This is a genomic window from Niveibacterium sp. 24ML (assembly GCF_026586805.1).
Classification (GTDB): domain Bacteria; phylum Pseudomonadota; class Gammaproteobacteria; order Burkholderiales; family Rhodocyclaceae; genus Niveibacterium.
Genome location: NZ_JAPFHA010000017.1, coordinates 57,117 through 108,010 on the forward strand (window position 1 = coordinate 57,117; position 50,894 = coordinate 108,010).

At 65.0% G+C, this 50,894-nt stretch carries 56 protein-coding genes (1 of these 56 only partly in view); 31 read left to right on the forward strand and 25 right to left on the reverse strand.

Annotated elements, in window-relative coordinates; genetic code table 11:
• The 5 genes from OPU71_RS14540 to OPU71_RS14560 form a co-directional block, all read right to left on the reverse strand.
• Positions 1 to 66, reverse strand: the 5' portion of a protein-coding gene (locus tag OPU71_RS14540) for a F0F1 ATP synthase subunit delta (RefSeq protein ID WP_267728735.1). It extends 468 nt beyond the left edge of the window; only the first 66 of its 534 coding nucleotides appear in the window; it begins with the start codon at positions 64 to 66; the stop codon falls past the left edge of the window.
• Positions 67 to 72: 6 nt separating this feature from the next.
• A complete protein-coding gene (locus OPU71_RS14545; RefSeq protein ID WP_267728736.1) occupies positions 73 to 543 on the reverse strand; it encodes a F0F1 ATP synthase subunit B in 471 nt (156 codons plus the stop codon).
• Positions 544 to 583: 40 nt separating this feature from the next.
• A complete protein-coding gene (gene atpE / locus OPU71_RS14550; protein ID WP_148579106.1) occupies positions 584 to 829 on the reverse strand; it encodes a F0F1 ATP synthase subunit C in 246 nt (81 codons plus the stop codon).
• A gap of 69 nt (positions 830 to 898) precedes the next feature.
• The gene (gene atpB / locus OPU71_RS14555) at positions 899 to 1,759 is read right to left on the reverse strand and encodes a F0F1 ATP synthase subunit A (protein ID WP_267728737.1); all 861 of its coding nucleotides are present in this window, start codon (positions 1,757 to 1,759) and stop codon (positions 899 to 901) included.
• Position 1,760: 1 nt separating this feature from the next.
• Positions 1,761 to 2,123 (reverse strand): ATP synthase subunit I, encoded by a 363-nt coding sequence (locus OPU71_RS14560; protein WP_324256070.1) that lies wholly within the window; start codon positions 2,121 to 2,123, stop codon positions 1,761 to 1,763.
• Positions 2,124 to 2,351: 228 nt separating this feature from the next.
• Between OPU71_RS14560 and OPU71_RS14565 the strand changes: the two genes are divergently transcribed.
• The 7 genes from OPU71_RS14565 to OPU71_RS14595 all read left to right on the forward strand — a co-directional run bounded on the left by OPU71_RS14565 (position 2,352) and on the right by OPU71_RS14595 (position 8,767).
• Complete coding sequence (locus OPU71_RS14565; RefSeq protein WP_267728738.1) at positions 2,352 to 4,232, forward strand: MFS transporter; 1,881 nt, start codon at positions 2,352 to 2,354, stop codon at positions 4,230 to 4,232.
• 20 nt (positions 4,233 to 4,252) lie between these two features.
• Positions 4,253 to 4,651 carry an MAPEG family protein gene (locus tag OPU71_RS14570; RefSeq protein WP_267728739.1) on the forward strand — a complete coding sequence of 133 codons (399 nt, stop codon included), beginning with the start codon at positions 4,253 to 4,255 and terminating at the stop codon, positions 4,649 to 4,651.
• Between the two features lie 118 nt (positions 4,652 to 4,769).
• Positions 4,770 to 5,156 carry a VOC family protein gene (locus tag OPU71_RS14575; protein WP_267728740.1) on the forward strand — a complete coding sequence of 129 codons (387 nt, stop codon included), beginning with the start codon at positions 4,770 to 4,772 and terminating at the stop codon, positions 5,154 to 5,156.
• Between the two features lie 17 nt (positions 5,157 to 5,173).
• Entirely contained in the window at positions 5,174 to 5,563 is a 390-nt protein-coding gene (locus OPU71_RS14580) for a VOC family protein (RefSeq protein WP_267728741.1), read from the forward strand.
• Between the two features lie 6 nt (positions 5,564 to 5,569).
• Entirely contained in the window at positions 5,570 to 6,247 is a 678-nt protein-coding gene (locus tag OPU71_RS14585) for a helix-turn-helix transcriptional regulator (protein WP_267728742.1), read from the forward strand.
• A 49-nt stretch (positions 6,248 to 6,296) separates the two neighbouring features.
• Positions 6,297 to 7,457: an esterase/lipase family protein gene (locus OPU71_RS14590; protein WP_267728743.1), complete on the forward strand. Its 1,161-nt coding sequence runs from the start codon at positions 6,297 to 6,299 to the stop codon at positions 7,455 to 7,457.
• Between the two features lie 38 nt (positions 7,458 to 7,495).
• A complete protein-coding gene (locus OPU71_RS14595; protein WP_267728744.1) occupies positions 7,496 to 8,767 on the forward strand; it encodes a cystathionine gamma-synthase family protein in 1,272 nt (423 codons plus the stop codon).
• Positions 8,768 to 8,908: 141 nt separating this feature from the next.
• Here the strand turns inward: OPU71_RS14595 and OPU71_RS14600 are convergent, their stop codons facing one another.
• The 6 genes from OPU71_RS14600 to OPU71_RS14625 form a co-directional block, all read right to left on the reverse strand.
• Positions 8,909 to 9,742, reverse strand: coding sequence for an outer membrane beta-barrel protein (locus tag OPU71_RS14600; protein WP_267728745.1), 834 nt, complete (start codon positions 9,740 to 9,742; stop codon positions 8,909 to 8,911).
• Between the two features lie 172 nt (positions 9,743 to 9,914).
• Entirely contained in the window at positions 9,915 to 11,504 is a 1,590-nt protein-coding gene (locus tag OPU71_RS14605) for a GGDEF domain-containing protein (RefSeq protein WP_267728746.1), read from the reverse strand.
• Positions 11,505 to 11,651: 147 nt separating this feature from the next.
• Positions 11,652 to 12,770: a S1C family serine protease gene (locus OPU71_RS14610; RefSeq protein ID WP_267728747.1), complete on the reverse strand. Its 1,119-nt coding sequence runs from the start codon at positions 12,768 to 12,770 to the stop codon at positions 11,652 to 11,654.
• 171 nt (positions 12,771 to 12,941) lie between these two features.
• The gene (locus OPU71_RS14615) at positions 12,942 to 13,868 is read right to left on the reverse strand and encodes a tetratricopeptide repeat protein (RefSeq protein ID WP_267728748.1); all 927 of its coding nucleotides are present in this window, start codon (positions 13,866 to 13,868) and stop codon (positions 12,942 to 12,944) included.
• Positions 13,865 to 14,344: a hypothetical protein gene (locus OPU71_RS14620; protein WP_267728749.1), complete on the reverse strand. Its 480-nt coding sequence runs from the start codon at positions 14,342 to 14,344 to the stop codon at positions 13,865 to 13,867. The genes OPU71_RS14615 and OPU71_RS14620 overlap by 4 nt, the downstream gene beginning before the upstream one ends.
• Positions 14,341 to 15,690 (reverse strand): ATP-binding protein, encoded by a 1,350-nt coding sequence (locus tag OPU71_RS14625; protein ID WP_267728750.1) that lies wholly within the window; start codon positions 15,688 to 15,690, stop codon positions 14,341 to 14,343. Before OPU71_RS14625 ends, OPU71_RS14620 begins: the two co-directional genes overlap by 4 nt.
• A 348-nt stretch (positions 15,691 to 16,038) precedes the next feature.
• On the opposite strand from OPU71_RS14625, the gene OPU71_RS14630 reads away from it, so the two are divergent.
• Together OPU71_RS14630 and OPU71_RS14635 are read left to right on the forward strand one after the other, a co-directional pair.
• Entirely contained in the window at positions 16,039 to 16,479 is a 441-nt protein-coding gene (locus OPU71_RS14630) for an Hsp20/alpha crystallin family protein (RefSeq protein WP_267728751.1), read from the forward strand.
• A gap of 11 nt (positions 16,480 to 16,490) precedes the next feature.
• Positions 16,491 to 16,856 carry an Hsp20/alpha crystallin family protein gene (locus tag OPU71_RS14635; RefSeq protein WP_267728752.1) on the forward strand — a complete coding sequence of 122 codons (366 nt, stop codon included), beginning with the start codon at positions 16,491 to 16,493 and terminating at the stop codon, positions 16,854 to 16,856.
• A gap of 90 nt (positions 16,857 to 16,946) precedes the next feature.
• On the opposite strand, the gene OPU71_RS14640 is transcribed toward OPU71_RS14635, so the two are convergent.
• Together OPU71_RS14640 and OPU71_RS14645 are read right to left on the reverse strand one after the other, a co-directional pair.
• Positions 16,947 to 17,492 (reverse strand): DUF805 domain-containing protein, encoded by a 546-nt coding sequence (locus OPU71_RS14640; protein ID WP_267728753.1) that lies wholly within the window; start codon positions 17,490 to 17,492, stop codon positions 16,947 to 16,949.
• Between the two features lie 91 nt (positions 17,493 to 17,583).
• The gene (locus OPU71_RS14645) at positions 17,584 to 19,434 is read right to left on the reverse strand and encodes a hypothetical protein (RefSeq protein WP_267728754.1); all 1,851 of its coding nucleotides are present in this window, start codon (positions 19,432 to 19,434) and stop codon (positions 17,584 to 17,586) included.
• A gap of 207 nt (positions 19,435 to 19,641) precedes the next feature.
• Between OPU71_RS14645 and OPU71_RS14650 the strand changes: the two genes are divergently transcribed.
• A complete protein-coding gene (locus tag OPU71_RS14650) occupies positions 19,642 to 19,995 on the forward strand; it encodes a PilZ domain-containing protein (protein ID WP_267728755.1) in 354 nt (117 codons plus the stop codon).
• Between the two features lie 21 nt (positions 19,996 to 20,016).
• Positions 20,017 to 20,529 (forward strand): GNAT family N-acetyltransferase, encoded by a 513-nt coding sequence (locus OPU71_RS14655; RefSeq protein ID WP_267728756.1) that lies wholly within the window; start codon positions 20,017 to 20,019, stop codon positions 20,527 to 20,529.
• Positions 20,530 to 20,658: 129 nt separating this feature from the next.
• Here the strand turns inward: OPU71_RS14655 and OPU71_RS14660 are convergent, their stop codons facing one another.
• Positions 20,659 to 20,862, reverse strand: a complete 204-nt coding sequence (locus OPU71_RS14660) for a hypothetical protein (protein ID WP_267728757.1) — start codon at positions 20,860 to 20,862, stop codon at positions 20,659 to 20,661.
• A 91-nt stretch (positions 20,863 to 20,953) separates the two neighbouring features.
• Between OPU71_RS14660 and OPU71_RS14665 the strand changes: the two genes are divergently transcribed.
• Positions 20,954 to 22,000, forward strand: coding sequence for a LacI family DNA-binding transcriptional regulator (locus tag OPU71_RS14665; protein WP_267728758.1), 1,047 nt, complete (start codon positions 20,954 to 20,956; stop codon positions 21,998 to 22,000).
• A 1-nt stretch (position 22,001) separates the two neighbouring features.
• On the opposite strand, the gene OPU71_RS14670 is transcribed toward OPU71_RS14665, so the two are convergent.
• The 5 genes from OPU71_RS14670 to OPU71_RS14690 are packed head-to-tail and all read right to left on the reverse strand — an operon-like array spanning position 22,002 to position 26,825.
• Positions 22,002 to 22,685, reverse strand: a complete 684-nt coding sequence (locus OPU71_RS14670) for a Fe2+-dependent dioxygenase (protein ID WP_267728759.1) — start codon at positions 22,683 to 22,685, stop codon at positions 22,002 to 22,004.
• Between the two features lie 53 nt (positions 22,686 to 22,738).
• Complete coding sequence (locus OPU71_RS14675; protein WP_267728760.1) at positions 22,739 to 24,892, reverse strand: TonB-dependent receptor; 2,154 nt, start codon at positions 24,890 to 24,892, stop codon at positions 22,739 to 22,741.
• A gap of 36 nt (positions 24,893 to 24,928) precedes the next feature.
• Positions 24,929 to 25,348, reverse strand: a complete 420-nt coding sequence (locus tag OPU71_RS14680) for an ExbD/TolR family protein (RefSeq protein WP_267728761.1) — start codon at positions 25,346 to 25,348, stop codon at positions 24,929 to 24,931.
• A 10-nt stretch (positions 25,349 to 25,358) separates the two neighbouring features.
• Complete coding sequence (locus OPU71_RS14685) at positions 25,359 to 26,123, reverse strand: MotA/TolQ/ExbB proton channel family protein (RefSeq protein WP_267728762.1); 765 nt, start codon at positions 26,121 to 26,123, stop codon at positions 25,359 to 25,361.
• Between the two features lie 45 nt (positions 26,124 to 26,168).
• A complete protein-coding gene (locus OPU71_RS14690; RefSeq protein ID WP_267728763.1) occupies positions 26,169 to 26,825 on the reverse strand; it encodes an energy transducer TonB in 657 nt (218 codons plus the stop codon).
• A gap of 239 nt (positions 26,826 to 27,064) precedes the next feature.
• On the opposite strand from OPU71_RS14690, the gene ubiU reads away from it, so the two are divergent.
• From ubiU to OPU71_RS14720, 6 genes are all read left to right on the forward strand, one after another.
• A complete protein-coding gene (ubiU, locus tag OPU71_RS14695; RefSeq protein ID WP_267728764.1) occupies positions 27,065 to 28,069 on the forward strand; it encodes a ubiquinone anaerobic biosynthesis protein UbiU in 1,005 nt (334 codons plus the stop codon).
• A gap of 50 nt (positions 28,070 to 28,119) precedes the next feature.
• A complete protein-coding gene (locus tag OPU71_RS14700; protein WP_267728765.1) occupies positions 28,120 to 29,007 on the forward strand; it encodes a U32 family peptidase in 888 nt (295 codons plus the stop codon).
• On the forward strand, positions 28,994 to 29,419 hold the full coding sequence (gene ubiT, locus OPU71_RS14705; RefSeq protein WP_267728766.1) for a ubiquinone anaerobic biosynthesis accessory factor UbiT: 426 nt from the start codon (positions 28,994 to 28,996) through the stop codon (positions 29,417 to 29,419). The genes OPU71_RS14700 and ubiT overlap by 14 nt, the downstream gene beginning before the upstream one ends.
• Before the next feature lie 316 nt (positions 29,420 to 29,735).
• Positions 29,736 to 30,563, forward strand: a complete 828-nt coding sequence (locus tag OPU71_RS14710; protein ID WP_267728767.1) for a class II glutamine amidotransferase — start codon at positions 29,736 to 29,738, stop codon at positions 30,561 to 30,563.
• Positions 30,560 to 30,979, forward strand: coding sequence for an HIT family protein (locus tag OPU71_RS14715; RefSeq protein WP_267728768.1), 420 nt, complete (start codon positions 30,560 to 30,562; stop codon positions 30,977 to 30,979). Before OPU71_RS14710 ends, OPU71_RS14715 begins: the two co-directional genes overlap by 4 nt.
• 65 nt (positions 30,980 to 31,044) lie before the next feature.
• On the forward strand, positions 31,045 to 32,658 hold the full coding sequence (locus OPU71_RS14720; RefSeq protein WP_267728769.1) for a hypothetical protein: 1,614 nt from the start codon (positions 31,045 to 31,047) through the stop codon (positions 32,656 to 32,658).
• Between the two features lie 2 nt (positions 32,659 to 32,660).
• Here OPU71_RS14720 and phoR read toward each other — a convergent pair whose 3' ends face one another.
• Together phoR and phoB are read right to left on the reverse strand one after the other, a co-directional pair.
• A complete protein-coding gene (gene phoR / locus OPU71_RS14725) occupies positions 32,661 to 33,980 on the reverse strand; it encodes a phosphate regulon sensor histidine kinase PhoR (protein WP_267728770.1) in 1,320 nt (439 codons plus the stop codon).
• Positions 33,981 to 33,982: 2 nt separating this feature from the next.
• Entirely contained in the window at positions 33,983 to 34,693 is a 711-nt protein-coding gene (gene phoB, locus OPU71_RS14730) for a phosphate regulon transcriptional regulator PhoB (protein WP_267728771.1), read from the reverse strand.
• 191 nt (positions 34,694 to 34,884) lie between these two features.
• Here phoB and OPU71_RS14735 point away from each other — a divergent pair, with 191 nt between their 5' ends.
• The gene (locus OPU71_RS14735) at positions 34,885 to 36,123 is read left to right on the forward strand and encodes a phenylacetate--CoA ligase family protein (protein ID WP_267728772.1); all 1,239 of its coding nucleotides are present in this window, start codon (positions 34,885 to 34,887) and stop codon (positions 36,121 to 36,123) included.
• 28 nt (positions 36,124 to 36,151) lie between these two features.
• Here the strand turns inward: OPU71_RS14735 and OPU71_RS14740 are convergent, their stop codons facing one another.
• The 3 genes from OPU71_RS14740 to OPU71_RS14750 are packed head-to-tail and all read right to left on the reverse strand — an operon-like array spanning position 36,152 to position 38,251.
• On the reverse strand, positions 36,152 to 36,934 hold the full coding sequence (locus OPU71_RS14740) for an SDR family oxidoreductase (protein ID WP_267728773.1): 783 nt from the start codon (positions 36,932 to 36,934) through the stop codon (positions 36,152 to 36,154).
• Positions 36,931 to 37,581, reverse strand: a complete 651-nt coding sequence (locus OPU71_RS14745) for a thiol:disulfide interchange protein DsbA/DsbL (RefSeq protein ID WP_267728774.1) — start codon at positions 37,579 to 37,581, stop codon at positions 36,931 to 36,933. The genes OPU71_RS14740 and OPU71_RS14745 overlap by 4 nt, the downstream gene beginning before the upstream one ends.
• 22 nt (positions 37,582 to 37,603) lie before the next feature.
• Positions 37,604 to 38,251, reverse strand: a complete 648-nt coding sequence (locus OPU71_RS14750) for an SPOR domain-containing protein (RefSeq protein WP_267728775.1) — start codon at positions 38,249 to 38,251, stop codon at positions 37,604 to 37,606.
• Positions 38,252 to 38,421: 170 nt separating this feature from the next.
• Between OPU71_RS14750 and ubiB the strand changes: the two genes are divergently transcribed.
• The 4 genes from ubiB (at position 38,422) to mutY (ending at position 43,903) form a co-directional block, all read left to right on the forward strand.
• Positions 38,422 to 39,957, forward strand: a complete 1,536-nt coding sequence (ubiB, locus tag OPU71_RS14755) for a ubiquinone biosynthesis regulatory protein kinase UbiB (protein ID WP_267728776.1) — start codon at positions 38,422 to 38,424, stop codon at positions 39,955 to 39,957.
• Between the two features lie 215 nt (positions 39,958 to 40,172).
• Positions 40,173 to 41,678 (forward strand): sodium:solute symporter family protein, encoded by a 1,506-nt coding sequence (locus tag OPU71_RS14760; protein WP_267728777.1) that lies wholly within the window; start codon positions 40,173 to 40,175, stop codon positions 41,676 to 41,678.
• 111 nt (positions 41,679 to 41,789) lie between these two features.
• Positions 41,790 to 42,851 (forward strand): VanZ family protein, encoded by a 1,062-nt coding sequence (locus OPU71_RS14765; RefSeq protein WP_267728778.1) that lies wholly within the window; start codon positions 41,790 to 41,792, stop codon positions 42,849 to 42,851.
• On the forward strand, positions 42,848 to 43,903 hold the full coding sequence (mutY, locus tag OPU71_RS14770) for an A/G-specific adenine glycosylase (RefSeq protein WP_267728779.1): 1,056 nt from the start codon (positions 42,848 to 42,850) through the stop codon (positions 43,901 to 43,903). The genes OPU71_RS14765 and mutY overlap by 4 nt, the downstream gene beginning before the upstream one ends.
• Here mutY and OPU71_RS14775 read toward each other — a convergent pair.
• Positions 43,887 to 44,492, reverse strand: a complete 606-nt coding sequence (locus OPU71_RS14775) for an LON peptidase substrate-binding domain-containing protein (protein ID WP_267728780.1) — start codon at positions 44,490 to 44,492, stop codon at positions 43,887 to 43,889. The two genes, mutY and OPU71_RS14775, sit on opposite strands and share 17 nt — an antisense overlap.
• 142 nt (positions 44,493 to 44,634) lie before the next feature.
• Here OPU71_RS14775 and recA point away from each other — a divergent pair, with 142 nt between their 5' ends.
• The 8 genes from recA (at position 44,635) to OPU71_RS21255 (ending at position 50,778) form a co-directional block, all read left to right on the forward strand.
• Positions 44,635 to 45,654, forward strand: a complete 1,020-nt coding sequence (gene recA, locus OPU71_RS14780) for a recombinase RecA (RefSeq protein ID WP_267728781.1) — start codon at positions 44,635 to 44,637, stop codon at positions 45,652 to 45,654.
• A 32-nt stretch (positions 45,655 to 45,686) separates the two neighbouring features.
• On the forward strand, positions 45,687 to 46,136 hold the full coding sequence (recX, locus tag OPU71_RS14785) for a recombination regulator RecX (protein WP_267728782.1): 450 nt from the start codon (positions 45,687 to 45,689) through the stop codon (positions 46,134 to 46,136).
• The gene (gene lptB / locus OPU71_RS14790; RefSeq protein ID WP_267728783.1) at positions 46,123 to 46,845 is read left to right on the forward strand and encodes an LPS export ABC transporter ATP-binding protein; all 723 of its coding nucleotides are present in this window, start codon (positions 46,123 to 46,125) and stop codon (positions 46,843 to 46,845) included. The genes recX and lptB overlap by 14 nt, the downstream gene beginning before the upstream one ends.
• Positions 46,846 to 46,863: 18 nt before the next feature.
• Complete coding sequence (locus OPU71_RS14795; RefSeq protein ID WP_267728784.1) at positions 46,864 to 48,333, forward strand: RNA polymerase factor sigma-54; 1,470 nt, start codon at positions 46,864 to 46,866, stop codon at positions 48,331 to 48,333.
• Between the two features lie 11 nt (positions 48,334 to 48,344).
• Entirely contained in the window at positions 48,345 to 48,668 is a 324-nt protein-coding gene (hpf, locus tag OPU71_RS14800; protein ID WP_267728785.1) for a ribosome hibernation-promoting factor, HPF/YfiA family, read from the forward strand.
• A 120-nt stretch (positions 48,669 to 48,788) separates the two neighbouring features.
• A complete protein-coding gene (ptsN, locus tag OPU71_RS14805) occupies positions 48,789 to 49,256 on the forward strand; it encodes a PTS IIA-like nitrogen regulatory protein PtsN (protein WP_267728786.1) in 468 nt (155 codons plus the stop codon).
• A complete protein-coding gene (gene hprK, locus OPU71_RS14810; protein ID WP_267728787.1) occupies positions 49,243 to 50,187 on the forward strand; it encodes an HPr(Ser) kinase/phosphatase in 945 nt (314 codons plus the stop codon). The genes ptsN and hprK overlap by 14 nt, the downstream gene beginning before the upstream one ends.
• Positions 50,188 to 50,250: 63 nt before the next feature.
• Positions 50,251 to 50,778, forward strand: coding sequence for a PsiF family protein (locus tag OPU71_RS21255; RefSeq protein WP_420712387.1), 528 nt, complete (start codon positions 50,251 to 50,253; stop codon positions 50,776 to 50,778).
• Positions 50,779 to 50,894 lie beyond the last annotated feature (116 nt).

A 50,894-nucleotide genomic window follows, 5' to 3' on the forward strand; every position in this document is an offset into this window, starting at 1 on the left:
GGCATCACGAGCCAACTTGAACGCCGCTTCGGCATACGGGCGAGCGACGGTGACGTTTTCGGCCATGGCGTCTTACAGTTCCTGTTTCAGGTTGGCCAACAGGTCGCTATGGACTTCGGCGTTGATTTCCTTGCGCAGGATCCGCTCTGCACCGACCACGGCAAGCTGTGCGACTTGGTCGCGCAGGCCTTCCTTGGCTTTCTGCATGGCGGCGCCAGCTTCCTGTTCAGCGGCAGTCCGCGCAGCGGCAACGATGCGCGCCGCTTCGGTACGAGCCTCTTCAATCAGGATGGCAGCCTGCTTCTCGGCAGTGGCACGAACGTCGGTTGCGGATTCACGCGCTTTGCGCAGCTCCTCGACAACCCTCTTTTCAGCCAGCGCGAGATCGGTCTTCGCCTTGTCCGCAGCAGCGAGCCCATCTGCGACTTTCTTTGCGCGTTCGTCGAGTGCCTTCACGATCGGCGGCCACACGAATTTCATCGTGAACCACGCGAGGATGAAGAACACAACGAACTGGGCAAACAGCGTTGCGTTCAGATTCACGGCATCACTCCCGGAAAATCAGTGGATTTGATGTGCGGAATCAGAGCTTGAACGGGTTAGCGAAGGCAAACATCATCGCGATACCGACACCGATCAGGAATGCAGCATCGATCAGACCAGCCAGCAGGAACATCTTGGTCTGCAGCGCGTTCATGAGCTCAGGCTGACGAGCAGAAGCTTCAAGGTACTTCGAACCCATGATGCCGATACCGATACAGGCACCGATTGCACCAAGACCGATGATCAGACCAGCGGCCAGAGCAACGAAACCAAGAACGTGTTCCATGACGACTCCTCTATTTCAGAAAAAGTGGGGTTGAATCAAAAACTTAACAGCGCTGGTACGACGCTAGCGTCAGTGACTTTCGTGAGCCTGACCCACATATACGAGGGTCAGCATCATGAAAATGAATGCCTGCAGGGTAATGATCAGGATGTGGAAGATTGCCCACGCAGAACCGGCCAGAACGTGGCCGACAAACAGTAGCGGACCTGCAACGCCAGCAGTGCCCCAAGCAGCACCCATCAGCGCGATCAGCATGAATACCAGCTCGCCTGCGTACATGTTGCCGAACAGTCGCATGCCGTGAGAGATGGTTTTCGCGGCGAACTCGATCAACTGCATCATGAAGTTAACCGGGTACAGGAACCACTTGTCGCCGAACGGCGCGGCAAACAGCTCATGCACCCAACCGCCAAAACCCTTGATCTTGATGTTGTACCAGAGGCAGATCGTCAGCACGCCGATCGACATGCCAAGCGTCGCGTTCAGATCGGCCGTAGGAACGATGCGCATGTACGCATGGCTGTTGCCGGTTGCGAGCTGAAATAGCGTGGGCAGAAGATCGAGCGGCAGCAGGTCCATCGCGTTCATCATGAAGATCCAGACGAACACGGTTAGCGCCAGGGGTGCAACGAATTTGCGCGACTCGGCGCTATGAACGATGCCCTTGGCCTGATCTGCAACCATCTCGACGATGATTTCGACTGCTGCCTGGAAGCGACCCGGCACCCCGGAAGTTGCCTTCGAGGCCGCGCGCCAGAGGAAAAACAACGTAATGACACCGATCGTGATGGACCAGAACATCGTGTCGATGTTGATGAGCGACCAATCGACGATGTTCTGCTGCGGATGACCCGTCTGATTCAAGTGGGTCAGGTGGTGATTAATGTACTCGCCGGCGGTGGGCGCTTGCACTTCGTGTCCGGTGGCCATGTCAGGTCTTAACTAAAAATGCAAAAAAGTTCGCTTGGAGCGTCACGACCAGCCCGATGACAACCGCGCCCCAATGGACGTCGGGATACACCAGGCGGACGCCCGCCAGTAATCCGATACACAACGCGATCTTGATCAGTTCGCCAATAAAAAAGGCAACCGCATACGAGGCGCCTGGGCGCTTTGACGCTGCGTGGAGCCTGATTGCAAACAGCCAAGTGGGAAGGACGCAGGCGGCGCCCCCCAACGCCGCCGAGAGCGCACCGCGTGACCCGAAAAACACCGCTGCAAGAGCGATGCCGATCAGGGCGGTTGCCAATTGCAGGACAACAACTTTGTACATTCCCTGCAGTGCCGCGTACATCTGCGCGCCTCGAAAAACCACGCAATGTTAGGTATTTAGCTGATCGAAGTCAAACTTAGTAGTTGCCCTATGAGGGCAAATCCGCTGCGCTGCAGCACGCAAATGAGGCGGCGCAGCACCGACCGGGCCGCGCGCTCCACACCCCTCTTTCAAATCTGCAGCCAGGATTCATCTGGCCCGGCATAATCGCTGCGCCGGGAAGCCCCCCGGCGCCTGCCACGCCAAATCATGACAATCGCGCACAACCCCTTGTCTCTACTTAAGACCCGCCGTTTTCTGCCGCTTTTTACAACGCAGTTCCTCGGCGCGTTCAACGACAACGTGCTCAAGCAGGCACTGTTGCTGCTGATCACCTTCCAGGGGGGCAAGGTCATGGGGCTGTCGCCGGCCCTGATGGTGCAAGTGGCCTCGGGCCTGTTCGTGCTACCGATGTTCCTGTTCTCAGCCTCGGCGGGGCAGATCGCCGACGCGTTTGACAAGGCACGCCTCGTCCGCTGGGTGAAGCTGGCGGAGGTCGGCATTGCGCTGATTGCCGCGGCGGGTTTCTTTTTCAAGCAGGTGCCATTGCTGCTTTCGGCATTGTTCCTGATGGGCCTGCATTCAACTGTCTTTGGCCCCTTGAAGTACTCGATACTCCCGCAGCATTTGCACAATGACGAGATCGTCGGCGGCAACGCATGGGTTGAAAGCGGCACCTTCGTCGCGATCCTGCTCGGCTCGATCCTCGGTGGCGTGCTGATCGCCATTCCTGATACCGGCCCGATTTGGGCGGGCGGGGCCTGCGTTCTGCTGGCGGTGTGCGGCTGGCTGACAAGCCTGTCGATTCCCGATGCGCCACCGCTGGCCAAGGTTGCCCTCAACTGGAATCCGTTCAGCGAGATCGCGCAGAACATGCGCATCGCCGGCCGCAACCGTGCCGTGCTGATGGGAATGATGGGGATCTCGTGGTTCTGGTTTTATGGCGCGATGATGCTTTCGCAGTTCGGGCCCTTCGTGAAAGACGTAATCGGGGGGAGCGAGCACTTATCGACCTTCCTGCTCTCCACGTTCATCATCGGCATCGCCCTCGGATCGCTGCTTGCGGAACGGGCATCCGGCGGCAAGGTCGAGCTTGGCCTTGTCCCGCTCGCTTCGATCGGCATGACCGTCTTTGGCGTTGATCTGTACTTCGCAAGCCCCAGCGCCCCGCATCCCGGCCTGGACGTAGCAGGCTTCATCGCGCAACCCGGCGCTTGGCGCCTGATGGCGGATCTGGTGCTGATCGGTGTTTTCGGCGGCCTCTACACGATTCCGCTCTACGCATTGATCCAGACGCGCTGCGATCCGGAATATCGCTCGCGCATCATCGCCGCGAACAACATCCTCAACGCCGGCTTCATGGTTGCGTCGGCCGGCTATGCGTTCTTCGCGCTGAGCCAGGGCGCTTCGATCCCGCAGATGTTCCTCTACGCCGCGTTGATGAACATTGCGGTGGCAATCTTCATCTACAGCGTGGTGCCGGAATTCCTCCAGCGCCTGATCGTATGGCTGCTGGTGCATACCTTCTACCGCGTCGAGGCCAAGGGCTACGCCAACATTCCTGCCGAAGGCCCGGCAGTGATCGTGTGCAATCACGTCAGCTTCGTCGATCCGCTGATCCTGATGGCGGAGAGCCGCCGCCCGATCCGTTTCGTCATGGATCACCGGATCTTCAAGATGCCGATCATCAATTTCGTCTTCCGCGAAGGCCGTGCCATTCCGATTGCCCCAGCCAAGGAAGACCCCGCCATGCTTGAGGCCGCCTACGACGAAGTCGCCAAGACGCTTGAAGCGGGTGAGCTTGTGGGCATCTTCCCGGAAGGGCGGATCACCGATACCGGCGAGCTCAACGAGTTCAAGAGCGGCGTCACACGAATCGTCGAACGCACCCCGGTGCCGGTGGTGCCGATGGCCTTGTCGGGGCTGTGGGGCAGCTTCTTCTCGCGCAAGGACGGCCCGGCCATGAGCAAGCCGTTCCGGCGCGGATTCTTCAGCCGCATCAAGCTGAGCATCGGCGCACCCATCGCGCCCGGCAACGCAAGGCCCGAAATCTTGCAAGCCGAGATCGCCCAGTTGCGCGAACGCCCCTGACCCAGCCACGGACACACACCATGCACGCCTATCCCCTGACCGCCGGCGTCACGCTTCTACTGGTGCTGCTGATGTTCGGCACCGCCTGGAACGTGGGCCGCGCGCGCGAGAAGTACGGCATCAAGGCGCCCGCCACCACCGGCAACGAATACTTCGAACGCGCCTACCGGATCCAGCTCAACACCATCGAGTGGGCGCTGATTTTCCTGCCCACCCTGTGGATCTTCGCCGCCTATGTGAACGACCTCTACGCGATGATCGCCGGCCTCGTCGGGCTCGCTGGACGCATCCTCTACGCGGTGAGTTACCAGCGAGATCCCGCAAGCCGCGGCGCCGGCTTCATGATCGGGATGCTGGCGTTTGGGGTGTGCGGGCTATGGAGCGGCTTCGCGGTGTTGCGGGTCATCACCGGATTCTGACGCCCTGCTCACCAATAGCGCCGCAGCAACCCAGCCCTTGAGTGCCGCCTCCTGACACCACGCTGTCAGTAGCCCCCCTGCATCCTGTCTGCACCTCAACCGCAACAGGAGCAGCACCATGGACACAGCACTCCGCGAGCAACAGCGCGCTGTCTGGTTTGAAATTCCGGTCGTCGATCTGGATCGCGCAGCAGCCTTCTACGAACAGCTGTTCGATGAATCGCTCAGGCGCGAAGAGATGGGGCCAGAGGGGACGATCGCGGTGTTTCCCTATGACGGCACCGGCGTTTCGGGTTGCCTGATGCGTGCGCCAGATGCACGGCCGGCGGCGAGCGGCACGCTGGTCTACCTCAACGCCGATTCCGGGCTCGATACGCTGCTTGCGCGCGTTGAAGCCGCCGGCGGTAAAGTCGCACTTCCGCCAGTTGCGCTGCCCGAGGGCATGGGCCGCTTTGCGCACATCATCGACACCGAGGGCAACCTCGTCGGGCTGCACGAAGCCTGATGCGAAAGGACGCTGCCATGAAGTTCGCCTACACCATCGTCTACGTCGCCGACGTCAGCGCGACGCTCGATTTCTATCGACGTGCATTCGGGTTTGCCACGCGCTTCGTCACCGACGACGCGCAGTTCGGTGAGCTGGATACCGGCGGCACCGCGCTCGCCTTCGCGCGCCACGACGTGGCCGCCAGCAGCCTGCCGCAGGGTTACCGGCCGCTGGATGCCGATGCGCAGCCAGCCGGCATCGAAGTCGGCTTCACCACCAGTGATGTGCCAGCGGCCTTCGATCATGCGGTGGCGGCGGGCGCCACGCCGATCACCGCGCCGCTCACCAAGCCCTGGGGGCAGACCGTCGCCTACGTCCGCGCGCCGGAAGGCACACTGATCGAACTCTGCACGCCGATGGGCTGAGCCCCGATGCGCCGCGCCGACCGCCTCTTCCAGATCACGCAGATCCTGCGCGGCCGCCGGCTGACGACGGCGGCGCATCTGGCGGAGCGGCTCGGCGTTTCCGAGCGCACCATCTACCGCGACGTCGCCGACCTTTCCACCTCCGGCGTACCGGTGGAAGGCGAGGCGGGTGTCGGTTACCGGCTGCGGCCGGGTTTTGATTTGCCACCGCTGATGTTCAGCGCCGACGAGCTGGCCGCGCTGGCGCTCGGCGCACGCATCGTTGGCGCCAAGGGCGGCAGCGAGCTTGCCCTTCACGCCACCAGCGCGCTCGAGAAAATCAGCGCCGCCGTGGGCCCGGCGCTGCGCATCCGGCTCGAAACCACCGCTTTGCATGTGCCGGATTTCAACATCACGCCCGGCACCCAGCACATCGAAACGCTGCGCCATGCGGTTGATCGCCGCCTGCGGATCGCCTTCGACTATGCCGACGAAGAAGGCACACGCACCACGCGCTTCGCGTGGCCGCTCGGCCTCTTCTTCTGGGGCCAGGTCTGGACGCTTGGCGCCTGGTGCGAGCTGCGCGAGGACTTCCGCAGTTTCCGCCTTGACCGCCTGCTGAAGCTTGAACTGCCGGGCGACCACTTCCCCGACACCGAAGGCCGCCGCCTCGCCGATCTGTTGCGCTACTGCCACGCAAGCTGAAGCCCGCAAGGCGCACAATGTCTGATCGCGCAGACACCCGGGGTGGCCCATGAGCAAGCAGCACGACAAGCCAAAAGCGCACTACGCACCCGCCTTGCAACGCGGGCTGCATGAGTTGAGCCACCAGGTCGAGGCGATGCACCGCGCGATTGCGGGCAAGACTTTCGGCGCACTCAAGCAGGTACCGGTGGTGTCGCTGCCCGCCGCGCTGATCGAAACCGTGCACGACGCCATCAGCAGCGGCATCCACGCCTCGGTGCGGCTGGGCAATCGCGGCCTGATGGGCTTGGCGGGCGATGCCGAGCAGGCGCTCAAGCGCGATGCGCCACCGGGCCGCCGTGAAAGCAATCTGCGCGCAGCGATCAACGGCGTGTTCGGCGACCACCTCGCCGCCAACGGCGAAGCGCTGGCAACGCCGATGCAGTTGTTCGCGCGCGGCCAGAGCACCCCGCTTGATCTGGCGACGCTGAAGGTTCCGCACCGCCGGGTCTGCATCTTCCTGCACGGCCTTGCCTGCGACGAGCACTGCTGGACGCCCGCAGCCGACAGCGACGAGCCCGATTACGGCGCGCGGATCAAGGCGGATTTCGGCTACACCCCGCTCTACCTGCGCTACAACACCGGCCTCACGATCCCCGAAAACGGCGTCGCCTTTGTCGAGCAGATGCAGGCGCTGTGCGAGGCGCGCCCCGATATCGACGAGTTCTTGCTGATCGGCCACAGCATGGGCGGGCTGGTTGCGCGCAGCGCCTTGCGGCGCTCGCACGGCAGCACCTGGCAAACAAAGACGCGGATGTTGATCTGCCTGGGTTCGCCGCAACTGGGCTCACCACTCGAACGCCTTGGCGCGATCACCAACCGGGTGCTCGACAGCTTTGACGTCACCGCCCCGATCGGCGCCATCGCGGCACGGCGCAGCGCCGGCATTCGCAATCTGCACGACGGCCTCGGCGACGGCTGCGGTGAAGACCCGCCGCATGTCGAATTGCGTTTTCTCGGCGCCACGATTGCCGACGATGCCGACAGCGCCTTCGGAAAATACGTCGGCGATGGCCTCGTCACGCCCGACAGCGCGCTGGCCGACCCGCCGGCGGCCAATGTCGCCACCGCCCAACTGGGCGGCCTTGGCCACATGGGCATGCTGCACGAAGCGCGCTGCTGGCGGCAGATCCATCAGTGGGTTGCCGAAGGCATGGCACCAACAGCGTAAAATCGCCGCTTCCCCCTTCTCACCGAAGCCCGACGAACATGAGCAAACCCGATCCTGCCCGCTGGGGCTTTACCACCCGCACCGTTCATGGCGATCGCCTCGGCGGCGTCGAGCACGGCGGCATCCACAAGCCGATGCACACCTCGGTGCAGTACGGCTATGCCAATGCTGCGGAGTTGATCGGGGTTTTCCAGGGCGAGATCGCCGGTTTCAACTACGCTCGCCAGGGCACACCCACCGTCGCCGCGCTCGAAGCCAGCGTCAACCGCATGGAAGACGGGCGCGGCACGATCTGCTTCGCGACCGGCATGGCCGCGATCACTGCGGTATTCACCACCCTGCTCAAGGCCGGCGATCACCTGATCGCGAGCAAGTACGTCTTTGGCAATACCAACAGCCTGCTTGGCACCCTGCAGGCGCTCGGCATCCGCGTAAGCATGGTCGAAGCCACAGACGCCGCGGCAGTGGAAGCCGCGATCACGCCGCAGACCCGCATGGTCTTCGTCGAAACCATCGCCAACCCGCGCACGCAAGTGGCCGATGTTGCCGGCATCGGTGCACTGTGCGGGGCGCACGGCCTGGTCTACGTGGTGGATAACACCGTCACATCACCCTGGCTGTTCAAGCCCAAGTCGGTCGGAGCCTCGCTGGTCATCAACTCGCTGACCAAGTCGATCGGCGGCCACGGCAATGCACTCGGCGGCGCGGTCACCGACACCGGGCTTTTCGACTGGTCTGAGTACCCCAACATCTTCGAGGCCTACCGCAAGGGCAACCCGGCCGGCTGGGGGCTTGGGCAGATCAAGAAGAAGGGCCTGCGCGACCAGGGCGGCGCACTGTCGTCAGAAGCCTCGCATCACCTGTCGGTCGGCGCCGAGACCCTGGGCCTGCGCATGAACGCCACCGGCGCCAACGCGCTCGCGCTCGCCCGCATGCTCGAAGCCCACCCCGCGGTGCGGCGGGTCTACTACCCGGGGCTGGAGAGCCACGCGCAGCACGAACGCGCCAAACAACTGTTCTGCGGCAACAGCTGGCTGCTCGCCTTCGAACTCGAAGACGACGCCGACTGCCTGCCCTTCATCGACCGCCTCACCCTGCCGATCATCGCCACCGGCCTGGGCGACACCCGCACGCTGATCATCCCCGTCGCGCACACGATCTTCTGGGAGATGGGCGCTGCCAAGCGCGCCGAGATGGGCATCGCCGAATCGTTGATCCGCGTGTCGGTCGGCATCGAAGACCAGCAGGACATCCTCGACGACTTCGAGCGCGCGCTGGCCGGTTCAGACGAATCGGGCCTGAGCGGCTAGCAGACCGGGCTGGGCCTATGGCGGCAGCACAGCCTGGCTTGATACGCAACCAAGCCAGGCTGCGCCATTCAAGCTGCTAGAGGCTTTCGGGGCGCCGCCGTTGAAGACGGCGCCCGCGAGCTGGCGGTGCGAATCGCCCGCTCAGAATGCCGTTTCGAGGAACAGCGTGGGGCCGCTGAAGCTGTATTGCACCTCGCCGTGGAAGCTGTCCTTGGTGGCTTCCAGGCCATAGTCGACATAGCGATAGCCAATACCGGCGGCGAAGTTCTTGTGGAAGCGCCAATCCACCGCTGCAGACAACGCCATCAACGAGCCATCGTAGTCGTCGTAGTTCAAGCTGAAGTAGTCGAGGCGGGCACGCAGGTTGAACTTGTCGTTGATCGCATAGCCGCCATACAGGCCCAGCGTTGGCAAGGGCACGAGCTGGTCTTTCGATTCGCTCTGGAAGGACGCGGCGTTACCGCCTACGCTGGCCTGTCCGCTCAGCGCGATGACAAAGTCGGTCATGTGCAGGCCGAACACGAGGCCCGCTTCGGCCTGCGGCGTCTTGTAGAACGAATAGCCGGCGCTGACTCGATAGATCGTCGTTTCGAAATTCGTGGTGACCGATGCACTGGCGGGAAAACTCAGGTCACCCCAGTTGATCTGGCGATCAATTGACCGGGTGCCATTGCGCTCAAGTGAGTAGTACTCGAACTCCATGCGCCAGTTCTGGCTGATACGTCCACCGATCTGGATCGCCGGCAGCACATCGCGATCAGAGAGACCCAGCTCGTCTTCCAGTTCCAGCGAGGTGCCGGGAATCTTGGTGCCCGGAAAGTCGAGCCGGGCGGAAGATGAAATCGACGCCCAGTACCCGCTCAGTTGCGCCCAGTAGCGGTCGTTGCTGGTTTCAGCCAGGGCTGCACCGGAAAGCGCGCCGAACAGCAGCGCCACCACCACCGCGCATTGACGTTGTTTGATTTGCCTTGTCATCTCAGTCCCCTTTGCTTGTTGTTGGTTGACTGCAACTGCCATTCCAATCTAGCCCCATGTCAAGCGCTGATGGATGCAAAAGATCAAGCGATTGCGATGCATCAGGCCCCGCGTTAGATCGGCCGTGGCACACGCCACGCAAAGCTGTGTTCAGGCACATCCAGGCAAGGGGTTAGCCGGCAACCACCTGATTGCGGCCCGATTCCTTGGCGCTGCGGGTGGCAAAGGCAACACGATCGAGCAAGGCACGCGTGACGAGTTCATCGCCACGCTGAACAACGCCGGCACTGAGTGTGACCGGCACCCGCCGGCCATCGTTGCTGAGCACGACAAGCTGCTCGGTTTTCTGGCGGATGCGCTCGGCCACATCCAGCGCCTCATCCAGATCGGTGTCGGGCAGCACGAGGCAGAATTCCTCGCCGCCATAACGGGCTGACCAGTCGATCGTGCGGACACTGCCTTCGAGCACGCCGGCAAAGGCGCGCAGGACCGCGTCGCCGGTGGGCCAGCCGTAGGTCATGTTGATGTCGTGGAAGTGGTCAAGATCCATGAACACCAGCGAGAGCGCGCGATGGTTGCGGACCGAGGCTTCGAGCTCGCGCTCCAGGTGCAGATCGAGGTAGCGCCGGTTGTGCAGGCCGGTCAGTCCGTCCTGCTGGGCATCGCGGGTGGCCTCGCTCATCAGGCGCCGGCCCATCAGGGTGATCAGGTTGGTGACCCGTTCGGTCACCACGCGGGTGACGTTTTCAAAGTGGTCGATGCGCAGATCCTTGCCCTCGCGCGCCAGCACCTCGGCCAGTTCGTCCGCCACCACCAGGCGCCCACGCCCTTCGCCCTTGGCGCGGTACATGGCCTGATCGGCGGAAGCGAGCAACTCATCGAGCGCGAGGTTCGGGCGCACCAGCGCCAAGCCACCGCTGATGCTCAGCGGCGTCACGTCACGTTGCTGCGATGCCGGGGGCGGCGCGCCCCACCAGAAGCCCAGATTGCGCGAACGCGCGCCCGGTACGTCGGAAGCGCCGCCGGGCAGGATCGGATAGCGGATCGAGCAGAAGTGCTCGATGAAGCGGCGGGCATCATCGGCCACCGTCACTTCATCCGGGCGCCTCATCATGACGGCGAACTCTTCGCCACCAAAGCGCGCGATCAGGTCATCCGGCGCGGCCCACTCGCGCAGACAATCAGCCACGAAGATGAGGATCTCGTCACCGGCATCGTGGCCGTAGCTGTCGTTGATGCGCTTGAAGTGGTCCAGATCAAGCAGCAGCAAGCCAACAGCGCCCTCGCCCCTGATCATCGTTTCGGCGCGCTCGAACCACGTGCTGCGGTTGAAGAGCGAGGTCAGCCGGTCTCGATGCACTTGCGCAAGTTGTTCGCGCTCACGCCGGCGAATGCGGCGCAGGCGACGGATGCGCCAGACGAGCTGGCTGGGCGCATCGCTCACGCTGACGACGTCTTGCAGCACTTCGGAGGGGTCGCTGTCATCGAGCATCGGCAGCACGCGCATTGCATGCTCCGCGTTGTCCACCACCACCACGGTCGGGCGGTTGCCGCCACCGAGGGCACGCCTGAGATCGCCCTCGCTCATCCCCAGATCGGCACGGATCACCCACACCGCATCGGCTTGTGCAGGCTCGGCCCCGGCGGCAATCACCTTCACTTCGTAGCCCGCAGCACGCAGCAGATCCGCGCCCAGCTTGCCCGCGCGATCCTCGCCATCCGGCGTCACCCAGTACGCGCTTACCTTTGCTTTCGCCCTCACGCCTGCGCACTCCCATTGATGGCCGATCGATGCCACGCTCTCGCACACCGCGCACGCCAGATTACCGGCGATTGGCCGCCAGCACTTGAGTCAGCGCAGCGAAGTCGTGACTTGTGGGTGCCGGCCCGGTGGCAAGCGGCCGAACCCTCAGCGCAGGTTGCGCACTGCAATCCGCTGCACCTTGCCCTGGCGCGATACGCTCAGCATCACCTGATCCGCGCCCCGCTTGTCGTCGAGCAGCGCCTGGAACTTGTCGACCGAGTCCACCGGCTTGCCATCCACCGCGGTGATGATGTCACCAGCGACAAAGCCGCCACCGGGGGTCTGCGTAATGCCGCGCAAGCCGGCCCGGTCGGCGCTGGAACCACGCTCGACCCGCACCACCACCACGCCGCGCACATCCAGCATGCGCGAGAGGCGCGCGTTGACCCGCTCGTCGAGTTCCAGCCCAAGGTCGGGGCGCTCGTAGCGGCCGCTGCGGATCAGTTCCGGCACCACACTGTTGAGGGTATCGGCCGGCACCGCAAAACCGATGCCGGCGCTCGCCCCGCTCGGGCTGTAGATCATGGTGTTGATGCCGATCAGCCGCCCGGCCGAATCGAGCAGCGGCCCACCCGAATTGCCCGGGTTGATCGCCGCGTCGGTCTGGATCAGGTGGTGGATCGCGCGGCCGCCCTCTTCGCCCAGCGAGCGGTCAAGCGCCGAGACAATGCCGCTGGTGAAGGTCCAGTCGAGGCCGAAGGGATTGCCGATCGCGAACACCTTCTGGCCCACCCGCAGGTCATGGCTGCTGCCCAGGGGGATCGGTGCAATCCGGCTCTTGCCCAGCTTGATGCGCAGCACCGCGATGTCATGTTCCGGGCTCGCGCCGACCAGGGTAGAGCGGTAGTCGGTGCCATCGCCCAGTCGCACGGTCGCCTCGCTCGCGCCTTCGATCACATGGTAGTTGGTCACCACATGGCCGGACTGATCCCAGAGAAAGCCCGATCCGCTGCCGCGCGGCACCGAAAACACATTGCGGCTCCACAGGTCGCGCACCCGTTGGCTCGTTGTGATGTAGGCCACCGCATCGCGGCTGCGCTCGAACAGCGCGATCGTCGCCTTCTCGTCGGCCTGCAGCTCGCCGCGCGGACTCACCGGGCGCGGGGCAGCCGCGGCGGAAACGCCTGCAAGTAGTTGGGGCGGCAGCAAGCTGACGATCACGCTGAGCACGGCGCCAGCGAAGAGCCTGCTTCCACAAGGCAGGAAGGGGCACAGATTGGTCATGCAGTCTCCTCGGATACGCCACGCGTCCGCAGATTCTGGTAGACCCCGCATATGTGGCGAAACCCCATCGCTTTCAAGCCTCGTGCGCGGGGCTCGAAACACGATCCTGCACGCCGCGGCGGTGGCCATGTGCAGCGCGCGCCGCGGTGGCGGTGACCCGCCCGCTTGCGCTCAATAGTCCGGCCGCAGACGCACAGATTCCAGTTCGCGAGCCAGCATCCGCGAGAACAGGCCTGGCGCCACCCAGGTGTAGACGACGAATGCCAACCACACGAAATTGAGCGCAAGCGCGCCGGCGCCAAAATCCAGATCCTGCAGCGCCAGTACCGCAACGCGATAGGCCAGGAACACGCCGATCAATAGCAAGGTGGCACGCAACGGGCTGCCGCCTCCCACCCACGACTGCCATCGCCACCAAATCCCAAGCGTCAGGCTTTGCCTGGCCTTGACCGACGACAAGAGCCTCAGCGCCCCCTCATCCGAGGGGTTGTGTTGCACCGCCCAGAGCGCATGCTCCCGCGCCGCAGCAACATCGCCGCGGCGCAACAGAACGTGCCCCATCAGCACCAGCGCATCCTGATGCGCGGGTTGCTCACCGAGCGCTTCACGAGCCGCCTGCCATGCCGCGTCGGTGCGCCCGTCGCTGAAATCGAAATCGCCACAGGCAGTCAGGACATCTGGATCATCGGGCGCCAGCTCGCGCGCGCGCTCGAGTGCCGCGCGCTGTTCGCTGGGTCGATGCTCCTGTGCGGCGAGCTGAGCGCGGATGAGGTGCCCGTGCGCCTCGTCAGGTGATTGGGTCAACACCTGTTCGACGTGTCCGCGCGCCTCGGCTGTGCGGCGGTGTGCAAGCAGCGCAGCGGCCATCGCACGGTGACCCAGAGGTTCGTCGGGCGCCAGTGCGATCGCCTGTTTCGCCTCATGCAATGCAGCGTGGATCCGTCGCATGCCCAGCAAGCCAAACGCCAACAATGCGTGGGCCGCGGCGTGCTCGGGCGCATCAGCCAGCACGCGGCGCAAACGCTCGACTGCTGCGGCGTGATGCCCCTGCGCCGAGAGCTGAACCGCGAGCTCAATCTCATGGTGTGCGCCTCTCATGAAAGCACCAGATTACGCAGCCAAGGTGTAGTGACGCCGCGAGAGAGCACCGGCGCCAGAAAAAAAGCGCCTACAAGCAGGGGAATCAAGCCGTTGGCCACCCGCCCGCCGTAATACTGGTAAAGCTCGATGGCACGCTGCTGCATGAAGCAGGCTCGATAGGCGCAGGCGAGTTTGCTGACAAGCGCTAGCAACAGCACATAGCGGGCGAGCTGGGTGCTCAACCACCCGGCCTCATGAGCAAGGTGGGTGCCCCAAAGGACGGCAAACGCGAGCGCGATACCCGCCGCGCAGAGCACCGCCTCGCGAACACGGGTCGGTGAGCCGAGCGCAAAGCCGTTCAGCGCCAGCCAGGCAAGTCCGGGCAGACCGCCGACAATCATTGTCGCGAGTACCGGCCAGATCGGGTTCACGATGAAACGCGCCGCTGCGCCAGGCAAGGGTTCGTCAGCAATGGCGTATCGACGCGCGCTCATGCCTGGCCCATTGCCTTGAGGAAATCCAGTACCTCGTCGTACTGGCCGCCTTCGTTGGCGTAACGGGCGTAGTTTCGCGCCGTGGTCAGCCATTCAAGGGTGGTTGGCCGTGCCTGCTTGAGCGCGGCCTTCAGGCAGAGGTCGTCGATAGGAACCTCCTCGCCTCGCGCGATTGAGGCATCGATCGCCTCGTCCGCGGCTGTCTCGATGACGTCGGCAATATCGGCGCCGGAAAAGCCGCTGGTGAGGCGCGCCACGTAGTCCAGATCAATCGGGTCACGGGTCGGCCGCTTTTCCAGCAGCGCAGAAACGATCTGGCGGCGAGCGACCAGATCTGGTGGTGGCACGAAGAGGACGCGGTCAAATCGCCCCGGACGACGAAATGCGGGATCCACGGCCCACGGCACGTTGGTCGCCGCCAACACCAGCACGCCCTCGTTGTTCTGCGCAAAACCATCAAGTTCCGACAGGAACTGGCTGACCAGCTTCGCGCTCGTCGCTTCGCGGCTGTACTGCCGCTTACCGCCCAACGCCTCGACTTCGTCGAAGAACAGCACGGCCGGCCGCTGGCGCCGAGCCTGGTCAAACACCGCGCGCAGCTTGCGCTCGGACTCACCGATGTACATGTCGAGCACGTCGGATACCGCTACGTTGATGAAGCTGGCGCCACACTCGCCGGCAGTCGCGCGAGCAAGCAGCGTCTTGCCACAACCGGGCGGTCCGTAGAGGAGAACGCCTCCCCCGGATTTCTTCGCGAACCGCTGGAAAAGTGAGGGTTTCTGAAACGGAGTGAGAATGCGGCGCCTGATCTGCTGTTTTATCGCATCGAGCCCACCGACATCGGCAAACGTGATGCGGTCACCGACTGGCTGGGTCATCCGGATCACGTCGCTCGCGCCCGTCTGGTCGGCCGCGAGACTGGTCACGCGCTCACCGCTGCGGTGGCTATCGAGCCTCACCACGCGCCCTTCAAGTTCCGAGAGCAGCGCCGCGTCGTCCAGCGCCGGGTTCGCCGCCACCGCCGCACGGTAGGAAGCCAGTGCCGCCGCACGATCGCCAATTGCCAGCAAGCAGCGGCAACGCAGCAGGGCATACCGAGGATGATCATTCGGAAGCCACTCGAGCGCGCGCGCAGGCAGTCCATCCATGTGCAGCGATTCGGCCACACGAGCGCACAACGCTGGGTCAAGCGCTGTCAGCGCAACCCCTTGCTCCAACAGATGATCAGTGGCTCGTGCAGCTTGCCCCGCCGCGATGGCGGTTTCAAGGTAAGCACGGATCAGCGCGTCGTTGTCACGCTGAAGCGAGAGCGCGGTCTCGATCGGCGCCAGAAGGTCAGTAGTCATCCGGATCTGTGGGGGGCCGTGCTGCGCCCGTCAAGGACAAAGAGCCTCGGATTATAGCCACCGACGACTTAGCACCGGCGCCGGCGCCCGGCACGAACACTCCCCCAAAGCGCCGCCCATGGCTTCAGCTCAGCCGGCTAACTCGGCGCGCTGCTTTGGCCACTCTGTACCCCCCCGGATACCAGCACCTGCACAGCACGCCCCGCTACCTGCGCGACTTGGTTGCGCGCGATAACTGGGGCTGCAGCGGCGTCCTTTCAAGTACTTGAACTGCTGCCCGGCGGCCCCCAATTTCAGCATCACGGCACAGCCCAATCGATGTGCGGCAACCAGTCCAAGGAGTGACCGATGATCTACCGCAGCTTCATTCCCCGCGAAGTGATCGCGCAACTCGATCGCCTGCAGCGCGAACTCCAGCATCCGGCCGAACGCTCGCCCAGCATTCGTGGCGGCGCGCCGGGCAGCTTCCCGGCCATCAACCTGAGCAGCAGCCCGACGGCGATCGAGATCTGCGTCTTTGCGCCGGGCATTGCACCCGAATCGCTGGATGTGCAGATCGAACGCGGCGTGCTCACGGTATCGGGCGAGCGCGCCTCGGCGCTGCCCGCCAGCGATGCCCAGTCCACCGTGCATATCGGCGAGCGCTTCGCTGGCCGCTTCCGCCGCGTCGTGACGCTGCCCGACGATATTGACGGGGCGGCGGTTGCCGCGCGCTACCGCAACGGCGTGCTGCATGTGAGCGTACCGCGGCGCGCCGCCGAGTCGCCGCGCAAGATCGAAATCAACTGAGGGCCAGACAGATGAACCACGACACCATGAACCCCGCACGCCAGGACGACACCCTGTTGCCGGCCGTCGACGTCATCGAGGACCCGCAAGGCATTCTGCTGCTGGCCGACCTGCCCGGCGTGAGCAAGGAAGGGCTGTCGATCCATGTCGAAGGCGATGTGCTGAGCCTGGCGGGCACGATCGTGCTGCCGGTGCCCGAGGGGGCCAGCGCAATTCACACGGAAGTCAGCGCACCGCGCTACCACCGCGCGTTCACGCTGTCGCGCGAACTGGATGCCGAGCGCATCGAAGCGCAATTCAAGCACGGCGAACTGCGGCTGCGGATTCCGAAGAAAACGCACGCCCAGACGCGACGGGTCGAAATCACGATCGACTGAGTGCGGCGTCACGCGCGGCCGCATCGCCCGCGCCCGATCGACGGCGAAACGCCGATCAGCGTCGGGCGCTACTGAACCGCCGCGCGGCGCTCAGCGCCCCGCCTGCGCCGCCCGCGCGCGCTGCACGTAGTCCTGGTAGGCGGGCAGCGCGATCGCGGCGAGCACACCGAGCACGAATACGAACACCAGCGCGAATGCGGCAAACACCGCCAGCTTGCCGTTGGGCGGGGGTTTGGGGCCGAAGCGGTTGCGCCCCTTGCTACCGGGGACGAACAGGAAGACCAGGTTGGCCAGCGGGACGAAGGCGAGCAGGCCGACCCAGCCGCGCTGATCGAAGTCATGCGCGCGCTGGATCACCAGCACCAGCTTGAAAACGAAGTAGCCCAGGTAGGCGACAAGGATCACCAGCATCCCCAGTACCGGCATGCCACCCATGGCCGAGAGCGCGGTCCCCAGGCCAAAGAGCAGCGCCAGGACCAGCAGCCCAACCATCCCGTAAGCGAGGTAGCGCACGCGCCCGAGCCGCCCGCGCGGGGAGAAGGGCCGCACGAGGCCCGGCGCCTCGTCCCCGGCCGGATCGAGCTCGACGACCTCGGCGTTGGGGGGTGCGTAGGGGTTGTGATCGGATGTGTTCATGGTGGGGGCACAGATTCGGGAGCGCCGATCTTAGCGGCAAGCGCGCGCAGGCGGCTGCGCCAGGTCATGCCGCCTGCGTCGTCACGGCCGTTCAGCGTTGCACGCGCGATACCCGCATCTGCAAGAGATAGCCCTGCGCGCGGTCGGTCCAGTCGAGCCGGTCGGTTTCACCATCGCGGCGCAGCGTGTAGCGCACCGCGAAGGGTTTGCCGCTGCTGTCGCTGACCAGCGCCTGGCCGTTCTCGAAGCGCAGTTCGGTGTTGATCGGGATGTCGCGGGTGCGCTCGTCCATGCCGGTATCGAAGGCGCTGAGTCGGCCCTGCAGCCTGCCGGAGTCGATGGCTTCGAAGCGGATCGTCAGACGCCCTTCGCCGCCAGCCGCTGGCGCCAGCCAGACGCCTTCCCATTCACCCAGCAGCTTCGCCGCCGCGTTTTCTTCGGTGAGCGCCACCGGCGTGCCGGGCGGCACGTCGGCCGTCGGCGGCGGCAGGCTTACGACGGCGTCCGGGGTGTCCGCCGGCGCGGGCAGGCGGATGTCGGCCACCAGCACCTTGCCACCCTTGCGGGTTTCGATGCGCGGCTGGGCAGCGGTGCCGCCGTAGTAGTAGGCCGGCAGCGCCGCGCCCTTGGCACTGGGCGCGAAGTAGAGCTGCGCGGGCTTGCCGGCGAGGCTTTCCGCGGTGATGTAGCTGACCAGCGCGTGCTCCATTGCGTGATAGCCGTTCTTCCACTGGTGCTGGCGCAGTTCGTTGCGGTCGGGCTCGCCGGTCGGCGACACGCTGCCCCAGACTTCCGGCACGCCGGCTTCGACGAAGTGATCGAACCAGTAGGGCCAGGTGCGCGCCAGCCAGGCCGCATCCCCGCGTCCGCGCTGCGCCAGTGTGGCCGCCAGTTGGTCGAGCTCGGCGTAGATCCACCAGTCGTTGCCCGGCTGCACGCCATTGGCAGTCCAGCGCCGCGCCCAGCTGCCGTTGCGTTGCACATAGGCATCACGCAACACCGCGCGGCCCTGCTCGCGCGCCCAGTCTGCAAGGGCGGTGTCGCCGGTTTGCTCGGCGGCCAGCCAGGTCATCCAGAAGGCCTTGCCGGTGTGGCCGAAATCGTTGTGACGCGCGCCGGGCTGGCTCGCCGCAGCGTCGCCCAGGGTGCCGGCACAACGCGGCGCGTCGGCACTGCAGAACTGGCTGCGGATTGCACCGGTGAGGCGGCGCATGTCAGCCTGCCAACGGGCACGCATTTCGTCCGGCAGCAGCGGGGTAACGAGCACCATGTAGGCGTTGAGCGGATCGAGCTGGGCCACCAGTTCGGCCTTGTCGGCTTCGGGCCCGGCGAGGGTCCACTTCATGCGGCCGGCGGCGGCGTCGAAGTAACTCATCAGGTGGCGGTGCAGGCGATCCAGATCGGCCAGCGTCGCGGCATCGCGGGTGAGGTAGTACCACACGCCCAGCGCGGCGCCGGCGTAGGCCACGTCCTGCGCATTGCGCAGTTCCACCGCCGGCAGGCCTTGCCCGTTCTGCCAGTAGGTGACGGGGCTGCCGGTGGCGGGGTCGAGCGCGCGGCTGCGGATGTCGCGCACGCCGGCCTCGGCGAGCTTGAGCAGGGCCGGGTCTCCGGTGAGGTGGAAACCCATGCCGTAGGCGTACACCTGCCGTGCCTGCATGCGCACATAGTCGCGCCCCAGTTCGCTGCGGATCCAGGCCGGCGCCTTGGCCAGCTCGTCGCAGGGTTTGGCGGCATCGTAGGCGCGGCCGTCGTGGCAGCGGAAGGTGGGGAACTGGCCAATCGGCTTGCCCTGCGCCGCGGGCTGCGTCCACCACGGCAGCAAATCCTCACGCACATGCTGCAGCCAACGCGCCCCGTCGAACGGATCGCCGGCGCCGGCGTGCGCGAGCGGAGAGAGGAACACAAGCAGTGCGGCAAAACCATTACGCATGCGAAGCATCAGGCACTCCATGACAGAGAAGGTTGAACGATCAGGCGCCAGCCTGGCAGGCGCCCTCCCGCCACGCGAGGCTTCTGGCGCGAAACGACGGCAACAGGCGCTGAATCGACGCCAAACGGCGCCAGTGTCAGCCTTACTGCTGCGAAGCCCCTTGCTTCAGGGCACAATATCTCGCCAGAACCGATGCCGCCGGCAAACAAGCAAGCGATGGACCCCTCAAAACCCAGCAGTGATCGCCGCCAGAACGAACGCAAACCCTTGCGCACCACGTCCTACCTGCGCTTGCCCGGCTCGCGGCCGACGGCGGTGCGTTCGGTGGATATCAGTCTGGGTGGCATGAGCATCATTGCTACGGCCAACCCGCCATCGAAAACATCCTGCGTGTTGCGTGTTGGTTTGCCTGCCGGCGCGCAGGGAATCAAGCTGGTGGAAGTCGAAGCCAAGGTGCTGCACAGCGTGTTCAGCGGCCGCGAAGACGGCTTCAAGGTCGGGCTCAGCTTCGTGAATCTGGGCGCCGAAGCCCGGCAAGCCATTTCGAGCTATCTGAGCAGCGTGCGCTGAGGCGGGCGCCGCATCACGGCAATGGCACCCATCACCACCCCGCTGAGGCTCGCCGCACCGGCAGACGCCCCACGCATTGCCGCCCTAGGGATCTTCGTGTGGCTGCACACCTATGCGTCCGATGGCATCAGCGATGCGATCGCCCGGCATGTGCTCGATAGCCTCAATGAAACACACATCGCACGCCTGATCGCGGACCCCGCGCGGCGCCTGATCGTGGCCGAACGCGACAACACGCTGCTGGCCTATGCCGTGCTGCGCTTTGGCGGCGGGCACCGCGGCATCCGCTGCGAAATCGAAACCTTGTATGTGCATCCGGGCTTCGCGCGGCATGGTATCGGCGGTGCACTCCTGCATCGCGCGCGGCAGGAAGCGCTCGCCCGATGCGGCGATGCCGCCGTCTGGCTGACGGTGAACGCGCGCAACCCGCGGGCCCTGAGCTTTTACCAGGCGCAGGGCTTCGTTGATGAGGGTGAGCGCGGGTTCGAGCTCGATGGCACGCAACACCTCAACCGCCTGCTGGTGCTGGCCTGAGCCGCTTCACACGCTGTCTGCGCGGCGTTGGCGGAGCGACTGATGCTGGCGCATGCGACCCGCGCATACGCAGGCGGCACGCACGGCACGAACACGCAGCGCGGGCGCCAGCAAAGGCCCGCCCGACGGTCAGGCCCAGCGCGATGCGCACCAGTCGGTGCGTAAGGTACATCCTGCTTTTGACTGGTGTGCAGGGCGTGAATCTGTCACGCAGGCCTTGATCGCGTCGATTTCACCCGGCCACTTGAAAATGTTTTCAGGCGGCTGGGTGCATTGCAATGCCATACAGCACCAAACTGAAAGCCCAGCGGCAATTCGTTGAAAGCTTGCCATGGGCAGTTTCCTTGGGGCTTTGCTTGGGGTCAAGACTGCCTTGCCAGGGCATGCCACGCTAGAATCGTGCGCATTCAAAGCAAAGAACGTCATGAAAACGACTGCCAAACCCACCCAACGCAAACGGGATCCGTCGGGGCCCTCCCGCGCCACGCTGGTCGAAGTGGCTGAGGCTGCGGGCGTGTCTGCCAGCACGGTGTCGCGCATCCTGAACGGCACGGCCCGTGTGTCGTCCGACAAGCGCAAGGCCGTCGAAAAGGCGATCGCTGACTTGAACTTCACGCCCAACGTGCTGGCGCAAAGCCTCAAACGCGGCCAGTCGATGACGATCGGTGTCGTCACCCCGGCACTGGACAGCCCCTTCTTCAACGAAACCCTCAAGGGCATTGAAGCGGGGCTCGCGGGGAGCGGCTATGCGGCGCTGATCGTGAGCGGCCACTGGAATCCGGAAGAAGAAGCCGAGCGCGTGGCGCTGCTGATGGCACGCAAGGTGGACGGCATCATCATGGTCAGCGGCAACATCCCCGACGACCAGATCGTGCGCTTTTCGGAACAGGTGCCCATCGTCGCCACCGGCCACGGCTGCGAGGCCGACAACGCCCGCGCGATCCGCGTCGACAACGTGTGGGGCGGCTATCGCGCAACCCGCCACCTGATCGAACTGGGGCACAGGCAGATCGCACATATCGCCGGCATGCCCAATCTGCAGGATGCGAACGATCGCTTGGTGGGTTACAAGCACGCTCTGGAAGACGCGCGGATTCCGTTCGACGAGGCGCTGGTGGTGCAAGGCGACTTCCGCGAATCCGGCGGCATGCTGTGCGCCAACCAACTGCTTGATCGCGGCGTGCCCTTCAGCGCGGTTTTCGCAGCCAACGACCAGACGGCCTACGGCGCCCGGTTGGCTTTTTACCGGCGCGGCATTCGCGTGCCGGAAGACATTTCGCTGATCGGCTTCGACGATCTGCCCGGCTCACTCTACACCACGCCGCCGCTGACCACGATGCGGCAGCCGGTGTATGAAATCGGCCACATGGCGGCGGGCGCGGTACTCGGCCTGATCACCAACAAGCCCTTCAAGCTCGAACAACCGCAGGTCGAGCTGATGATCCGGGAGACCACGCGACGCCTGCGCTGAATCAGACCTCTGCCCACATCCGCAAGAGGTTGTGATAGCTGCCGGTGAGTCGCACCAGCTCGCTCTCGTCGCCATGCCGCTGGCGTAGCTGGGTGATCGCCAGATCCATATCGAACAGCAGCGCACGGCGGCTGTCTTCACGCACCATGCTCTGCAGCCACATGAAGCAGGCCACCCGCTCACCGCTCGTCACCGGCTCAACCCGGTGCAGGCTGGTCGAGGGGTAGAGCACCAGGCTGCCGGCGGCAAGCTTCACCTCATGCTCGCCGTAGGTGTCTTCCACCACCAGCTCACCCCCTTCGTAACTGTCGGGCTCCGCCAGAAACAGCGTGGCCGACACATCGGTGCGCACCGGGCGGCCACCGCCACCCGGCAGGCGCCGCACGGCGTTGTCGACATGCGCACCGAAGTGCTCGCCGCCACCGTAACGATTGAACAGCGGCGGATAGATCTGCGCCGGTAGCGCCGCCGAGAAGAACATCGCATTGCGCGACAGCGCGGCGAGCACGATTTCGCGCGCCGCCGCCATCTCAGGGGCGGTTTCCGGCAGCTGGCGGTTGCGCTTGACCTGCGCACTCTGGCTGCCCGCCGTGATGCGGCCATCCGCCCAGTCGGCCTGATCGAGCAATTGCCGCAGGCGGGCAAGCTCGTCTGCGTCGAGTACGGCGGGGACTTCAATCAGCATGGCAGCTCCTGCATTTGAGAAGGCCGCCACGCCAAGCGCAGCGGCCGTTACGGTCAGAACGAGACTTCGGCGGTAATCGAGCCCGAGCGCCCGACGCCCGGAATCACATGGCCGCGGTAGAGGCCATCGTAGTAGAGCTTGTCGAGCAGGTTATCGAGGTTCACCCGCACCGTGTAATTGCGCACCGCGTACTGCGCCATCGCATCCCAGCGCGCATAGCCCGGCGCCCAGTTGGTGTAGTTCTCCGGCGGCGTGCGGCCACTGACCCCCTGCACGCCGGTACCCACTTTCCAGTTGCCGAGCGCGTAGGTGGTCCAGACACTGCCCGAATGCTTGGGCGTGTTGCCCGGAATCTGCCCCACCTGCGATGCCGTGCCGGCGTCGATCTTGGCCAGCATGAAGGCGTAGTTCGCGAACATCTCCCAGCCTTCAACGATGCGGCCGGCGAAGGAGACTTCAAAGCCGTTGGTGTGGCGCTTGCCCGAAAGCAGGTAGTTGGTCTGGCTGGCCGACTCCACGTCGGTGTTGCGTTCGTGGTACTTCTCGGTACGGAACAGCGCAGTGGCGATCGAGACGTTGCCTTCGAACAGATCCCACTTGGCGCCGAGTTCGATGTTGCGGCTCTCTTCGGGCGGCGTGTTGGCGCCGCGCGCGTCGAACTGGTAGAGGTCGCCCGAGGTGGCGAAGGCCGTGCCGTAGCTCAGGTAGTAAGAGGCCACGTCGTCCGGCTGGTAGATCAGGCCGGTGCGGTAGCTCCCCTCGCGGTCGCTGCGCTCGTAGATCGGGTTGGGGTCGGCGGCGGTCGGCGTGCGCTCGTAGCGGCCGCTGAAGTTGTCCCAGCGCAGGCCCAGCAGGGCCTTCCAGTGCGGCACGAATTCCACCAGATCCTGGCCGTAGATCGCGAAGCTCTCGGCATCGAAACTGTTGTAGTTGGCACGCACGCGCGTATCGATCACCGTAGCGCCGCCGTTCGGGTTACCGATCGTTGCACTCGGCTTGGCCTTGGTGCCGGTGTAGCCCCAACGCTCATCCGATTCGCGGCCGATCTCGATGCCGCTGGCGATCTGGTGATTCATGCCGAACCAGTTCTGCTCGGTCGTGTAGTCAGACTGCATGAAGCGCTGCTGGTAGTCACCGCCGCGCGTCTGGTTGCCGCGTACTACCGGGGTCGCATCGGTCACCGGTGAAGTGAGCGGCCACTGGCCTGCGCCGTTGCCGCTGTTGACGCCCGCAGTGCTGGCCCACAGGTCGCGCTTGTATTCGCCGTAACGCGCGGTCGTCTTGATCTGGCTTTTCGCATCGAAGCGGTGGGTCCAGCTGAAGCTGCCGTAGTCGGCAGAGTCGCGCTGGTAGTCCTGATCCAACCCGTACCAGCGGCCCGCCGCTTCGTCCACCGGGCTGCCGTTGCGCCAGCGGAAACCGTAGTCGGGGTTGTCGTTGTAGTCGAGGTGATAGTAGGCCAGCGTGAATTCGTCTGCGCTGCCGATGCCCCAACGCACGCTCGGCGCCACGCCGACACGGTTGGTTTCAGGCCCCTCACGGCCGGCTTCGCCGGTCGTCCACATCGCATTGACCCGCACCGCAGCTTCCTCGCCGATACGCTGGTTCACATCGGCGGTGGTGCGCAGGTAGTTGTCGAAACCCACCGTCGCCGAGAGGCGCGTCTGGTCCATCAGATAGGCTTGCTTGCTCACCTGGTTGATCACGCCGCCGGTGGTGCCACGGCCGAACAGCATCGACGCGCCGCCCTTGAGCACTTCAACCCGGTCGTTGTTGAAGAGGTCGCGGTTGTACTGGCCAACGTCCTTCATCCCGTCGATGTAGATGTCATTCACCGCCGAAAAGCCGCGGATGTTCATGTTGTCGCCAATCCGGCCGCCCTCGCCGGCGTTGAAGGTGATGCCGGCCACGTTCGAGAGCGCCTCGCGCATCGTATCCTGGCCGCGGTCGCGCGTGAGTTGCTCGGGCACCGCGGTGTAGGTGTTCGGAATGTCGCGCGGCAGCTGCTTTGACTTGCCGATCGTCGTGGCACCCGGCTGGTAAGTCTGGCGCGGGGCGTCCGCCACTTCGCGGGTGGCCTCGACCGGCACTTCCTTGAGGGTGTTCTCGGTGCCGTCCTTGCCGCCTTCGGCATGGGCGCCATGGGCGGCGAACAGGCTTGCCGCGAGCAAGGTGGCGACGGGTTTCTTGCGACTCTTGATGCTCACTGGTGACTCCGTTGGGGTTGGGGTGGCGCTCCGCACTTAGCGGCGGATTGCGTCGGGTTTGGTAACGAACTGGATACGTGTGAGGCCCGCCTGCGCCGCGTCGGCAATCAGCTTGGCGACATCGCCGTAGGGCACGGTTTCGTCGGCAAGCAACTGGATCTCGCTCGCCGGGTTGCGTTGCCCGAGCGCGGCCAGCCGCTCGGCGAGCGCCTCACGGCTCAAGGCCTCGCCGTTCCAGTGCGCCTGACGCTGCGCATCGATCGCGATCCGCAGCGGGTCTTTGGGCGCTTGCAGCGGCACGGCGCTGGCGCGCGGCAGTTGCAGCTTGACCGCCTGCGATACCGATGCGGTGACCATGAAGATCACCAGCAGCACCAGCATCACGTCGATCAGCGGCACCATGTTGATCTCGGCGCGCGGCGCGCCGGTGTCGGCCTCGAAGCTTCCGAATGACATCGTGGCGGCCTCAGGCGGCGTTGCCGCGGGCGTGCGCGGCAAGCGTCATGACCCGCTCGCCGGTCTGGCGGGCATCCTGGTTGGCGAGATCGGTCTTCACGCCGGTCGACAGGAAGGCAAACACGTCGTAAGCGAAGGCGTTGAGCTGCGAGAGCGTCTTCGCGTTTTCGCGTGCGATCAGGTTGTAGGCCAGCGCCGCCGGAATCGCGACCACCAGGCCCACGCCGGTCATGATCAAGGCCTCGCCAACCGGGCCCGCAACCGCTTCGAGCGTGTTGCTGCCCGCTTTGCTGATCGCCGACAGCGCGTGGTAGATGCCCCACACGGTGCCGAACAAGCCAACGAAGGGCGCCACCGAAGCAACCGAGGCAAGGAAGGTCTGGCCGTTCTCGAGCCGTGTGCGGTCTTGCTCGATCGCACGGCGCAGCGCGCGGGTCATGAACTCGTCCGGGCTCGCGGCGGCAATCACGCCCGCCACCTCACGGCCGCGATTACGCAGCGTGTCCACCGCATTGAAGCCGTGGTGCACCAGATGCGAGAAGGGGTCGGTCACGCCACGTGCGCGCAGCCACTGTGCAATCTCCTCGATCGAGCCGGCCTGCCAGAAATGCGCGAGGAAGCCCGCGCTGGCGCGCCGCTGGCGGATGCCGCTGACGAGGCGGGTGAGGATCAGCGTCCAGCTGCCGATGCTGGCGGCGATCAGGATGAAAAAGGTGCTGCGAATGACACCGTCGGCGGCGGCAACAAGCTGGCTCAATGCGGTGAAGGCTTCCACGGGATGCTCCTATGAGTAATGGGTTCGCGCGGCGCGCCGGCGCGCTCAATGCAAAATGAAGGGGATCGGCACCAGCACCGATTCGGCAACCGCCTCGTTACCGCGGCGCGCCGGCACGAACTTCCAGCGGCGCACGGCTTGCAGCGCAGCCTCGTCAAGGCGCGAAAAGCCACTGCTGCGGTGCAGTTCCACCAGCCCTGCGCTGCCGTTGGCTTCCACCCGCACCCGCAGCACCACCCGCCCCTGCTCGCCCAGGCGGCGTGACAAGGCGGGATACTCGGGGCGCGGGTTCTGCAGGTAGTCGGCATCGAAGCGCGGCGCGCTCGGCGGTGCCGGTTCGCCGTTTGGGGCAGCGGCAGACGACTCGGCCGGGGCGGGCGGCTGCGGCGCAGACGTCACCAGCTCGGCCGATGCCGCCGCGCTGCTCGGTACGCTGATCACTGCCTCGCGCTGCGGCTGCGGGCGTGTCTGCATCGTGCGGGTCGCCGGCGTCTGCGTGCTTGGCTTTGGCGGCTGCGTGGGCGCCGCCTTGGGCGCCTCGGCCTCCAGCGCGAGCATCGACACCGACATCGTGGCGATGCTGGGTGTGCGATCCGCGTGGGTACGCGGCGCAAACAACAGCATCAGCACCAGCACATGGGCGCCGAGCGCAATCATCGGAATCAGGCCGCGGCGCAATGGCGCCGCAAGGAAAGTGGGCATGGAGCAAGAACTCGGCGGCGCGAAAGGTGCCGCTCCGCGCCGCCACCGATCAGCTGACCGGGATCCGCACACGGAACGTTAACGCGAATTATTCTCATTGCTACCACTTATGTCAACGAAGTTTCAAAATCCGTCGATCGGCGCGGCGCCGTCCCCTGATCGCCCGCGCCTTGACCCGTCGCAAGGCCCTCCCGGGCGCTGCGCCTTACCCTCCGCGGGCTCATTTCAGGAGGGGTGTTTTGCGTAAACCCGAACTCGTTTGTCCCGCCGGCAGCCTGCCTTCGCTCAAGGCTGCGGTCGACCACGGCGCCGACGCGGTCTACATGGGCCTCAAGGACGCCACCAACGCGCGTAACTTCGCCGGGCTGAACTTCGACGCCGCCTCGGCACGCGAGGGCATCCGCTACGCGCACGCCAAGGGCCGCAAGGTGCTCATGGCAATCAACACCTTCCCGCAGGCCGGGCAACACGCGACCTGGAAGCGCGCGGTCGACACCGCCGCCGACTGGGGCGTCGACGCGGTGATCCTCGCCGACGCTGGGCTGCTCGACTACGCCGCCAAGACCCACCCTGGCCTGCGCCGCCACCTCTCGGTGCAGGGCTCGGCGACCAACTACGAAGCGATCAACCTGTGCCGCGACCTGTTCGGCATCGAACGCGCGGTGCTGCCGCGGGTGCTGACGGTGCCGCAGGTGGAGCATGTAATCGCCAACACGCCGGTCGAGATCGAGGTCTTCGGCTTCGGCAGCCTCTGCGTCATGGTGGAAGGCCGCTGCCTGCTATCAAGCTACGCCACCGGCGAGTCGCCCAACACCGCAGGTGTCTGCTCACCCGCCAAGGCGGTGCGCTGGGTGCAGACGGACAAGGGGATGGAGTCGCGCCTCTCGGGCATCCTGATCGACCGCTATGCGGCCGACGAGCCGGCCGGCTACCCCACGCTGTGCAAGGGCCGCTTCGAGGTCAGCGACGAGACCTACTACGCGCTCGAAGAGCCGACCTCGCTGAACGTTCTGTCGGTGCTGCCCGATCTGATCAAGATCGGCGTCGCCGCAATCAAGGTGGAAGGCCGCCAGCGCAGCCCCGCCTACGTTGCCGAAGTCACCCGCACGCTGCGCGCCGCGATCGACGCCGCCTGCAGCGACGCCAGCCGCTACCAGGTCAAGCCTGCGTGGCAGGCCGGGCTCGGCAAACTTGCCGAAGGCCAGCAACAAACGCTGGGCGCCTACTCGCGGCCCTGGAAGTAAGCAAACCACAGCAGCCTGCGCGCCGCCGCAGACTGCTCGAGATCCTCACCATGAAACTCTCCCTCGGACCCCTGCTCTACTTCTGGCCACGCGACACGGTCATGGCCTTCTACGCCGAAGCCGCGCAGTGGCCGGTCGACACGGTGCACCTCGGCGAAGTCGTCTGCAGCCGCCGCCAGCAGATGCGGCTGGCCGACTGGCTTGGCCTCGCGCAAGACCTCAAGGCCGCCGGCAAGGAAGTCGTGCTATCGACGCAGGCCCTGCTCGAATCCGAGTCGGAGCTCAAGACCCTGCGCAAGCTGGCCGAGAACGGCGAGTACCTGGTCGAAGCCAACGATCTGGGCGCGGTGAACTGCCTGCGCGGCAAGGGCCCCTTCGTCGCCGGCCCGCACCTGAACATCTACAACGCCGAAACCCTGGCCTTCTACGCCGGCCTCGGCGCCAGCCGCTGGGTGCCGCCGGTGGAGATGAGCCGCGAGCGCCTCGCCGCAGTGCTGGCCGACAAACCGGCCGGCATCGAGACTGAAGTCTTCGCCTGGGGCCGACTGCCGCTGGCTTTTTCGGCCCGTTGCTTCACCGCCCGCCACTTCAATCTGCGCAAGGACGAGTGCGAATTCCGCTGCCTGCAACACCCCGACGGCATGCAGCTCGATACCCGCGAAGGCCAGGCCTTCCTCGCCATCAACGGTATCCAGACGCAATCGGCCGCAAGCCACTCGCTGCTGGGTCACCTGGCCGGCGTCGCCGAGCTGGGTATCGAACGACTGCGAATCAGCCCGCAGGGGCAGCACACCGGTGAGATCATTGCGCGCTTCGTCGCCGAACTCGCGGGCACCCCCGGCGCACCGGCCGATGCGCTCGCCCCCACCTCCACCTGCGACGGCTACTGGCGCGGCGTACCCGGAATTGAAAAGGAACAGCTCGATGCCCTTGCCTGACTTCACCCTGCCCTCACCGCTCGCCGCCATCGCGCGCCGCTTGCCTGAGGCGCCCGCCGCATTCGCCTTCACCACCGCACTGAATCTGGCCAAGCGCGCCGGCAAGCTGCCCGGCGACTGGGATTTCCTCGAAGGCCGCACGGTGCGGATCGAGGTGGAAGATCTTGGCGCAGGCGTCACCTTCACCGCCGCCGCCGGCCGCTTCCGCCCGGTCAGCAGTGCGCCGGAAGTGCGTTTTGCTGCGCGCGCCGCCGATTACCTCAAGATCACGCTGCGCGAAGAAGACCCGGACACCTTGTTCTTCCAGCGCCGCCTGAAGATTGAAGGTGATACTGAACTCGGGCTTGAACTGAAGAACCACCTCGACGCGCTCGAACTACCCGCCTTCCTCAATCGCCTGCGCCCGCTCTGACTGCTGCGCTGCATTAATCAGACGCCTTCGGGCCTGCCCTTGGCCGCCCGGCGCCAGCGCCGGGCGCAGCGCACGGCCTCATACGGCTGCCATGACAGCCACATCGGCGCACGCCGATGTCATCGCAAAGCCTTGCGCCATGAGGGTTTGAGTCAAATGGCTTCGACTTGGTGTCGTGAAGCAGTTCACCGACGACAAAGCCTTTGCACGGCACTCTCCACCCAAGCTCCGGTCGTTCGGCTCGCGCACCGCGCAGCCTGCGCCAACGCTCTTCACACAGCGCAAATGTGGCACTGCCGCAGGAAGGCAATACTCGATGTGCCAGTTGCTTGGCATGAACTGCAACACGCCGACGGACATCTGCTTTTCGTTCACCGGCTTCCAGGCGCGCGGCGGCCTGACTGACCACCATCGCGACGGCTGGGGCATTGCCTTTTATGACGGCAACGGCGTGCGCATCTTCCTCGATGCGCAAGCGACGATCGACTCGCCCATCGCCGCGCTGGTCCGCCACTACCCGATCCGCTCGAAGAACGTGATTGCGCACATCCGTAAGGCAACCCGCGGCGCGATCGGGCTTGAGAACACCCACCCGTTTCAGCGCGAGCTGTGGGGGCGCTACTGGATCTTTGCGCACAACGGCCATCTGCGCGACTTCGCGCCCGATTTCGACGGCAGCTTCTTGCCGGTCGGCGCCACCGACAGCGAACGTGCGTTCTGCTACATCCTGCAATCGCTGCGGATGCAGTTTCCGCAGGGCGAGCCCGACGCCGACAGCCTGTACCAGGCGCTCCGCGCCCTTGCCGGTGAGCTGGGCGCCTACGGCGAGTTCAACTTCCTGCTCGCCGACGGCTTGCGGCTTTATGCCCATTGCGCATCACGCCTTGCCTACATCGTGCGGCAGGCCCCGTTTGGCGTGGCACACCTAAAGGATCAGGACCTGAGTGTCGATTTCAAGGAAGTGACCACGCCCGACGACCGCGTCGCAGTGATCGCAACGATTCCGCTGACCGACGACGAGCCGTGGCAACAGATCGATCGCGGTACCCTGCTCGCCTTCAAGGATGGCCAAGCCGTGCATTACGATGACATGAAGACCGGCGCCGGGTGCGAGCCCGGCTGCAGCCTGGAGGCCGTGGCATGAGCCACCCACCGTGTGAGCTTTGCGCAACACCGGGCGGCACGCTGCTCTGGCAAGACGATCACTGCCGCGTCATCCAGGTGGCCGATCCGCACTACCCGGGCTTCTGTCGTGTGGTCTGGAACGCACACTGCGCGGAAATGAGTGACCTCGATGCACGGGATCGCGCACACTTGATGCACGTTGTCTGGGCCACTGAACGGGCCATCCGCGAAACCATGGCGCCGCACAAGATCAACCTCGCGAGCCTCGGGAACATGGTGCCGCACTTGCACTGGCACGTGATCCCCCGCTTTGCGGACGATCGGCACTTTCCGCAACCGATCTGGGGCGAGCCGCAACGTGATGGCGCCACCCATGCAGCACCGGCTTCACCCGATTTGCTTGACGCGCTGACGCGGGCGCTCGCCCAAAGCTGACGCCGCCGACACGCTGAAAATCTGATTCATTGAGGCCGCTTCACGCGGCATCGAGAGGAACACAAATGGCAATCGCGACCGCAAACCGGCCCGATTTCAGCACTCCGGAAGCCTGCCTCGCTTGGCTTGCGAATCTGAATCCGACCAATCTGCATGAAGCCCATGCCTTGCTGCTGGATATGTTCAGCGCACTGTCCGAAACGCCACCGTTGCCGGCCCGCCACCTCGAAGTCCTTGAAGCCTCGCGCAGCCCGGTCGAGTTCGTCCAGACCGAGCTGGCGCGCCGCTATGCCGCGCGCCCATTGCCGCCCGTCAGCCAGGAAGACGATACCTTGCGCATCGTGCTGGAGCTCTGGCAACAGATGCTGCGCGGCTACACGCTGATTGCGCAGCGCAGCGCGCTCGACCCGGCCTTCATCGACCGCCGGCCGATGCTCGCGCAACGGCGCATCCACTATCACGGCAGCCTGATCGTCGAGCACTTTCGCGCCCGCCGCGAGGTGCCGCCCGGCATGTGGGCCGAGCTGCACCGGCTCTACAGCGCCGCCGAGGACTGGAGCGTCGCCACCGTGCGCGTCGGCGAGCCGCTCAACGAGACCTGGCGCGCGCAAAGCTGCGCGGAGGCCTACATCGCGGTGCTGCTGGTGGATGCCTCCAACCCTTACAGCCGAACACCACGCGAATTCACCTGGATCCTGCGCTGGGCGCAGCGCTTTGCCCCGCACTGTTCGATCCACACCGATGTGCCCGACGAGCAGCAGGCTTCGTATGCGATCAACCTGGCCCACGACTTCGGTCTGCGCCCCTTGTCAGCGGTTGAACCCGGCAAACAGCTACGGCGCATCGATAGCGCGCGCCTTGCCGCACACATCCAGGCGGTTGTCGCACAGTTCAAGCGCGGCGCCTCGCCGGCCTCGCTCGGGCTTGGCGAAGACTGTGTGCAGCCGGCCTGCGCGCGCCTGCTGGTGTCGCTCTACCGGCCATGGGGCCTGGCGGCGGCCGGACGCCGCTTCCCGCGCAAGGCGACCAACGGCTCGATCCAGATCGCAACCGACCTGCCGTCAATCGGCTATTTCGTTGCCGGCCACCCCTTCGAGCAGCCATCGGAAGTGCGCGCCGGCACCTTCCGCGACACGCTTTCGGTGTACACGATCGGCGAACAGGTCGAAATGGCCGATCGCAGCGACAACGAGATCTACGCACGCGCCGCCCAGCTTGGCCTGGTACTCGAACACTGGGACATCGCCGATCAATCCTTGCAAGGCTTTCGCATCACTCGCCAGACATCCGGCTCGCGCATCGACCATCGTCAGCTGGTTGCCCTTCGGCCCAGCGATGGCGAGAACTTCCTGCTCGCCGAAATCAGCTGGCTGATGTATCGCAACAGCGGCCAGTTGCTGGCCGGGGTGTCGCTGATGGCGGGCCGCCCGCAGATGGTGGGTGCCCGCATCCGCAACGCGAACGGCGCGGGCTTGCGTGAAAACTATCACCAGGCCTTTGTGCTGCCGGCCGTGCCTGCGCTCAAGTCCGAGTCCTCGCTGGTCTTGCCGGCCGGCTGGTACCAGGCCGACCGGCTGATCGAAGTGCATGGCGAAAAGCCCTACACCGCGCGCATCGTGCGCCTGGTCTCGCGCGGTACCACCTTTGACCGCGTCACCTTCGAACGCCTGCCCGGCTAGGCTCAGATTTGCGGCCGGGCCACGCGCTCGGCCGGAAACAGCGCCGAAAACGTTGAACCCTTGCCCGGCTGTGATTCGATCTGCAAGGTGGCCTGATGCCGCCCCAGGGCGTGTTTGACGATCGCCAGCCCGAGCCCGGTGCCGCCACTCTCGCGTGAGCGTCCGCGGTCGACCCGGTAGAAACGCTCGGTCAAACGCGGGATGTGCTGCGCTTCGATGCCCAGCCCGGTGTCGATCACCGCGAAGCGTGCACCACCACCGGCCGCTACATTCCAGCACAGGCGAATCGAACCGCCTGCGGGGGTGTAACGCACCGCGTTGCTGGCAAGGTTAAGCAAGGCACTGTGGATTTCCTTGCGCGAACCGCGCAGGCTGACCGGCCCGTCGAGCTCAAGCGAGATCTCGTGCCGGCCGGCCGACAAGGCCTGCGCTTCGCCCAGCACGGTCTGGATCAGCGGCGCCATTTCAACCGTTTCATCGTACGAAGCGCGGGCGCTGGTCTCCAGCGCCGCCAGTGCCAGCAGGTCGTCGACCAGGCTTTGCATGCGCATCGCCTGTTCGCTGGCCAGGCGCAGGTAGCGCCGCGCATCTTCCGGCGGCAGCTCATCCAGCATGTCATCGAGCGTTTCAAGGAAGCCCGACACCACCGTCAGCGGCGTCTTCAGTTCGTGCGACACGTTGGCAACGAAGTCGCGCCGCATCGTTTCAAGCTTCTCGAACTGGGTGACGTCGCGCGAGAGCACCATGCTCTGCTCTTCGCCGAAGGGCACGATCTGGATCGACAGGACCAGGCCCGCCTGGCGCGCCATGCGGCAGGTCAGCGGCTCGGCCGTGCGTTCCCCGCAAAGGTAAGCAACGAAATCGGGCTGCCGCACAAGGTTGGTGATCGGCTTGCCGGTATCGCGCTCGCCGTCGAGCCCGAAGTGCATTTCGGCGGCCGGATTGATCCATTCAATGAAGTTCTCAGCCGACAGCAAGATCACGCCCGAAGGCATGGCCGAGGTGGCCTCGCGGAAGCGGGCGAGCGCCTGCGCCAGGCGGTCGCGCTGATCGAGGCTTGCGCGCGAGCGCCGCGACAGATCGGCAAAAACGTAGTCCCACACGCCGAAGGCCTGCGGCAAGGGCGCGCCGATGGGTTCGCGCGTCCACAGCACCAGCTTCTTGAGGCTGCGGATGTGATAGACGAACAGCGCAGCCAGCAAGGCGGTGAAGACCAGCAACGCGACGGTGCCGCCCAGCAGCGGCCAGACAATCAGCGCGAGCGCGACAAACCCGAGCAGCGCCCCGCCGAAACCCCCCCAGACGTATCCGGCAGGCCGCATCGTCAGGCCGGGTCGCTGGTCACAGCGACGTCGGACGAGAAGCGGTAACCGGCGCCGCGCACCGTCTGGATCAACGCATCATGCGCGGTCGGTTCGAGCGCGCAGCGCAGGCGGCGGATGTGCACATCCACCGTGCGCTCCTCGACAAAAACATGGTCGCCCCACACCTGGTCGAGCAGCTGGGCGCGCGAATGCACGCGCTCCGGGTGCGTCATCAGGAAGTGCAGCAGGCGGAATTCGGTCGGGCCCAGCGCCAGCGCAGTCGCGCCCGCCGACACGCGGTGGGTGGCCGGATCAAGCCGCAAGCCGCCCAATTCGACGGCGTCATCCGTCACCTGCGGTGCACGGCGGCGCAGCAGCGCCTTGATGCGCGCCACCAGCTCGCGCGGCGAGAAGGGCTTGGTGATGTAGTCGTCGGCACCGATTTCAAGGCCGGTCACTTTGTCGGACTCGTCAGAGCGTGCGGTCAGCATGATGATCGGGATCGCACGGGTACGTTCGTCGGCACGCAGCCGGCGCGCGAACTCGACGCCGGAGACCCCCGGCAGCATCCAGTCCAGCAAGACCAGGTCGGGCAGCGCATCGCGGACGATCCGCTGTGCGGTTTCGGCGTCGCCGGCACGCACGACCGTGTGGCCGGCGCGGGTAAGGTTGGCGGCGATCAATTCCTGGATCGCGGGTTCGTCTTCAACAAGAAGGATGTTGGCAGGCATGGTCTGACTCCGGTCGCCTCGGGGTAGAGGGTTCGGCGTGCAGTGTATTGCGTTCATTTGAACGATTTATGACACGTCATGGGATTGAAACACATCCGCACCGCGCGCTGACGTCCGGACGACAGACTCGGCCCGCCCAAGCTCGCAAGATCGTGCTGCGCGTCTTTGCGCCATCCGCAGGCTTCGTTGCCATGCCCCATCACTACGATGCGCTGGAAACCCGTCACCCGGCTGACCGTGAAGCGGCGCTGATGGCGCGCCTGCCGGCCCATGTGGCGCGCGCCCAGGCCATGGCGCCGGCCTTTGCCGAGCGCCTGCGCGGCATTGATGCGGCGGCGGTGCGCTCACGCGCCGCGCTGGCCCGCCTGCCGGTACTGCGAAAAGCCGATCTTCTGGCGCGGCAAAGGGACGAACCACCGTTTGGCGGCTACGCCACCGCCGCCTGGGGCCCGGAAATGGCGCGGGTGTTCGTCTCACCCGGACCAATCAGCGAACCCGAGGCAGCGCGGCGCGACTACTGGCGCATGGCGCGCGCACTCCACGCCGCCGGCCTGCGGCGCGGCATGCTGGTGCACAACGCCTTTTCCTACCACTTCACGCCGGCCGGGTCGATGCTGGAATCGGGCGCGCACGCGATTGGCTGTTCGGTCTTCCCGGCCGGGGTCGGGCAAACCGAAATGCAGGTGCAGGCGATCGCAAGCCTGCGTCCGCACGCCTACGTGGGGACGCCCTCGTTCCTGCGCATCCTGCTCGAAAAGGCCGATGAAATGGGGCTCGACTGCGGCAGCCTGCGCCATGCGGTGGTGTCGGGCGAAGCCTTTCCGGCCGCCACACGGCAAGCGCTGATCGAGCGTGGCATCGCGAGCCATCAGGTCTATGCCACCGCGGACATCGGCGCGATTGCCTATGAAACGCCGGCGCACGACGGGCTTGTGGTGGAGGAGCATGCGATCGTTGAAATCGTCGAGCCAGGGGGCGACACGCTGATGCCTGAAGGCGAAGTCGGCGAAGTGGTGGTGACCACCTTCAACCCGACCTATCCGCTGATCCGCTTCGGCACCGGCGATCTGTCGCGGGTGCTGCCGGGCCTGAGCCCCTGCGGCCGCACCAATACCCGGCTGGCGGGCTGGCTTGGCCGCGCGGACCAGACCACCAAGGTGCGCGGGATGTTCGTGCATCCGGGGCAGATCACGGCGCTGGCGCGGCGATTCCCTGAGCTTGCGCGGGTCAGGCTGGTGGTGGATAACCCGAATGGATACGACCACATGCATCTGCAGTGCGAGGTCACGCAGCACGACGCAGGGGTGGCCGAGCAACTGGCCCATGCCTTGCGCGATCTGACGCGCCTGCGCGCAGAGGTGAGCATGGTCGCGCCCGGCACGCTGGCCGACGACGGCCGTGTGATCGAAGACCGCCGGCGCTACGACTGAGCAACCGGCGGGCGCCTTCGATCAGGGCTCAGGTCGGCAACTTGCGTGGCTTGTGCTTGGCCTTGGCGAACACGCGATCGAACAGCCAGTTCGGCGCCATCGCCAGCAGCCGCGCCACCAGGCCCATCTGCCACGGAATCACGGTGTAGCTGACGCCGGCCTCGATCGCCCGCGCAAAACGCCGGGCCGCCTCGTCCGCCTCAAGGATGAAGGGCATCTTGTACGGGTTCACTGCGGTCAGCGGCGTGCGGATGTAACCCGGCGCAATCGTCACCACTTTCACACCGCTGCTGCGCATTTCCACCCGCAGGGCTTCGAGGTACTTCACTGCCGCCGATTTTGACGCGCTGTAGGCGCTGCCACCAGGCAGGCCCCGCACGCCAGCCACCGATGCGATGCCGACCAGGCGGCCGCTGCCGCGTGCGCGCATCGCCGCAATGAACGGATGAAAGGTGGCAAACAGGCCCAGCACATTGGTGCGCAGCACGGCTTCGAACACCGGCAGGTCTTCGGCATGCTCGGTGAGCACCCCCACCGAGATGCCGGCATTCGCGATCACCAGGTCGGGCACCCCGTGCCGCGCAATGAAGGCATCCGCCGCGGCCCGCATCGCGGGCAGATCCGCCACATCGGCCGAAAGCGCCATGTGCCCCTCACCGGGCAGCGAGGCGACCAGGGCGCCAAGCTTCTCGGCCCCCCGTGCCACCAGGCCCAGCACGGCGCCCTGCGCGGCGTAGTGCCGCGCCAGCGCTTCGCCGATACCGCTGGAGGCGCCGGTCAGAAAGACGCGCTGCCGCGATGGCGTGCTCACTTGCGGCCGCGCTCCTTGCGCGCCATGGCAATCAGCTGGTCAGCCGCGGTCACCGTGCCTTCGAGCGAATTGACCATGCTGGGCGCCGTGGTGTACTTGCCATCGACGATCAAGCTCGGCACGCCCTGGATCTGATAGGCGCCGGCGAGCTGCGTGGCGCGTTGCAACTTGCTGGCAACCGCGAAGGAACGGAAGGTCTCGTTGAACTTGGCGACATTCACCCCTTGCTTCTGCAGCCAGGCATTGCGTACGGCTTCGTCCCCCAGGTTCAAGCGCTCGTCGTGCACCGCAACGAAGGTCGGCGCCGCCATGCGCGCGGCTTCACCCATGACTTCGAAGCTCAAATACAGCTTGGCCAGCACGGTCCAGGCATCGCGGTTGAACGTGACCGGGATGCGGCGCAAGGCGACATCCTTGGGCAGGCGCTTTTCCCAATCCGCCAAGATCGGGTCGAGGTCGCGGCAATGCGGGCATCCGTACGAGAAGAACTCCAGCACTTCGATCTTGTCGCCGCTCTCGGTCGGCTGAGCCGGACTGATCTGGCGGTAATCCTTGCCCGCCTGCAGCGCGCGCTGGGCAAACACGGGGCCGGCCAAAATGGTGATCACGGCGGCAGAAGCGGCTTTGAAAAGATGACGACGATTCATGCGGGACAACTCCGGAAAGGATTCACTGGGCAGACTGCGCGGCAACCGGTGCCGCGGCTTTGACCTTGATGATGTTCGTTTCGATCCCCGCTTGCACAAGCTGCGCGCGCGCGGCGTTCATGTCTTCGGGCTTGGCGTAGGGCCCCAGGCGAACCCGATGCAGGGTGCCTTTTTCCGGCGATTCGATCCGCTGCACCGAGGCTTCCACCCCCATTAACGCAAGACGCGCCTTGAGGTTATCCACCTCCGACGGATCGCTGAAGGCACCCAGCTGCAGGTAGAAACGATCAGCCGATTCGGCAGCAGCCGGCTTGGCCGGTGCCGCGGCAGGCAGCGCAGCCTGATCGCCCTTGGGCAGGATCTCGTAGAAATCGAACTTCTTGTCGTCGGCCGGAGCCGACTGCGTTGCATTGCCCGACGCCTGCGCGGCGGGCTTTTCCACCGGCTTGTCGCCGGGCTTGCCGGGCAGGGCAATCGGCGCCACCGTGCCGCTCTGATTGGCGGCAGGCACGCTTTGCGCCTTCTGGAAGTCGTAGGGCCGGGAAAAGTACCAGGCGAGCACCGCCGCGATCAGCACGCCGATGACCAATCCGACGAACACGCCGATCAGGGTGCTGCCTTGGTTGCTGCTGCGGGCAGCGGTGGGACGCGATTTTGGTGCGCGACTCATGGCAAGAGGGCTTCAGACAGATAACGGGCAAGTATAGCGCGAGGCCCGATCGCCGCGCGTTGGGGCCCCAGGCTTTGTGTGACAGGGCTTTGCCGGTAGAGTCGCGCTCTTGTTCGCCGCGCGCTGAGCGCCTGGCGCCCCTTGGTCGCCCACTCACCCTGAAACCCGCCGTGCGCCTGTTCCGCCTGTTGAAGATCGTCCACGTCAGCGTTCGCTTCGGTCTTGACCGGATCGTGCTCGACAGCACGTCCGCACGCCTTGCCGCCTGGCTTGGCCGGATCCTTTTCTGGCGCGATCTTTCTGCGCCGCGTGCCGTGCGCCTGCGCGAAGCGCTCGAATCGCTCGGGCCGATCTTCGTGAAGTTCGGGCAAGTGCTCTCGACGCGCCGCGACCTGATCCCGCCTGACTTCGCCGATGAACTGGCCAGGCTGCAGGACCGGGTGCCGCCCTTCCCGACCGAACAGGCGCTATCACTGCTTGAAATCGAATACGGCCGCCCGGTGGACGTGGTGTTCAAGCGTTTCGATCGCACCCCGATCGCGTCGGCGTCGATCGCGCAAGTGCACTTCGCCGAATTGCAGGACGGCACCGAAGTCGCGGTCAAGGTTGTCCGCCCCGGCATCGAGCATGTCATCGAGCACGATCTGGGCTTGCTCGAGGCGGCGGCGATCCTGATCGAACGGGTCTGGGTTGACGGCCGCCGGCTCAAGCCCCGTGAAGTGGTGGCGGAATTTGCCAAGCACTTGCGTGACGAACTGGACCTGATGCGGGAAGCGTCGAACTGCTCGCAGCTGCGGCGCAACTTCAAGGGCTCGCCGCTGCTGCAGGTGCCTGAGGTGCATTGGGATTACTGCTCGTCACGCGTGATGGTGATGCAGCGCATGGTGGGCACGCCGATCTCGCAGCTTGATCGCCTGCGCGAGCAGCGGGTCGATCTGAAGGCGCTGTCGCGCGCCGGGGTCGAGATCTTTTTCACCCAGGTGTTCCGCGACGGCTTTTTCCACGCCGACATGCACCCGGGCAACATCTTCGTCTCACCCAGCGGCCAGTACATCGCGCTCGATTTCGGCATCATGGGGACCCTCGAAGAGCGAGACAAACAGTACCTGGCGCAGAACTTCATTGCATTCTTCCGGCGCGACTACAAGCGGGTGGCGCAGGCCCATGTGGATGCTGGCTGGGTGCCGGCGGGCACGCGGGTGGATGAGTTCGAGAGTGCGATCCGCGCGGTGTGCGAGCCGATCTTCGACAAGCCACTCAAGGACATTTCCTTCGGCAAGACCTTGCTGCGCCTGTTCCAGACCGCGCGGCGCTTCCAGATGGAAGTGCAGCCGCAACTGGTGCTGCTGCAGAAGACCCTGCTCAACATCGAAGGACTTGGGCGCGACCTGGACCCGGAACTGGATCTGTGGAAAACCGCAAAGCCCTTTCTTGAACGCTGGATGAACGAGCAGATCGGCTGGCGTGCGTTTGCGCGCCACCTTGAAGAAGAGGCGCCGAGCTGGGCCAGCTACTTCCCGCAGTTGCCGCGCCTGGTCCATCAGGCGCTGCAGCGCGACGACACCGAATCGATGCGCGAAAGCCTTGCCAACATTGCCCGCCAGCAGCGCCGCACCGCGCTTGCGGTGCAGTGGGTGGGCCTTGCCGCCGTGCTGGTGGCCGTGCTTGAAGTCTGGCGCATCTGGTTCGCCTGCGCCGGGGCCTGAAAGGGCCTTGTTGCAGCACACAAATCGCCCACTTTTTTCAATCGGATCAGGGCTATAATCGCGCCCGATCGATCGCGCGGCGCCCACATGTTCTGGTGCTTGCGCGGGTAGTCGAGTGGGGCCTCCGGTGCGAATCGGGGGCTTTTTGCTGGCACCGCGCCGTTCATGCTGCATGTACCCAGCGACGGCGATGCACCTAACGGGCGTTCGCAAACATGCTTGTCACCTTTGTAGTTCTGTATCTCCTCGTATCGATCGCCATCGGCCTCTACGCCGCGACCCGGGTCAAGAATTCGACCGACTACGTCGCTGCCGGCCGCAGCCTGCCGCTGTACATCACCGTGGCCACGGTTTTCGCGACCTGGTTCGGGTCCGAAACCGTACTTGGCATCTCTGCCACCTTTCTCGACGAGGGCCTGCGCGGGCTCTGGTCCGACCCCTTTGGCGCTGCGCTGTGCCTGATCCTGGTGGGCCTGTTCTTCGCGCGGCCGCTGTACCGGATGAACCTGGTCACGCTGGGCGACTTCTTCCGCCAGCGCTATGGCCGCACGGTCGAACTGCTGTGCTCGACCGCAATCGTGCTCTCCTACCTCGGGTGGGTATCGGCCCAGATCATCGCGCTCGGTCTGGTCTTCAACATCCTCTCGGACGGGCAGATCGACAACAACACCGGCATGGCGATCGGCGCGGCAATCGTGCTCACTTACACGCTGTTCGGCGGTATGTGGTCGGTTGCGCTGACGGACTTCTTCCAGATGACGATCATCGTGATCGGCTTGCTGTACATCGCGTGGCTGGTGGGTGAGAAGGCGGGGGGTGTCGGCACGGTTGTCGCGCATGCCCACGCGGCGGGCAAGCTCGATTTCCTGCCTGCGCTGGACCCGAAAGACATCATCGCCTTCATGGCCGGCATCCTGACCATGGGTTTTGGCTCGATCCCGCAGCAGGACGTATTCCAGCGCGTCAACTCGGCCAAGGACGAAGACACCGCCGTGCGCGGCTCGATCCTCGGCGGTGCCGGCTACTTCGTGTTCGCCGCCGTGCCGCTCTTCATCGCGTACTCCGCCGGCTTGATCAACCCGGATCTGGTGGCCAAGTACAAGGAGATCGATACCCAGCAGGTGCTGCCGCAACTGGTGCTGCAAGACACGCCGCTCTTTGCGCAGGTGATGTTCTTCGGCGCGCTGCTGTCGGCCATCATGAGCACCGCTTCGGGGACACTGCTGGCGCCCTCGGTCACCTTCTCCGAAAACATCATCCGCGGCTTCTTCCCCGGCATGACCGACCGTGCCTTCCTGCGCCTGACCCGCATCGTGGTCGTGCTCTTCGCGTTCGGCGTCACGCTCTACGCGATGTCAACCGAGGCCACCATCCACAAGATGGTCGAAAACGCCTACAAGGTGACCCTCGCAACCACCTTCGTGCCGCTTGCCTTCGGGCTTTACTGGAAGCGCGCGACCACCCAGGGCGCACTGTTCGCGATTGGTGCCGGCCTGATCGGCTGGATCCCGCTTGAGGTGGCAATCAACTTCGGCGCATTGCCGGAAGACTTCATCCTGCCGCCGCAGTTTGCCGGCTTCATCTGCTCGGTGCTCGGAATGGTGATCGGCTCCTTGATGCCGCAGAAGATCCGCTCGCACCATGAGCTACATGGTCACCCCGGTGCGCCCGGCCATCACCCGGCCGCGCAGCACACTGCACCGCACGCGCCGCGCCACTGAGCGTGATGCGACATACCGGGCCGCTGCCGCGAGGTGGCGGCCCGTTTCTTTTGTGGCACTGCAACGTGATACCGTGACGTTGCCCCAGCCGCTACATCAGCATCCCAGCCCGTGAAGCCCAAGCGTTACCACCTGCCGCGCGATCTCGCGATTGCAGTCAGCCTGCTGACTGCCTACGCGTGCCTGCACCCGTTTTCGGGCTGGCACTCGATCGGTGTCGGCCCGGTTTTCTTCATGTCGGCACCCTGGCCACGCTACTTCACCTGGCTGGACATCGGGCTGAACATTGCCGGCTTCCTGCCGCTTGGCTTTGCGTGGGGTACCGCGCTCGCCGGCCGCTTCAAGCCGGGCCGACGAGTCGTACTGGTATGGCTCGGTGGCACGCTCTTGAGCCTTGGCCTCGAAATCCTGCAGAACTACCTGCCGACACGGGTGGCGAGCAACCTCGACATCGCCGCCAACAGCATCGGCGCCCTGCTTGGGGCGCTGCTCGCACTGCGGTTCGGGCAGATATTCGATACCGGCGGCGCGCTTGCGCGATGGCGCGAGCGCCGCATCCTCAGCGGACGCACCGGCGGCTTCGGCCTGCTGGTGATCGGCCTGTGGTGGCTGTCGCTGCTCAACCCCAGCAGCTATCTGTTCGCCAACGGCGACCTGCGCCAACTGCTCGACATTACCGCCAACTACACGCTGAGCGGGCGCGCCTTCCTGAACGTGGAAATGGCCCTGACGGCCGCCAACACACTGGCGATTGGCTTGATCGCGCGGCATGCGATGCGCGCGTCTTCGCCGTGGCTGGCGGGCTGCATTCTCCTGCTCGGGGTTGCGGTGAAGGTACTCGCCACCTCGGTCTTCCTGGTCCCGGCCCAGCCCTGGCATTGGGCCACGCCGGGTGGCCTGCGCGGCCTCGGGCTGGGCATCGTGCTGCTGGCGCTGGCCTGGCGACTGGGTACGCATGCTCGCCAGTCGCTGATCAGCCTCGCCCTGCTCGCCGCCACCGCCCTGATGAACCTGGCTCCCGAAAACCCCTACTGGGATGTGATGACCCGCGTCCGCCACCAGGGCCATGTACTCAACTTCCACGGGCTGACCGAACTGGTGGGCAGCCTGTGGCCCTTCTTCGCCCTGATCTGGCTGGGCTTTGCAAGCCGCCGGCACGAGGCCAAGCAATGAGTCAGTTCGCGCAAACGCTGATCGCCTGGCAGGCAAGACACGGCCGCCATGGCCTGCCCTGGCAGGCCAGCCGCGACCCCTACACGGTCTGGCTCTCTGAAATCATGCTGCAGCAGACGCAGGTAGACACGGTGATCCCCTACTACCAGCGATTCCTGGCGCGTTTCCCGACGCTGGCGAGCCTCGCCAGCGCGCCGGTGGATGATGTGCTGGCACTCTGGAGCGGCCTTGGCTACTACGCCCGCGCGCGCAACCTGCACCGCGCCGCCCGCGAAGTCATGACCCACCACGGCGGCCAGTTTCCGCAAAGCGCGGCAGTGATCGCGACGCTACCCGGCATTGGCCGCTCCACCGCCGCGGCGATTGCGGCGTTCTGCTTTGGCGAGCGGGCGGCCATCCTTGACGGCAACGTCAAGCGGGTACTGGCCCGCCATGCGGGCATCGAGGGCTTTCCCGGCACGCGCGCCATCGAACAAAGCCTGTGGGCACTTGCCGAAAGCCTGCTGCCCACTGAAGGGGTGGCGCATTACACCCAGGCCATGATGGATCTGGGTGCCACGGTATGCACCCGCAGCCGCCCGCACTGCCAGCGTTGCCCGGTTGCAGGCACTTGCGTTGCCCACCGCGAGGGGCGGGAGAGCACGCTGCCCACGCCGCGCCCGCCGCGCGCCATTCCCGAGCGCCAGAGCCGTGTTTTGCTCGCACGCGGCGAACTGGGCGTGTTACTGCAACGACGACCCGATCAAGGCATCTGGGGGGGCCTGCACGCCCTGCCCGAGATCCCCGAAGGGATGGACGCACAAGCCTACGCCCAGACACTGGGCTTGCGCTGCCACGGGCCGGCAGTGCCTTTGGCGCCGATTCGCCACGCCTTCACGCACTTCCGGCTCACGCTGGAAGCGCAGTTGTGCGAAGTGGCCGGGAGCAGCCTGCATGACCCGCGATGGCGCTGGGCGGACGCCCGGGCCTGGGATGAACTGGGCCTGCCAACGCCGATCCGCCGCCTGCTCGACGGCCTGCCATCCGCAACGCAAGTCAGCCCGCAGGCTTGAGCAGGCCACGCTGGATCAGGAACTGGCGGATGATCGTCAGCCGCATCAGCGGGTCGTCCAGTTCCAGCAGTTTCTGTTTCGCCTTCATCGGAATCGGCAGGATCTCGGTGTAGCGATAGCCAACCCAGTTCGCGTCGTCAAAGCGATGCGGTTGCGGAATCGCCTTGATGCCCGCATCCGCCACCACTGCTTCCAGCAAGGGCAGGGTATCGGCCAGCGCCGCACTGGGCGCCTGGGTTGTTGCCTCGGGCAGCCACTCGACCACCGCACGCAGCAGGCCATCGCGCTGCGCCACCGCGTGCGCCACGCGAAAGCGCCGCTCACCGCCCACCACGATCTGCAGGATGCCCAGCTCTGCCATGTCCCACTCAAGCACGCGCGCGCTGGTCCCCACCTTGGCCGGTACGGCCGGCGCGCCGACTTCCTGCCCCTCTTCGATCAGGCATACGCCGAAGGCCTCGCCGGTCTTGATGCAGTCCTTGATCATGTCCATGTAACGCGCCTCGAACACCTTCAGGGGCAGGTGCGCTTCGGGCACCAGCACGGTGTGCAGCGGAAACAGCGGGAGTTCGGTGGGGTGCTCGGCCATGGGGATCAGTCTCGTGGTCACGGACTGGCATGTCCGGATGGATCTGGATCGCGCAAGTGTGCCACGTTTCGTTCGCAGCCCCGGCTCGCGGATGCACGCAATCTCTGTGCCATAATTGCCGCAACAGCACTGAGGATCACTCATGGACGACAACAAGGCGAAAGCACTCCAGGCAGCCCTGGCACAGATCGAGAAGCAGTTCGGCAAGGGCTCGATCATGAAGCTGGGCGACGGCGAAGTTGAATCGGACATCCAGGCCGTTTCCACCGGTTCGCTCGGGCTCGACATCGCGCTCGGCATCGGCGGCTTGCCACGCGGCCGCGTGATCGAAATCTACGGCCCGGAATCCTCCGGCAAGACCACGCTGACCCTGCAGGCAATTGCCGAAATGCAGAAGCTCGGCGGCGTCGCAGCCTTCATCGACGCGGAACACGCCCTCGACGTCACCTACGCCCAGAAGCTCGGCGTGAACGTCGGCGAGTTGCTGATCTCGCAGCCGGACACCGGCGAACAGGCACTCGAAATCGCCGACATGCTGGTGCGCTCGGGCGGCGTCGACATCGTCGTCGTCGACTCGGTCGCCGCGCTCACCCCCAAGGCGGAAATCGAAGGCGAGATGGGCGATCAGTTGCCCGGCCTGCAGGCGCGGCTGATGTCGCAAGCGCTGCGCAAGCTCACCGGCAACATCAAGCGCACCAACACCATGGTCATCTTCATCAACCAGATCCGCATGAAGATCGGTGTGATGTTCGGCAACCCGGAAACCACCACCGGTGGCAATGCGCTCAAGTTCTACGCTTCGGTACGGCTGGACATCCGCCGCACCGGCGCGATCAAGAAGGGCGATGAAGTGACCGGATCCGAAACCAAGGTCAAGGTCGTCAAGAACAAGGTCGCACCGCCCTTCAAGGAGGCGCGTTTCGACATCCTCTACGGCGAAGGCATTTCGCGCGAAGGCGAGATCATCGACATGGGCGTCGAACAGGGCCTCGTCGACAAGAGCGGCGCCTGGTACGCCTACGGTGGCGAGAAGATCGGCCAGGGCAAGGACAATGCGCGCGAGTTTCTGCGGGAACACCCGGCAACCGCACGTGAAATCGAAAACAAGATCCGCGCAAAGCTTGGTTTGCCCGAGCTGCCGCCGGCTGAAGCGGCTGCCTGAACCGGCCCGCGCCACCAACCTGCGGCGCAGCGATGAGCAGCGACGAGTTGAAGGCGCGAGCCCTGCGCAGCCTGGCACAACGCGATCACAGCCGGGCGGAGCTGGCACGCAAGCTCGCCGCGCACGGCGAGGCGGACGCAGTTGAAGCGGTGCTCGATCGCATGGCCGAGCTGGGCTTGCTGTCAGACACGCGCTTTGCCGAAAGCTTCGTGCGCAGCCGCGCAGCGCGGCTGGGTGAGCGGCGCTTGCAGCACGAGTTGGCGCAGCGTGGTGTTGATCCGGATACGATCAACGAAGCGCTGCGAAGTGAATTGGGCGAAAGCGAACAGGCGCGCGCCCGCGATGTCTGGGCGCGCAAATTCGGTCGCGCGCCGGGCGACGCAAAGGAATGGGCGCGCCAGGCAAGATTCCTGATCACGCGCGGGTTTTCCGCGGATGTCGTGAAACGAGTATTGAAAGAGCCTTTTGATGAGTCTGCTTAAGGTTGGCGGTCTGTCCAAGCGCTACAAGGCCCGCACGGTGGTGCGAGACGTCGGCTTTGAAGTGGGCAGCGGTGAAGTGGTCGGACTGCTGGGCCCGAACGGCGCCGGCAAGACGACCTGCTTCTACATGATCGTTGGCCTGGTGCGTGCCGACGGCGGCACGATCCTGCTCGATCAGAAAGACATCACGCACCTGCCGATCCACAAGCGGGCCAAGCTCGGCTTGTCTTACCTGCCGCAGGAAAACTCGGTCTTCCGCAAGCTCACGGTGGCCGAGAACATCCTCGCAGTGCTCGAACTGCAAGGCCTGCCGAAGGCGCGCGAAGCGGAGCGCCTCAACGAACTGCTCGGCGAGCTTGGCATCACTCATCTGCGCGACGCCACCGCCATGGCCCTCTCTGGGGGCGAACGGCGACGGGTGGAGATCGCCCGCGCGCTGGCGACCGAGCCGCAGGTCATCCTGCTGGACGAACCCTTCGCCGGCGTCGACCCGATCGCCGTGATCGACATCCAGAAGATCATCCGCTTTCTCAAGGAACGCAACATCGGTGTCTTGATCACCGATCACAACGTCCGTGAAACGCTTGGCATCTGCGACCGCGCCTACATCATCACCGACGGCGTCGTGCTGGCCAGCGGACGGCCCGACGAAATCGTGCAGAACGACAAGGTTCGCGAGGTTTATCTCGGCGAACACTTCAGACTCTGAGCCCCTCCCCGGATCACCATGAAGCCCTCGCTCCAGCTCCGAATCTCCCAGCAGCTCGCGCTCACCCCGCAGCTGCAACAGTCGATCAAGCTGCTGCAGCTATCGACGCTGGAGCTCAACAGCGAAATTGAGCGGATGCTGCTCGAAAACCCGCTGCTGGAGCGGGAAGACGCCGAGTCCGACCCCGAAGCCTGGGGCCAGTCGGCCGAAGTCCCCGGCAGCGAAGCGCAGAGCGAGGCCGCCGCCGAGGCAGCCGAAGCACCGCCCGAACCGGCAGAGCCGAGCTTTGAAGAAGCCGCCAATTACGACGACGGCCCCACCGAGTGGTCGGGCGAAGGCGAAGGCGGCGGGAGTGGCAGCGGGACACGTGACGACGATGACGAGACCGACTTCCAGGAGTTTCGCGCCGCGCAAACCAGTCTGCGCGATCACCTGGACGCGCAAGTCTCCCTGATGCCGCTGAGCGATCGTGATCGCGCCCTGCTGCGCTTCATGATCGAGGCACTCGACGACCACGGTTACCTGACCCAGCCGCTCGAAGAACTGCTTGAGCTGCTCCCGCCCGAAGACGAAGTCGAACTCGACGACCTGCAGATTGCGCTCGCACACCTTCAGCAGCTCGACCCCGCCGGCATTGGCGCGCGCTCACCGGGGGAATGCCTCAAGCTGCAACTTGTGCAGCACCCGCGAAGCGCCGCGCGCGATACCGCCATTGCAATCGTCGAACACCACCTAGAATTGCTCGCCGCGCGCGACTTCGTGCGACTGAAGCGCCAGCTCGGTTGTGGCGACGACGTGCTGCGCGAGGCGCATCAGCTCGTCTGCAGCCTTGACCCGCGCCCCGGCGCGCGCTTTGCAGCGCTCGACGCGCGTTATGTGATTCCGGACGTGATCGTGCGCAAAGTCCGCAATCACTGGAGCGTTACACTGAACGCGGATGCAATGCCAAAGCTGCGGATCAACCAGTTGTACGCAGGGATCCTGCAGCAGCATCGCGGTTCGGCCGGCTCGCTCGCTGGCCAACTTCAGGAAGCACGCTGGATGATCAAGAACGTACAGCAACGCTTCGACACGATTCTTCGCGTATCGCAGGCCATCGTTGACCGCCAGCGGCAGTTCTTCGATTATGGGGACGTGGCCATGCGTCCGCTCACCCTGCGCGAGATCGCCGATCAGCTTGAGCTTCACGAGTCGACGATCTCACGGGTGACGACACAGAAGTACATGTCCACACCACGTGGCATTCTTGAACTTAAATATTTCTTCGGCAGCCACGTCGCCACGGATTCTGGCGGCGAGTGCTCAGCGACGGCGATTCGTGCGTTGATTCGCCAGCTGGTTGCGGCAGAGGATCGCAAAAAACCGCTATCCGATGCCAAGATTGCCGATCTTCTCGGCCAGCAGGGGATTGTCGTTGCGCGACGCACCATCGCAAAGTATCGCGAGTCGCTCAACATCCCGCCGGTCAGCCAGCGCAAGATGATCTAAGAGGAGTGATCATGAACCTGAACATCACCGGACACCATGTCGAAGTCACCGCAGCTCTCCGTGACTATGTGACCTCGAAACTGGATCGCGTGATTCGCCACTTTGACCACGTCACCAGCGTGAACGTGATCCTGTCGGTAGAAAAGCTGAACCAAAAGGCGGAAGTGACGGTACATGTACGTGGCAAGGACATCTTCGTCGAAAGTACGAACGAAGATCTCTACGCCGCAATCGACGCCATGATCGACAAACTCGATCGGCAGGTTCTCAAACACAAGGAAAAGTCCTACGATCACGGCCACGAGGCGCACAAGCGCCAGGCTACGGAATCCTGACAACTCGGTCGCTCAATTGAATCCCGGCGCGTAAGCTTGCGGAAAGCCCGCGCACCGAACATGAGCTGACCCCCGGATCTGCGCGCCTTCGGGCGCGCAGTGCATTTCTGAACCCCAAGCATGAATCTCATCGCACCACTGCTGCCGCCCTCCAACGTACTCGTCGATCTTGATGCGAGCAGCAAGAAGCGTGTCTTCGAGCAGGCCGGGCTGCTGTTCGAGAACCACCAGGGCCTTGCGCGCGCAGCCGTCTACGACGCGCTTTTCATGCGCGAGAAGCTTGGCTCCACGGGCCTGGGTCAGGGCATCGCAATCCCGCACGGGCGTATCAAGGGCCTGCGTGACGCGGTCGGCGCCTTCATCCGCCTGACTCAACCGGTGCCCTTCGAAGCGCCGGACGGCAAGCCGGTCAATCTGCTTTTCGTACTGCTGGTGCCCGAAAGCGCCACCGAGCACCACTTGCGCCTGCTCTCTGAACTGGCGCAGATGTTCTCCGACCGCCATTTCCGCGACGCCCTGACGCTGGCCGGCGATGCCTCGGAGGTACACACCCTCTTCATCAACTGGGCCCCGAATGCGGCGAACTAGTGTCGGGAAGATCTTCGAAGACAACCGCGAGCGCCTCGCGCTCACCCACCTTGCTGGGCCGCTGGATGTCGAGGTGCAAGTCCCGAACGAAAAGGTCTGGCCGGCAGAGCTGGTTGGCCACCTGAACATCATTCACCCCAATCGGATCCAGGTCATGGGCGAAGCCGAGCTGGGGTGGATACGGCGCCAGGCGCGCGACAAGGTGCAGCACCAGCTCGAAAGCATCCTGCTCGCCCACCCGCCCGCCATGATTGTGGCCGACGGCTGCGAAGTGCCGTCGCTGATCCAGACCGCGTTTGAAAGTGCCCGCGTTGCGATGTTCACCACGCCGGCGGAGTCTGCCCGGGTGATCGATTCTCTGCGGACCTACCTGGCGCGCAATCTGGCCGAAAAGACCTCGCTGCACGGCGTGTTCATGGATGTGCTTGGGCTTGGCGTGCTGATCACCGGCGATTCTGGCGCCGGCAAGTCCGAACTGGCACTTGAGCTGATATCACGCGGCCACGGGCTGGTGGCCGACGATGTCGTCGAAGTCTCGCGCATTGCGCCGGGCGTGCTGGAGGGCCGCTGCCCGCCGATGCTCAAGGACTTCCTCGAAGTGCGCGGCCTCGGCATCCTGAACATCCGCACGATCTTCGGCGAAACCGCTTGCCGGCGGAAAATGAAGCTCAAGCTCGTGGTGCACCTGCACCGCCAGACCCGCGGCGAAGGCGCAACGCTGCCGCGTCTGCCGCTCGAAGACGACATGCAGGACATCGCTGGCGTGCCGACACGGCGCGTCACGCTGCCGGTTGCCGCAGGCCGCAACCTTGCCGTGTTGCTGGAAGCGGCCGTGCGAAATACCATCCTGCAATTGCGCGGCATCGATTCGATGCAGGAATTCGTTGATCGCCAACGCTCTGCGCTCGACATGGACGACAGCGAGCCGTAAGCCCGGATGCACTGCCCGCCGCACCCTGCGGCCCTCACCCTCAACCCCCTCACGGAGATCTTGATGAACAAGCTCATGATTCTGGCCGCATCGCTCGCTGCGCAGTTCGCCGTATTGCCCGCCCACGCCGCCGAGGAAGCAAAGCAACCCACCGCCCAGCAGCAGAAGATGACCGAGTGCAACAAGAAGGCCACCGGCATGAAGGGCGACGAACGCAAGAAGTTCATGAGCGAGTGCCTTAGCGCCAAGTCGAGCTCCGCGGCGGACACGAAAGCGCCCGCCGCCGATGCGAAGGCGGCCGACGACAAATCGGCCAACTCCTCGCAGCAAGACAAGATGAAGGTCTGCAACGAGAAGGCGACCGGCATGAAGGGCGATGAGCGCAAGAAGTTCATGAGCGAATGCCTCAGCGCCAAGCCTGCCGCGGACACCAAAGCCGCTGATGCGAAAGCGGGCGCCGAAACAAAGGCCGCGGATGCCAAACCCGCCACCACCTCGCAACAAGACAAGATGAAGGTTTGCAACGAAAAGGCCACCGGCAAGAAGGGTGACGAGCGCAAGAAATTCATGAGTGAGTGCCTGTCTGGCTAAGCAGCCCGCGGCCCCACCCCTGCAACCCCGCCCACCGGCGCAATGCCAGTCAGTTAACCGCTGTCTGGCATTTTTTTCGTCGGAAATTTGTGTGCTCGGTTCTTGACGACTCTGGG

Coding starts and splice junctions, on each gene's coding strand:
- OPU71_RS14745 (WP_267728774.1), bottom strand. CDS start 37,581: ATGAATCGTCGTCATCTTTTCAAAGCCGCTTCTGCCGCCGTGATCACC.
- OPU71_RS14600 (WP_267728745.1), bottom strand. CDS start 9,742: ATGACAAGGCAAATCAAACAACGTCAATGCGCGGTGGTGGTGGCGCTG.
- OPU71_RS14680 (WP_267728761.1), bottom strand. CDS start 25,348: ATGTCATTCGGAAGCTTCGAGGCCGACACCGGCGCGCCGCGCGCCGAG.
- OPU71_RS14620 (WP_267728749.1), bottom strand. CDS start 14,344: ATGAGCGCGCGTCGATACGCCATTGCTGACGAACCCTTGCCTGGCGCA.
- ptsN (WP_267728786.1), top strand. CDS start 48,789: ATGAATCTCATCGCACCACTGCTGCCGCCCTCCAACGTACTCGTCGAT.
- OPU71_RS14665 (WP_267728758.1), top strand. CDS start 20,954: ATGAAAACGACTGCCAAACCCACCCAACGCAAACGGGATCCGTCGGGG.
- OPU71_RS14645 (WP_267728754.1), bottom strand. CDS start 19,434: ATGCTTCGCATGCGTAATGGTTTTGCCGCACTGCTTGTGTTCCTCTCT.
- recX (WP_267728782.1), top strand. CDS start 45,687: ATGAGCAGCGACGAGTTGAAGGCGCGAGCCCTGCGCAGCCTGGCACAA.
- recA (WP_267728781.1), top strand. CDS start 44,635: ATGGACGACAACAAGGCGAAAGCACTCCAGGCAGCCCTGGCACAGATC.
- OPU71_RS14690 (WP_267728763.1), bottom strand. CDS start 26,825: ATGCCCACTTTCCTTGCGGCGCCATTGCGCCGCGGCCTGATTCCGATG.
- OPU71_RS14650 (WP_267728755.1), top strand. CDS start 19,642: ATGGACCCCTCAAAACCCAGCAGTGATCGCCGCCAGAACGAACGCAAA.
- hprK (WP_267728787.1), top strand. CDS start 49,243: ATGCGGCGAACTAGTGTCGGGAAGATCTTCGAAGACAACCGCGAGCGC.
- phoR (WP_267728770.1), bottom strand. CDS start 33,980: ATGCGGCCTGCCGGATACGTCTGGGGGGGTTTCGGCGGGGCGCTGCTC.
- OPU71_RS14585 (WP_267728742.1), top strand. CDS start 5,570: ATGCGCCGCGCCGACCGCCTCTTCCAGATCACGCAGATCCTGCGCGGC.
- OPU71_RS14700 (WP_267728765.1), top strand. CDS start 28,120: ATGAAACTCTCCCTCGGACCCCTGCTCTACTTCTGGCCACGCGACACG.
- OPU71_RS14735 (WP_267728772.1), top strand. CDS start 34,885: ATGCCCCATCACTACGATGCGCTGGAAACCCGTCACCCGGCTGACCGT.
- OPU71_RS14570 (WP_267728739.1), top strand. CDS start 4,253: ATGCACGCCTATCCCCTGACCGCCGGCGTCACGCTTCTACTGGTGCTG.
- OPU71_RS14615 (WP_267728748.1), bottom strand. CDS start 13,868: ATGAGAGGCGCACACCATGAGATTGAGCTCGCGGTTCAGCTCTCGGCG.
- OPU71_RS14580 (WP_267728741.1), top strand. CDS start 5,174: ATGAAGTTCGCCTACACCATCGTCTACGTCGCCGACGTCAGCGCGACG.
- atpB (WP_267728737.1), bottom strand. CDS start 1,759: ATGGCCACCGGACACGAAGTGCAAGCGCCCACCGCCGGCGAGTACATT.
- OPU71_RS14610 (WP_267728747.1), bottom strand. CDS start 12,770: ATGACCAATCTGTGCCCCTTCCTGCCTTGTGGAAGCAGGCTCTTCGCT.
- OPU71_RS14760 (WP_267728777.1), top strand. CDS start 40,173: ATGCTTGTCACCTTTGTAGTTCTGTATCTCCTCGTATCGATCGCCATC.
- OPU71_RS21255 (WP_420712387.1), top strand. CDS start 50,251: ATGAACAAGCTCATGATTCTGGCCGCATCGCTCGCTGCGCAGTTCGCC.
- OPU71_RS14565 (WP_267728738.1), top strand. CDS start 2,352: ATGACAATCGCGCACAACCCCTTGTCTCTACTTAAGACCCGCCGTTTT.
- OPU71_RS14635 (WP_267728752.1), top strand. CDS start 16,491: ATGAACCACGACACCATGAACCCCGCACGCCAGGACGACACCCTGTTG.
- OPU71_RS14720 (WP_267728769.1), top strand. CDS start 31,045: ATGGCAATCGCGACCGCAAACCGGCCCGATTTCAGCACTCCGGAAGCC.
- OPU71_RS14595 (WP_267728744.1), top strand. CDS start 7,496: ATGAGCAAACCCGATCCTGCCCGCTGGGGCTTTACCACCCGCACCGTT.
- OPU71_RS14795 (WP_267728784.1), top strand. CDS start 46,864: ATGAAGCCCTCGCTCCAGCTCCGAATCTCCCAGCAGCTCGCGCTCACC.
- OPU71_RS14625 (WP_267728750.1), bottom strand. CDS start 15,690: ATGACTACTGACCTTCTGGCGCCGATCGAGACCGCGCTCTCGCTTCAG.
- hpf (WP_267728785.1), top strand. CDS start 48,345: ATGAACCTGAACATCACCGGACACCATGTCGAAGTCACCGCAGCTCTC.
- mutY (WP_267728779.1), top strand. CDS start 42,848: ATGAGTCAGTTCGCGCAAACGCTGATCGCCTGGCAGGCAAGACACGGC.
- OPU71_RS14715 (WP_267728768.1), top strand. CDS start 30,560: ATGAGCCACCCACCGTGTGAGCTTTGCGCAACACCGGGCGGCACGCTG.
- OPU71_RS14660 (WP_267728757.1), bottom strand. CDS start 20,862: ATGGCAAGCTTTCAACGAATTGCCGCTGGGCTTTCAGTTTGGTGCTGT.
- ubiT (WP_267728766.1), top strand. CDS start 28,994: ATGCCCTTGCCTGACTTCACCCTGCCCTCACCGCTCGCCGCCATCGCG.
- OPU71_RS14640 (WP_267728753.1), bottom strand. CDS start 17,492: ATGAACACATCCGATCACAACCCCTACGCACCCCCCAACGCCGAGGTC.
- atpE (WP_148579106.1), bottom strand. CDS start 829: ATGGAACACGTTCTTGGTTTCGTTGCTCTGGCCGCTGGTCTGATCATC.
- phoB (WP_267728771.1), bottom strand. CDS start 34,693: ATGCCTGCCAACATCCTTCTTGTTGAAGACGAACCCGCGATCCAGGAA.
- OPU71_RS14670 (WP_267728759.1), bottom strand. CDS start 22,685: ATGCTGATTGAAGTCCCCGCCGTACTCGACGCAGACGAGCTTGCCCGC.
- OPU71_RS14560 (WP_324256070.1), bottom strand. CDS start 2,123: ATGTACGCGGCACTGCAGGGAATGTACAAAGTTGTTGTCCTGCAATTG.
- OPU71_RS14750 (WP_267728775.1), bottom strand. CDS start 38,251: ATGAGTCGCGCACCAAAATCGCGTCCCACCGCTGCCCGCAGCAGCAAC.
- OPU71_RS14710 (WP_267728767.1), top strand. CDS start 29,736: ATGTGCCAGTTGCTTGGCATGAACTGCAACACGCCGACGGACATCTGC.
- OPU71_RS14630 (WP_267728751.1), top strand. CDS start 16,039: ATGATCTACCGCAGCTTCATTCCCCGCGAAGTGATCGCGCAACTCGAT.
- OPU71_RS14775 (WP_267728780.1), bottom strand. CDS start 44,492: ATGGCCGAGCACCCCACCGAACTCCCGCTGTTTCCGCTGCACACCGTG.
- OPU71_RS14655 (WP_267728756.1), top strand. CDS start 20,017: ATGGCACCCATCACCACCCCGCTGAGGCTCGCCGCACCGGCAGACGCC.
- OPU71_RS14575 (WP_267728740.1), top strand. CDS start 4,770: ATGGACACAGCACTCCGCGAGCAACAGCGCGCTGTCTGGTTTGAAATT.
- OPU71_RS14590 (WP_267728743.1), top strand. CDS start 6,297: ATGAGCAAGCAGCACGACAAGCCAAAAGCGCACTACGCACCCGCCTTG.
- lptB (WP_267728783.1), top strand. CDS start 46,123: ATGAGTCTGCTTAAGGTTGGCGGTCTGTCCAAGCGCTACAAGGCCCGC.